This is a genomic window from Pseudomonas sp. NFACC39-1 (assembly GCF_900110355.1).
In the GTDB taxonomy this organism is placed as follows: domain Bacteria; phylum Pseudomonadota; class Gammaproteobacteria; order Pseudomonadales; family Pseudomonadaceae; genus Aquipseudomonas; species Aquipseudomonas tehranensis.
The window spans coordinates 453,087-510,757 of sequence record NZ_FODL01000004.1; the positions used below are offsets into that span (position 1 = coordinate 453,087).

Here is a 57,671-nt window from a genome sequence, read left to right on the forward strand (position 1 = left end):
AGGGAAAAGGAAATGGCGCCGAAGTTGTATCGCTACCAACTCGGTGCCCTGCCACGCGCGGATGTCATTGCCGACGCGCCGCAGGCGGCTGAAATGAAACTCAAGCTGGAGGCGTTTCTGCAAACCGCCACCAAGAGCCTGCTGGATAATACCGCCGGCGTGACACAGGGTGTTCCGGACTGAAAAGTCCAGCGCATAAAAAAAGAGGCCTTAACGGGCCTCTTTTTTTGTCACTTAGTGGTTCATATCTTGCCCAGTAACAGCAGGATCAACAGCACTACCAGTACGACACCGAGGATACCGGACGGGCCGTAACCCCAACTTCTGGAGTGAGGGAAGACCGGCAGGCCACCGATCAGCAGGAGGATCAGGATAATGATGAGTATTGTGCCCATTGGTGATTTCCTTATTGGTCAGTTCTGGAGTGATGCAACTTTCAACTACCAGCACGCATGCATTAAATCCGGGCGGCTTAATATGTCCGACCGTAACGTCCTGTAAAAAATTCAAAGTTTTTTAGTGCTCCAAAGAACCCCTCTATGGGAGCGAAGCTGTTCCACAGCGCTGTTCCCCTGAAAACCCATTAAGGTTTGCCCTCGCCATTCAGCACTCTGATGGAGCGTGGGTCCGGCAAGGTCCTTCGCTACACTCGGCTCATCTCTCCCGGAACAACAAGGCTGTTTGCTATGCAAAATCGCATGATGATTACCGGTGCCGGTTCTGGCCTGGGTCGCGAAATCGCGCTGCGCTGGGCCCGCGAAGGCTGGCGCCTGGCCTTGTCGGATGTCAGTGAGCCGGGCCTTCAGGAAACCCTCAGGTTGGTGCGTGACGCTGGCGGCGACGGTTTTGTCCAGCGCTGCGACGTGCGCGACTACAGCCAACTGACGGCGTTTGCCCAGGCCTGCGAAGAGAAGCTCGGTGGCATCGACATCATCGTCAACAATGCCGGTGTGGCCTCGGGTGGATTCTTCAGCGAACTGTCCCTGGAGGATTGGGATTGGCAAATCGCGATCAACCTGATGGGCGTGGTCAAGGGTTGCAAGGCGTTCTTGCCGTTGCTGGAAAAAAGCCACGGCAAGATCATCAACATCGCCTCCATGGCCGCCCTGATGCAAGGCCCGGCCATGAGCAACTACAACGTGGCCAAGGCCGGCGTGGTGGCGCTGTCGGAAAGCCTGTTGATCGAGCTGGCGCAGCAGGAAATCGGTGTGCATGTGGTGTGCCCGTCGTTTTTCCAGACCAACCTATTGGACTCCTTCCGCGGCCCTACGCCGGCGATGAAAGCCCAGGTTGGCAAGTTGCTGGAAAGCTCGCCGATCAGCGCGGCCGATATTGCCGACTACATCTATGAGCAGGTCGCCCAGGGCCAGTTCATGATCCTGCCTCACGAGCAAGGGCGCATGGCCTGGGCCATCAAGCAAAAGAATCCGCAGTTGCTGTACGACGAAATGACCGTCATGGCCGACAAGATGCGCGCCAAGGCTCGGCAGAACCCGAGTTGACCTGAGTGTCCGGCGTCCTCAGGATGGCCACATTCGGCCCTCCTGATGGACGCTCCCATGCTCAACTACTTTTGGTTCTTTCTCGCCGCGCTGTTTGAGATCGCCGGCTGTTACGCTTTCTGGATGTGGCTGCGCCAGGGCAAGAGCGCCTGGTGGATCGCGCCGGCGCTGCTGAGCCTTACGCTGTTCGCCCTGTTGCTGACCCGCATCGAGGCGACTTACGCCGGTCGTGCCTACGCCGCCTATGGCGGGATCTATATCATCGCCTCGATCGGCTGGCTGGCCGTGGTGGAGCGAGCGCGGCCGCTGGCTTCCGACTGGGTGGGTGTGGCGCTCTGCGTGGTGGGGGCGAGTGTGATTCTGTTTGGTCCGCGGATTTCCACCTCTTGAATAAGTCCGCTATCTGACAGGGTTTTGCAGGACGTTTCCTTCAGTTGCCAGAGTCTTGCTTGTAGGGCGTTACTGAATTCTTGAGGGTGTCTTGAGAACCTCAAGCGGGCCGGGCATGGTCAAGGTCCAGATATTCTTAAGGACAAGAACCATGCTCGTACTTAGCCGCGCTGTGGGTGAACTGATTTCCATCGGTGATGATATTTCCGTCCGAGTGCTCTCGGTCAACGGCACCACTGTTCGTTTTGGCGTGGAAGCGCCACGGCACATCGACGTTCATCGCTCCGAGATCTACGAAAAGATTCAGAAAAAAAGGGCCCAGGCCAGCCGCAAGGTCTGTTCAGTCGAATAGATGCTTGGGTACGTCGTGCTTGAGCATCAACTGGCACTGTTCGCTTTCCGGGTCGAAGACGATCATCGCCTGGCCTTTGGTCAAGGCCTGCCGGACCCGCAATACGCGGGTCTCCAGCGGCGTGTCGTCGCCATTGTCGGTGCCGTCGCGGGTCACGAAATCTTCGATCAGGCGAGTGAGCGTGTCGACTTCGAGTTGGTCGTGGGGGATCAGCATGGGGTACCTCGGCTAGACAATGTCGCGATGCTACGGCCAAAGGGCTTTTGCGGCTAGCCTTGGGTTTGGGTGTCTGTTCAGGCCTCATCGCGAGCAGGCTCGCTCCCACATGGGCTCAGCGTCGAGCACAAACTTTATGCTCAATGAAGATATCCCTGTGGGAGCGAGCCTGCTCGCGATGGCGGCATGACTGGCACTGAGATTCTGGAATTTTGCTCAGTTATCCGACCGCTGCCCAATCAAACTGTCCACCGACGGCACTCGGGTATCGCTTTCCATCTGCGCATCGTGTTCGAGCTGATGGCTGAAGCGGTCCAGCGAGCCCTGGGCCGGTTGGGCGTCGCTGGCGAATACCGGTGGGCTGAGGATGTAGGCGCCGAGCAGGCGGCTCAGGGCGGCCAGGCTGTCAATGTGAGTGCGTTCGTAGCCATGGGTGGCGTCGCAGCCGAAGGCGAGCAGGGCGGTGCGGATATCGTGGCCGGCGGTGACGGCGGAATGGGCATCGCTGAAGTAATAACGGAACAGGTCGCGGCGCGCCGGCAGTTCGTTTTCCCTGGCCAGCTTCAGCAAGTGCCGTGACAGGTGATAGTCGTAAGGGCCCCCGGAATCCTGCATCGCCACACTTACCGCGTGTTCGCTCGAGTGTTGGCCCGGTGCGACCGGGGCGATGTCGATGCCGACGAACTCGCTCACATCCCAAGGCAGTGCCGCCGCCGCGCCGCTGCCGGTTTCCTCGGTAATGGTGAAGAGCGGGTGGCAGTCGATCAGCAGTTCTTCGCCGCTGTCGACAATCGCCTTGAGCGCCGCCAGCAGCGCCGCAACCCCGGCCTTATCGTCCAGGTGTCGGGCACTGATATGGCCACTCTCGGTGAACTCCGGCAGAGGATCGAACGCTACATAATCGCCAATGCCCACGCCCAGGGATTCGCAATCGGCGCGGGTGGTGCAGTAGGCGTCCAGGCGCAGTTCGATGTGATCCCAACTGATGGGCATCTCATCGACGGCGGTATTGAATGCGTGCCCGGACGCCATCAACGGCAGTACGCTGCCGCGGATCACCCCCGTGTCCGTAAACAGGCTGACCCGGCTGCCTTCGGCAAACCGGCTGGACCAGCAACCCACCGGCGCCAGGGTCAGGCGCCCGTTGTCCTTGATCGCGCGCACCGAGGCGCCGATGGTGTCCAGGTGAGCCGATACGGCTCGGTCTGGGCTGCTCTGGCGGCCCTTGAGGGTGGCGCGGATGGTGCCGCGCCGGGTCATTTCAAAAGGAATGCCCAACTCTTCCAGCCGCTCGGCGACATAACGGACGATGGTGTCGGTGAAACCGGTGGGGCTGGGAATGGCGAGCATTTCCAGCAGGACCTTTTGCAGGTATTCGAGATTCGGTTCGGGAATCTTGCTGATCATGGAAACTCCTCCAGGAAGGTTTAAGTAAGGGAAACCCGTGGCGAGGGAGCTTGCTCCCGCTCGACCGCGAAGCGGTCGCCGTTCAGATCTCCGGCCTGTCCCACAAACCCGGTTATAGATGGAGGGGGCTGCTTCGCAGCCCAGCGGGAGCAAGCTCCCTCGCCACAGAGAAAAGACCTAGGCCACCGCCTGACTATGAGGAAACAATAAATCCACAAAGCGCTCGGCAGTGGGTTGCGGTTCGTGGTTGGCCAGGCCGGCGCGTTCGTTGGCTTCGATGAACACGTATTCGGGCTGATCGGCCGCCGGCACCAACAGGTCGAGGCCAACCATGGGGATATCCAAGGCCCGCGCGGCGCGTACCGCAGCTTCGGTCAGGGTCGGATGCAGGATCCCCGTGACATCTTCCAGCACGCCGCCCGTATGAAGGTTCGCCGTACGCCGCACGAACAGGTGTTTACCGGCCGGCAGCACACTGTCGTAGTCATAGCCGGCCGCGCTCAATGTGCGTTGGGTCTCGGCGTCCATGGGGATCTTGCTTTCACCTCCCGTAGCCGCTTGTCGGCGGCGGCTTTGGGCTTCGATCAGCGCGCCGATGGTGTGCTGACCGTCGCCGATCACCTCCGCCGGCCGCCGGATCGCTGCGGCCACCACTTCAAAGCCAATCACCAGGATGCGCAGGTCCAGGCCTTCGTGGAAGCTTTCCAGCAACACCCGGCTGTCAAACTGGCGGGCCGTTTCAATTGCGCTCTGCACTTCTTCAATCGTGCGCAGATCCACTGCCACCCCCTGGCCCTGTTCACCGTCCAGAGGCTTGACCACCACCCGTTCGTGCTCATCGAGAAATGCCAGGTTGTCATCGGCGTTGCCTGCCAATTGCTGGGCCGGCAAGTTCAGGCCTGCGTTCTTCAGCACTTTGTGGGTCAGGCTTTTGTTCTGGCACAGGGTCATGCTGATAGCGCTGGTCAGGTCGCTGAGGGATTCACGGCAGCGGATCCGGCGGCTGCCATGGACCAGGGTAAACAATCCACCTTCGGCGTCGTCCACCTGGACTTCGATGCCCCGGCGGTGAGCCTCTTCGACAATGATGCGCGCATAAGGATTGAACTGCGCCTCGGGGCCTGGCCCCAGGAACAACGGCTGATTGATGCAGTTCTTGCGTTTGATGGCGAACGTCGAAAGGTTCCGGAACCCGAGTTTGGCGTAGAGACTTTTCGCCAGGCGATTGTCGTGCAGCACCGAAAGATCCAGGTAACTTAGGCCCCTGCTCATGAAGTGCTCGATGAGGTGACGCACCAGGACCTCACCGACACCGGGCCGCGAACACTGCGGATCCACGGCCAGGCACCAGAGGCTGCTGCCGTTTTCCGGGTCGTTGAAGGCTTTCTGGTGATTCAGGCCCATGACGCTGCCGATCACCGCGCCGGTGTCATCATCTTCGGCCAGCCAGTAGACCGGCCCGCCCTCATGGCGCGGTGTGAGCCGTTGCGGATCGATGGGCAACATGCCCCGGGCCTGATACAGCAGGTTGATCGCCTGCCAATCGGCGTCGCTTTGCGCCCGGCGAATTCGGAAACCGCGAAATACCCGGGTGGCCTGGCGATAGTCGCTGAACCACAGGCGCAAGGTGTCGGATGGATCGAGAAACAGCTGCGCCGGTTCCAGCCCGAGTATTTGCTGGGGCGCGGCGACGTACAAGGCAATGTCGCGCTCACCCGATTGCTCATTGAGCAGCTCTTGGGCCAGGCTCGCCGGGTCCGGGAAGGTGTGGCCGATCAGCAATCGGCCCCAGCCGCAGTGCACCGCGATCGGGTCGGCGCCCAGTTCGCTGCCGTCTTCGGCCAGTCGCGCCTGCAGGCGTTCGTAGGAGGGCGCCTGGCCCCGCAGCAGGCGTTGATTGTGGGGTTTCATCGATCAGATTCCTTGTTCGCTGAGCCACAGGTTCAGCGCCGCCAGTTGCCACAGCCTTGAGCCGCGCAACGGGGTGAGCTGGCCGTTGGGGTCGGTCAGCAGTCGATCCAGCATCGCCGGGTTGAACAGGCCGCGATCCTGACTCGGATCCAGCAGCAGTTCGCGGACCCAGGCCAAGGTGTTGCCTTCCAGATGCTTGAGACCGGGTACAGGGAAATAGCCTTTTTTGCGGTCGATGACTTCGCCGGGGATCACCCGTCGAGCGGCTTCCTTGAGGACCTGTTTGCCGCCGTCGGGCAGCTTGAATTTAGCCGGGACCCGCGCCGAGAGTTCCACCAGTCGGTAATCCAGGAATGGCGTGCGCGCTTCCAGGCCCCAGGCCATGGTCATGTTGTCGACACGCTTGACCGGGTCGTCCACCAGCATCACCGTGCTGTCCAGGCGCAGGGCCTTGTCCACCGCCGCGTCGGCGCCCGGCTGGGCGAAGTGTTCCTTGACGAAGTCACCGGCCGCGTCGTTGGCCGTCAGCCATTTGGGCTGCACGGTAGCGGCATATTCTTCATAACTGCGATCAAAGAACGCGGCGCGATAGGCCGCGTATGGATCACTGGCGCCATCCACCTGCGGATACCAGTGGTAACCGGCGAACAGTTCATCGGCGCCCTGGCCGCTTTGCACCACTTTGCAATGCTTGGACACTTCCCGTGACAACAGGTAGAAGGCGATGCAGTCGTGACTGACCATCGGCTCGCTCATGGCCCGAAACGCCGCCGGCAGTTGCTCGATGATTTCTTTTTCGTCGATGCGTAGCTGATGGTGATGAGTGCCGTAGTGCTTGGCGATCAGGTCTGAATACTGGAACTCGTCACCGCGCTCGCCACCGGCGTCCTGGAAGCCGATGGAGAAGGTGGACAGGTTTTCCACACCGACTTCCCGCAGCAGGCCCACCAGCATGCTGGAGTCCACGCCGCCGGAAAGCAGCACGCCCACATCCACGGCGGCACGCTGACGAATGGCGACCGCTTCGCGGGTGCTGTCGAGCACGCGGTCGATCCAGTCCTGCAGGTTCAGGTTTTGCTCATCGGCCCGGGGACCATAGGGCAGGGTCCACCAGGTTTTCTGCTCGGTGGAGCCGTCGGCTTCGACCCGCATCCAAGTGGCGGGCGGCAGCTTTTCAACGCCGGCCAGCAGGGTGCGGGGCGCCGGGACCACGGCATGGAAGTTCAGGTAATGGTTCAGCGCCACCGGGTCGAGCATCGGGCTGATGTCGCCGCCCTTGAGCAGCGCCGGTAACGCCGAGGCAAAGCGCAGGCGCTGGCCGGTGCGCGACAGGTACAGCGGCTTGACACCGAGACGGTCGCGGGCGATGAACAGCCGCTTGGCGTCGCGTTCCCAGATGGCGAAGGCGAACATGCCGTTGAGCTTGGGTAACAGCGCTTCGCCCCAGGCGTGGTAGCCCTTGAGCAGCACTTCGGTGTCGCCACCGGAATAGAAGGCGTAACCCAGGCCTTCCAGCTCGGCGCGCAATTCAGGGTAGTTGTAGATCGCGCCGTTGAAGGCCAGGGACAGGCCCAGTTGATTGTCGATCATCGGCTGGGCCGAGCCGTCGGACAGGTCCATGATTTTCAGGCGCCGATGACCCAGGGCAATGGGGCCCTGACTGTGGAAACCCCACGCGTCGGGGCCGCGAGGGGCCAGGTGATGGGTGATTCGCTCTACGGCCGCAAGGTCCGCAGGTTGTTGATCGAAACGTAACTCTCCAGCTAATCCGCACATAAGTCCTTACCGGTTTTTCCGTTGGGGAGGTGAAACCGCACGCGCCGAAATGGCAGGTACTCTGAAACTGACCGATGGGATTGCCGTGAGTTTTAGATCAATGCGTTATAAGCCGATGGGTGGGGGACGGTGGGTTCAGTTCCGACGTCAGTTGAACGCATACTTGTGGCGAGGGGATTTATCCCCGCTGGGCTGCGAAGCAGTCCTAAAACCTGGCACCTCGGTTTATAAGGCAAACAGTGTTGGGCTCACTGTCTGGGGCCGCTTTGCAGACCAGCGGGGATAAATCCCCTCGCCACAGGTTGCTGAGCGTCCCTACCCCTGATTTTTGCCCCGAACCAGCGACCGCAACGCAAACCGGTTCGGATGGCAGGCTTCGGCCACGCTGCGGGGCAGGGGCAGGGGTTCGTTGTCCAGCCAGGCGGCAATCAACTCGCCCGACAAGGGCGCGGTGATCAGGCCCCGAGACCCGTGGCCGCTGTTGACGTACAAGCCCTCGAGCCAGGGGCATGGGCAGTCCGGCACCTGGCGGGCGTCCTTGCTCAGCGCCGAGTACGCCAGGGTGAAGGCGCGACTTTCGGCCAAGGGACCGACAATCGGCAGATAGTCCGGGCTGGTGCAACGGAACGCCGCGCGGCCCTGGAGGTGTTCCGGGTCCAGATTGCTGGCGTCCAGGCGTTCCACCAGATCAGCAGAGATTTGCTCCAGCATCTGCAGGTTGCCGGCGTGCTCGGCGGCGGTGGGGGTCAGGTCGTCGTTCTTGAAATCGAAACTGGCCCCCAGGGTGTGCTCGCCCAACCGTGCCGGCGCCACGTAGCCTTCAGCGCAGACCACCGTGCGCAGTGCCTGGCTGTGGGCGGTTTGCGCCAGGCGGGTGATTTGTCCGCGAATGCGCTTGAGGGGCAAGTCGGCGGCTGCGTCGAAGCGTTTGATCTCGGCGGCGCTGGCGAGGATCACGACGGGTGCACTGGCCAGGCAACGTTCACTGTCCCAGGCCTGCCATTGGCCGTCGACGCGGCGCAGCTCGAGGACTTCATGGTGGGCTTGCACCTCAATCTTGAGGCCGGATGCCTGCCAGCGGCACAGCGCGGGCGGATGGACCCAACCGCCTTGCGGGTAAAACAGACCGCCACAGGCCAGGCCGATACCGGACTGCGCCTCGGCCTGGGGCTGATCCAGGACGTGCAGCAAATCCTCGGCAAAGGCCTCGGCCAATTGCGCCTGGCGCTCGGCTTCCTTGTCGCTGAAGGCCAGTTGCAAGACACCGCAGCCGTCCCAGTCGACCCCTCGCTGCAGATGTTCGAGCAAGCGTCGGGTGTAACCGAAACCACTGAGGATCATCTGCGACAACGCCGTGCCATGGGCCGACAGCTTGAGATACAACACGCCCTGCGGGTTGCCGGAGGCTTCTTCGGCCAACCCGGCATGCCGTTCCAGCAGCGTCACCTGCCAGCCACGGGCCGCCAGGCTGGCTGCGCTGGCGCAACCAGCGAGGCCGCCGCCGATCACCAAGGCCCGACGCTCACCGTTGTGCGCCGCGGGGCGGGCGTACCAGGGTTTAACCAGGGGCGGGGCGGGCGTCAGCTGCGGCCAGCCGAGAAACACTCCGCGAAGGATTTCCCATTTATGGCCGATGCCCGGCGTGCGCTTCATCTTGAAACCGGCCGCGTTCAACAACCGTCGCACCCAGCCGGTGCTGGTGAAGGTGCTGAGGGTCGCGCCGGGCGCAGCCAAGCGCGCCAGTTCGGCAAACAGCTCGGCGGTCCACATCTCGGGATTTTTCGCCGGCGCGAAACCGTCCAGGAACCAGGCATCGACTTGCGCATCCAGCTGCGGCAATTGCTCCAGGGCATCGCCGATCAACAAGGTCAGCGTCACCCGACCGTCCGCCAGCGTCAGGCGCTGGAAGCCCTGATGGATTGCGACGTACTGCGCAAGCAGTTGATCAGCCTGAAGCTTGAGCTGTGGCCACAAGTCCAGTGCCCGGCGCAGGTCCTCAGGGCTCAAGGGGTACTTCTCGACACTGACAAAGTGCAGCCGCGCCCCGGCCGGCGCGCACTGTTCGAACAATTTCCAGGCGCAGAGAAAGTTCAGCCCGGTGCCGAACCCGGTTTCACCGATCACCAGCCGCCCGTCGTCCGGCAGTGCGGCAAAACGCTCGGCCAGGTTGTTCTGCTCAAGGAACACATAGCGGGTTTCTTCCAGGCCCGACTGGTCGGAAAAATACACATCGTCGAACACCCGCGAGCGCGGGCGACCTTGATCGTCCCAGTCGAGTTGGGCGTGGTGCTGTACGGGCGTCATGGCAGGCTCGGTCAAAACGGGGAGGTCATTCTAGCCGATCGATCGCTGAGCGCTCCCTTGCGTATGCATTTGTCGGCGCTGCCGAGTGCACGGCCGGCGTCCAATCCGCTAGTCTTGCCCCATTCCCTGGAAGGAGCTGCCCATGTTCGAATCCGCCGAAATTGGTCACGTCATCGATAAAGAGACCTATGACGCCGAAGTACCGGCACTGCGTGAAGCGTTGCTCGAAGTCCAGTACGAGCTCCATCAGCAGCGTCGTTTTCCGGTCATTGTGCTGATCAACGGCATCGAAGGTGCGGGCAAGGGCGAAACGGTGAAATTGCTCAACGAGTGGATGGACCCGCGGCTGATCGAAGTGCGTACCTTCGATCAGCAGACCGACGAGGAGCTGGCGCGACCACCGGCCTGGCGTTATTGGCGGATGCTGCCGGCCAAGGGACGCATGGGGATTTTCTTCGGCAACTGGTACAGCCAGATGCTGCAGGGGCGCGTGCATGACCAGATCAAGGACCCACGGCTCGACCAGGCCATCAATGGCGCTGAACGGTTGGAGAAAATGCTCTGCGATGAAGGCGCGCTGATCTTCAAGTTCTGGTTTCACCTGTCCAAGAAACAGATGAAAGCCCGGCTCAAGGGGCTCAAGGACGACCCGCTGCACAGCTGGCGCATCAGCCCACTGGACTGGCAGCAATCCCAGACCTACGACAAGTTCGTCAAATACGGTGAACGGGTACTGCGCCGTACCAGCCGTGATTACGCGCCCTGGCATGTAATCGAAGGCATGGACGCCTATTACCGCAGCCTTACGGTCGGGCGGATCTTGCTCGACGGGATGCGTCAGGCGCTGGCCCGGTCGAAGGTCAATGCGGATAAAGTCAGCGTGGCGCCGTTGCCAGCGCTGGACGAGCAAATCACGCTGTTGGACAGCCTGGACATGACCTTGCGCCTGGACAAGGCCGACTATGAAGAGCAACTGATCACCGAACAGGCGCGTTTTTCCGGCCTGTTGCGCGATAAACGCATGCGCCGCCATGCCCTGGTGGCAGTGTTTGAAGGTAACGATGCAGCGGGCAAGGGCGGCGCGATCCGACGGGTCGCGGCAGCGCTCGACCCGCGCCAGTACAGCATCGTGCCGATTGCCGCGCCCACCGAAGAAGAGCGCGCCCATCCTTACATGTGGCGGTTCTGGCGGCATATCCCGGCGCGGGGCAAGTTCACTGTGTTTGATCGCTCCTGGTACGGGCGGGTGCTGGTGGAGCGGGTCGAAGGTTTTTGCAGCAAGGCCGACTGGCTGAGGGCCTACGGCGAAATCAATGATTTCGAGGAGCAGATTGCCGATGCCTCGGTGGTGGTGGTCAAGTTCTGGCTGGCCATCGACAAGGAGACTCAACTGGAACGCTTCCAAGAGCGTGAAGCGATCCCTTTCAAACGCTTCAAGATCACCGAGGACGACTGGCGCAACCGTGACAAATGGGATGCCTACCGGGCGGCGGTGTGCGACATGGTCGATCGCACCAGCACCGAGATTTCTCCCTGGACCCTGGTGGAGGCCAATGACAAGCGCTGGGCCCGGGTCAAGGTGTTGCGCACGCTTAATGAGGCGCTGGAGGAAGCCTTCGAGCGCTCAGCAAAACAGGCGCGCAAAGCCAGGAAGGGCAAGTAGTGGGCGATGGGAACGCATACGCGAGGTGAATGATCGTCGCGGCCGGTTATGCAGTGGATTTATGCTCAATTGACTCCTAACCGACAATAACAATTGAGGTACAGCCATGCGTGAAGTGGTGATCGTCGACAGCGTGCGGACCGGCCTGGCCAAGTCTTTTCGCGGCAAGTTCAACATGACCCGTCCGGACGACATGGCGGCCCATTGTGTCGATGCATTGTTGGCGCGCAACGGGATCGATCCGGCCAGCGTCGAGGACTGCATCGTCGGCGCCGGCTCCAACGAGGGCGCCCAGGGCTATAACATTGGTCGTAACGTGGCGGTGCTTTCGCAATTAGGTATCGGCACTGCCGGCATGACCCTTAACCGCTTCTGTTCTTCGGGCCTGCAAGCGATTGCCATCGCCGCCAACCAGATCGCCTCCGGTTGCAGCGACATCATCGTTGCCGGTGGCGTGGAATCCATCAGCCTGACGATGAAAAGCGTCAATACCGATCACCTGATCAACCCGCTGCTCAAGGAACAGGTGCCGGGGATTTACTTTCCCATGGGCCAGACCGCCGAGATCGTCGCCCGCCGTTATCAAGTCAGCCGCGAAGAACAGGACCGCTACGCCTTGCAGAGTCAGCAACGTACCGCACAGGCTCAGGCGGCCGGGCTGTTTGACGACGAGATCGTGCCGATGGCGGTCAAGTACAAGGTCGAGGACAAGAACACCGGTGCGGTGCAGATGCTCGACGGCGTGGTCGATCGCGACGATTGCAACCGCCCCGACACCACCTATGAAAGTCTGGCAGGCCTCAAGCCGGTGTTCGCTGAAGACGGCTCTGTGACGGCGGGTAACTCGTCACAGTTGTCCGACGGAGCCTCGATGACCCTGGTGATGAGCCTGGAAAAAGCCCTGGCCCTGGGCCTCAAACCCAAGGCGTTTTTCCGTGGTTTTACCGTGGCCGGTTGCGAGCCGGACGAAATGGGCATTGGTCCGGTGTTTTCGGTGCCCAAACTGCTCAAGGCCAAGGGCTTGCAGATCGCCGATATCGACCTGTGGGAACTCAATGAAGCCTTCGCCTCCCAATGCCTCTACAGCCGCAATCGGCTGGAAATCGATAACGAGAAGTACAACGTCAACGGCGGTTCTATTTCCATCGGCCACCCGTTCGGCATGACCGGTTCGCGCCAGGTCGGGCATCTGGTGCGCGAGCTGCAACGGCGCAGCCTGCGCTATGGCATCGTGACCATGTGCGTGGGTGGCGGGATGGGGGCGACGGGGTTGTTTGAGGCGGTGAGATAAGCGTTTAACCGAAGTTATTCGCTGCCAATCTGTGGCGAGGGAGCTTGCTCCCATCGGGCCCGGTAGGAGCTGTCGAGCGAAGCGAGGCTGCGATCTTTTGATCTTTCGCTTCGAACTCGATTGGCAGTGGAAAGATCGCAGCCTCGCTTCGCTCGACAGCTCCTACGGAGTCCAGCGGGAGCAAGCTCCCTCGCCACAGGGTTTGTCGCACTCTGTCTAGCTGGCGACTTGGGTCAGTTGCTGCATCCGCGCGATATACGCTTTTATCTCCCGTTCTGCTGCCTCGCGGCTGGCGAACGGGCCTTCCTGTGTGCCTTCTCGGGTATTGAAATAAAACTCGCTGTTTACCCGGCAGATCCGGTCGCTGCGAAAAATCGTCGTAGGGGCGGGATCCTGGGCGCGTTTGCCGAACATGGCGGTCTCCATAGGCAGCGGGGTCAATGTCATTTGAGCTTATGTGCAGTCCTTGATTTGCGCCTGGTCAGGCGATCGACGGCAACGACCCGTACAGTCCCATGGACGTCCACGGCCTAACTGTCCCTGTGTCCTGGAGCGATCCGCGCCTAGAATGGGAGCTCTTTGTCTTGAGCTGCGAGGGTTGCATGCACATATCGTCCGGTCGCTGGGTCTACGGCCTGTTCCTCGCCCTGCTGACCGCCCTGCTGTGGGGCATCCTGCCGATCAAGCTCAAGCAAGTGCTGCAGGTGATGGATCCGGTCACCGTGACCTGGTTTCGCTTGCTGGTGTCCGGTGGCTTGCTGTTCATCTACCTGACGGCCACTCGCCGTTTGCCCAGTCGCAAGGTGTTGGGCCCCCGGGGCGGCTGGCTGGTGGCAATGGCGGTGTTGGGGCTGGTTGGCAACTACGTGCTGTACCTGATGGGCCTCAATCGCCTGAGTCCCGGCACCGCGCAACTGGTGGTGCAGATGGGGCCGATCATGTTGCTGGTCGCCAGTCTGTTTGTGTTCAAGGAGCGTTTCAGCGTGGGGCAGGGCATCGGCCTGCTGGTGTTGTTGATCGGTTTCACGCTGTTTTTCAACCAGCGCCTCGGCGAGCTGCTGACTTCCCTGAGTGACTACACCGCCGGGGTCTTGATGGTGTTGCTGGCGTCGACGGTCTGGACTTTTTATGCCCTGGGCCAGAAGCAACTGTTGACGGTGTGGAATTCGTTGCAGGTGATGATGGTGATCTACCTGTTCTGCGCGCTGTTGCTCACGCCCTGGGTGCATCCGCTGGAGGCGCTGCAACTGAGCCCGTTGCAAGGCTGGCTACTGCTTGCGTGCTGCCTCAATACCCTGATTGCCTACGGCGCCTTTGCCGAGGCCCTGGCTCACTGGGAAGCGTCGCGGGTCAGCGCAACCCTGGCGATCACGCCGTTGGTGACCTTCGCCGCGGTGGCGTTGGCAGCCTGGTGGTGGCCTGACTACGTGCATGCCGAGCAGATCAATCTGTTGGGGTATGGCGGGGCGGTGCTGGTGGTGTTGGGCTCGGCATTGGTTGCCCTGGGGCCGTCGCTGATGGCCGGACTCAGGGCCCGGCGTGAGCGACTGGCTGTCGGGCGATAGACCGAGTCATCGTTCTTCGCGAGCAAGCCCGCTCCCACTTTGATTGAATCGATCACAAGATGGGTGTTCGACGCCAATCCTTGTGGGAGCGGGCTTGCTCGCGAAGACGGACTGTCAATCAACAGACATCTCAGCCCTGACTACCGGCCTCCAGCATATTTTCCGGCCGCACCCAGGCATCGAACTCTTCATCGGTCAGATACCCCAGTTGCAAGGCCGCTTCGCGCAGGGTAAGACCTTCGCCGTAGGCTTTCTTGGCGATTTCGGCGGATTTGTCATAGCCGATGTGTGTGTTCAGGGCGGTGACCAGCATCAAGCCACGTTCCAGATGCGCCGCCATCTGCTCGGCATCCGGTTCGAGCCCGGCGATGCAGTGCTGCTGGAAATTGCTGCAGCCATCGGCCAGCAGGCGGATCGATTGCAACAGGTTGTGAATGATCACTGGCTTGAACACGTTCAATTGCAAATGACCCTGGCTGGCGGCGAAACCGATGGTCACGTCGTTGCCCATGACCTGGCAGGCCAGCATCGACAAAGCCTCGCACTGGGTCGGGTTGACCTTGCCGGGCATGATGGAGCTGCCCGGTTCATTGGCCGGCAACTTCACTTCGGCGAACCCGGCCCGTGGCCCGGAGCCCAGCAGACGCAGGTCATTGGCAATCTTCATCAGGGTCACGGCCAGGGTTTTCAGTGCGCCGGACAACGTGGTCAGGGGCTCATGGCCGGCCAACGCCGCGAACTTGTTTGGCGCGGTGACGAAGGGCAGGCCGGACAGCGCCGCCAGTTCAGCGGCGATTGCCTCGCCGAAGCCGTGGGGCGAATTGAGTCCGGTGCCCACTGCCGTACCGCCTTGGGCAAGTTCGCAAACCGCCGGCAGCGCCGCACGGATCGCCCGTTCGGCGTAATCGAGTTGAGCGATGAAGGCTGACAACTCCTGGCCGAAGGTGATCGGCGTGGCATCCATCATGTGGGTGCGGCCGGTCTTGACCAGTTTCATGTGGCGCGCCGCCAATTCCGCCAGTGCGCCGGACAACTCGGCGATCGCGGGCAGCAATTGCTGATGGACCGCCTGGATGGCGGCGATGTGCATGGCGGTGGGGAAGCAATCGTTGGAGCTTTGGGAGCGATTGACGTGGTCGTTCGGGTGCACCGGGCTCTTGCCGCCGCGGGGATTGCCCGCCAGCTCGTTGGCACGCCCGGCGATCACTTCGTTGACGTTCATGTTGCTCTGGGTTCCGCTTCCGGTCTGCCAGACCACCAGCGGGAATTGGTCGTCATGCTGGCCGGCCAGGACTTCGTCGGCGGCCTGTTCGATCAAGCGCGCGATGTCGGCGGGCAAGTCGCCATTGCGGTCATTGACCCGCGCCGCGGCTTTTTTGATCAGTGCCAAGGCGTGCAGCACCGACAGCGGCATGCGTTCGTTGCCAATGGCAAAGTTGATCAGGGAACGCTGCGTCTGGGCGCCCCAGTAGGCTTCATCCGGGACTTCAACCTGGCCAAGGCTGTCGGTTTCGATACGGCTCATCGGGTCAAACTCCTGTAGGTCTGAATGCGCAGTTTAGGCCCTGAAGGGCGACACGGGTTCCCTCAATCATTTTTCGATCGTTTCGGCCCGTCAATCGGACGCGTAGAGCAATGGGGTTGAGGCTCGGCGTTTTTTAGGCGCAGAATGATCGCCCTTGGGGTTTTACCTCGCCTGTAGAAAAGGAAACTTGATGACCCGTCTTCGTGCCATCTGTACCGCAGTTGCTCTGGTGTGTGCCAGCAGTCCTGTTTTTGCCGATACCGCCAGCCACAACGCCAGTGCCGAAGAGTTCCTGACCCTGGCGCACGCCGACAAACTGGGTACCCCGGTGTACATGCAAGTGCAGCAGATGTTTGCCCAGCGCTTTGAGCAGACCAAGGCGCCCGAGTCGAAAAAAGCCACCCTCGAAACCTACCAGGCCAAGGCCAACGCCGCACTGGACCAGGCCATCGGCTGGAAGAAGCTCAAGCCGGACATGGTCAAGCTCTATACCTCCAACTTCAGCGAGTCGGAACTCAAGGAACTGGTGTCCTTCTACCGCTCGCCGCTGGGTAAGAAAGTCCTGGAAAAAATGCCCCAGCTGACCCAGCAATCGGCCCAGTTGACCCAGGCCAAGCTGGAAAGCGCAGTGCCGGTGGTCAACAAGCTGCTGGCGGACATGACCGCCGAGCTTGAGCCAAAAGCCGCCCCTGCCAAGAAAAAGCCGTAAGCGGAGCCCGGTATGAGCATGCAACAACGCATCGAATCGACGCTCGGGCTGTTGCAGCCCGAGCACCTGCAAGTGCTGGATGAAAGCCACATGCACAGCCGTGGGTTACAGACCCACTTCAAGGCCGTGGTGGTCAGCCATCAGTTCGAGGGGCTCAATCGCGTCAAGCGTCATCAGAAAGTCTACGGCACGCTGGGCGAGCTGATGGGTGAGTTTCATGCGTTGGCGCTGCACACCTATACCCCCGAGGAATGGGCACAGATCGATACAGCCCCGGCTTCGCCGACCTGTGCCGGGGGCAGCAAGCACTGATCTGCCGCGGCTGATGGCTGTAGGAACTGTAGGAACTGTAGGAACTTGTAGGAGCTGACGAGTGCAACGAGGCTGCGATCTTTCGCTTTGGACTCAATTGTCAGGGGAAAGATCGCAGCCTCGTTGCACTCGTCAGCTCCTACAGGGCACAGCCCAATGGGCCACATCCGGCCTTGATTGCAGTCCTGCAACCCACGTGTTTTTTGTTAGAATCCGCCACGCGCCTAACAGGGCGCGTTTTTTTTCGCATCCGGTTCACCCTTTGCGAGGGTAGCCACCTGGAGAAATACCCATGACACCATCCATTGTCGTGGCGGCACTGTATAAGTTCGTCACCCTTGAAGATTACGTCGAGCTGCGTGAGCCACTGCTCAAGGCCATGCTCGACAACGGCATCAAAGGCACGCTGCTGATCGCCGAAGAAGGCATCAACGGCACCGTTTCCGGCACCCGCGAAGGCATCGACGGTTTGTTGGCCTGGCTCAAGAACGACCCACGCATGATCGACATCGATCACAAAGAGTCGTATTGCGACGAGCAACCGTTCTACCGCACCAAGGTCAAGCTCAAGAAGGAAATCGTCACCCTCGGCGTCGAAGGCGTGGACCCCAACAAACAGGTGGGCACCTATGTCGAACCGCAAGACTGGAACGCGCTGATCAGCGACCCGGAAGTCTTGCTGATCGACACCCGCAACGACTACGAAGTGTCCATCGGCACCTTTGAAGGCGCGATCGACCCCAAGACCACCAGCTTTCGCGAGTTCCCCGAGTACATCAAAGCCAACTTCGACCCGGCCCGGCACAAGAAGGTCGCGATGTTCTGCACCGGTGGCATTCGCTGCGAAAAAGCCTCCAGTTACATGCTCGGCCAGGGTTTCGACGAGGTCTATCACCTCAAGGGCGGCATCCTGAAGTACCTTGAAGAGGTGCCGCAGGAAGAAACCAAATGGCGCGGCGACTGCTTCGTGTTCGATAACCGCGTGACCGTCCGCCATGACCTTAGCGAAGGCGACTACGATCAGTGTCATGCCTGTCGTACACCGGTGAGCGTAGAAGACCGCGCTTCGGAGCACTACGTGCCAGGCATCAGTTGTCCGCATTGCTGGGATAAGCTGAGCGAAAAGACCCGGCGCAGCGCCATCGACCGGCAAAAGCAGATCGAACTGGCCAAGGCCCGCAACATGCCGCATCCGATCGGCTACAACTATAAGCAATCACCTTCCGAGGCTTGAACCATGGCGCCACGCCTGCTCTATGTGATGGACCCGATGTGTTCCTGGTGCTGGGGTTTTGCACCGGTTGCCGAGGCGCTGGTCGAGCAGGCGCAGGCCGCCGGGGTAGAACTGCACCTGGTGGTGGGCGGTTTGCGCACCGGCAGCGGTTCGGCCCTGGAGCCGACCACCCGACGCTACATCCTCGAGCATTGGCAGGCCGTCACCCAGGCCACCGGCCAGACGTTCAAGCTTGAAGGTGCGTTGCCGGACGGTTTTGTCTATGACACCGAACCGGCCTGCCGGGCACTGGTGACGGCCCGTGGCCTGGCGCCGGACTTGGCCTGGAAGCTGTTGAAGCTGATCCAGCAGGCGTTTTATGTCGAGGGTCGTGATGTGACCCACGCCAGCGTCCTGGTGGAACTGGCCGAACAGGCCGGACTGCCACGCATCGAGTTCGCCGCAGCATTTGACCGCGCCGAGCAACATGCGGCCACTGCTGCGGATTTCACCTGGGTGCAGGATCTTGGCATCGCCGGTTTTCCTACGCTGCTGGCCGAGCGTGACGGTCAATTGGCCTTGCTTACCAACGGCTACCAGCCCCTGAGCCAGTTGTCGCCACTGCTGGGCCGCTGGCTGGAGCGCGCGGCCTGTGCCTGACCGGGCGGATGACGCATCCCTTGCGCCACGCGTCGACCGCTTGAGCTGGGCCGAAATCCGCCGTCTGGCCCTTAAACACAAGAAGGCCCTGTGGATCGCCAACGGCGTGGCCGTGCTGGCGACGCTGTGCAGCGTACCCATTCCGCTGCTGCTGCCGCTGCTGGTGGACGAAGTGCTGCTGGGCCAGGGCGACGCGGCATTGAAGGTCATGAACCATGCGTTGCCGAGCGGCTGGCAAAGCGCGGCCGGTTATATTGGCCTGATGCTGGTGGTGACCCTGGTCCTGCGATGCGGCGCTTTGCTGTTCAACGTGCTGCAGGCGCGATTGTTCGCCAGGCTGGCCAAGGACATCGTTTATCGCATTCGCGTCCGGTTGATCGAACGGCTCAAACGTATTTCCCTGGGTGAGTACGAAAGCCTGGGCAGCGGTACCGTGACCACGCACCTGGTCACCGACCTGGACACCCTGGATAAATTCGTCGGCGAAACCCTCAGTCGTTTCCTGGTGGCGATGCTGACACTGGTGGGCACTGCCGGCATTCTGGTGTGGATGCACTGGCAACTGGCGCTGCTGATCCTGTTGTTCAACCCGTTGGTGATCTACGCCACGGTGCAGTTGGGCAAACGGGTCAAGCATCTCAAGAAGCTGGAGAACGACAGCACCTCGCGCTTCACCCAGGCCCTGACCGAAACCCTGGATGCTATTCAGGAGGTGCGTGCCGGTAACCGTCAGGGTTATTTCCTGGGTCGATTGGGGACGCGGGCCAGGGAGGTCCGTGACTACGCAGTGAGCTCACAGTGGAAAACCGATGCCTCGAACCGCGCCAGCGGTTTGCTGTTTCAGTTTGGTATCGATATTTTTCGCGCAGCGGCGATGCTCACCGTCCTGTTCTCCGACCTCTCCATCGGCCAGATGCTGGCGGTGTTCAGCTACCTGTGGTTCATGATCGGACCGGTGGAGCAACTGCTCAATCTGCAGTACGCGTTTTATGCCGCCGGGGGCGCATTGTCGCGGATCAACGAGTTGCTGGCCCGTGCCGACGAACCGCAATACACCGGCAGTGTTAACCCGTTCCAGGGACGCGACACCGTGGGTATCGAAGTTCAGGGGCTGAGTTTCGGCTACGGCGACGAACTGGTGCTGAACCAGATGAATCTGTCGATTGCCCCCGGTGAAAAAGTTGCGATTGTCGGCGCCAGCGGGGGTGGCAAAAGTACCTTGGTCCAGTTGCTGTTGGGGCTGTACACGCCGCTGGCCGGGACCATCCGTTTCGGCGGTTCGACTCAGCAGGAAATCGGCCTGGAAACCGTGCGCGACAATGTTGCGGTGGTCCTGCAGCATCCCGCGCTGTTCAACGACACGGTGCGGGCCAACCTGACCATGGGTCGCGAGCGCACGGACGAGGCCTGCTGGCAAGCGCTGGAAATCGCCCAACTGCACCAGACGATCCTGAGTTTACCCAGCGGCCTGGACAGCATCGTCGGGCGTTCCGGCGTGCGTCTGTCCGGCGGGCAGCGCCAGCGCCTGGCCATTGCCCGGATGGTGCTGGCCGAGCCCAAGGTGGTGATCCTCGACGAGGCCACGTCCGCGCTGGACGCCGCCACCGAGTACAACCTGCACCAGGCGCTGGCGCGGTTCTTGAGCAACCGCACCACCTTGATCATCGCGCACCGGTTGTCGGCCGTGAAGCAGGCCGACCGGGTGCTGGTGTTCGACGGCGGACAAATCGCCGAGGATGGCGACCATCAGCAACTGATTGCTGACGGGGGTTTATACGCCAAGCTCTACGGGCATCTGCAGCAGCATTGATCGCCGGGGATCAATCGGATTCGGTTGAAGAACTCATTTCAGTTGCCGGACGCTTACGGCGCTGTCCCCATATGACGTTCAACGCATCGGCTCCGCGCTCATGACCGAACTCCTTCATGACAATCGCGCAGGATTCGCAAGGAGGCAGGGTGGTGGCAAGCGTGATCGACTTGATGTCTTCAGGGTTTGGATACTTTTCGCTGATGTAGGCAATCAGCTTGCTTTCACTGTCTGCGGAGGTCACTCGACTGAGCCTGTCCGAAGTGCCCGGAGCGTCCATCAGATGAGGGATCGCCAGCAATTTCCCATCGGCGCTCAGGGTGAGGGACGCAGGGTCAATCGCGTTCCGGATGCCATCAACATTAAAGTAAGTGGCGTCTTTGAAGGTGACTTGCGTATGGCCGCTGTGGGATTTGAACAGGGGCAGGTGCCGGGTGTAGTCCTCGATTCCGGAAACACTGACATATATTTCGTTGTTTCCTACTGCCGTGATGACGTCGGCAAAAGCTATGTTTTTTTGGTTCTTGGTTGGAAGGGTTTTTTGCAGTTCCTGCATGGCGTCATGGATGGTCACCGTTCGGCCGGTTGATTGAGACGGGCCTGCAATGGAGGGGGATGTAAAAAGCGCGTTGAAGATGTTTGCGGTTGATTTCTGTATGGCTTCGGGTGCTTGTGTGGTGGGTTGCCACACGGCTGCCCCGTTAGGTAAATCAGAGACAATCATTCTGGTGCGACGATCGAATAACACCGCCTCGGCGGGGTAGGTACTGACTTTCAGCCACTTCATATTGGAGGGCGGATGACTCGGTGCGCCAATGGGGATCGAAATTTCATCGATCTTGTCCAGTGCCCGTTCGACCTGGTCTCTGCCGTAGATTCGCGCGGCGTTGTTGGCGTTCAACGAACCGATGTACACCCGTTGCAGCTCTTCTCCCAAAGAGCCGGGCGTCAGGTCGCTTGGGCCAAGCCTTTTCAGACTCAGAGGAGACTCGACACTCTCAGTGGAGAGCAATCGGGTCATGTAATAATCATCCGTGTTCAAGCGGGTGAATATGTACGTGAAGTGCTCATCGATCGAGGGAATGATGAGCGCGCCGGTTTGATGGATATCGTCAATTTTTTCTGCCGAACCGGTTACTTTGATGCTGCCGTAAAGGCCGGTTTGAAATTCCAGGGTCGCCGTAATGGTTTCCCTGGGGATGGGGACTCTGCTGGAGAGACCGATCCATTGCGGTTTGCCTTTGTAGGTGTTGAGCTTGCCGTCCTTGAGTTCATAGATTTTCCCTTCGAAGGCGAGCAGGGCGCGATCATTGGGATGCTTGGGTATAGAGGGATAGAACGTTGCGTCACCAAACCAGGGCGCCCAGCTTAACTCGGTGCTGAACTCGCCCGCGGGTGGGCGCTCGGCAGGCTGGTCCGGCAATACATACCGGGTCTTGCACACCTCGTCTGGCGCACGCCGGACACGGCACGCAAGCTTCCTGAAGGGTGGACTGTCATCCGGGTGGCTGATGCGGCGCAGGGTTCCCGCCTTCAAACGATAGGGCACGTCATCCACATAAAAGAGGCGGCCGCCATCGACTTCAAGCACCTCTCGTACGCGGGCATTTTCTGGCAACTCGACAAGGACTTCGCTATCGGTTTGGGCTCGCGTGCTGAAGTGGGAGCGGCCCGGTGACACTTCAGCGCCCAGTTCAGGGCCGTAGGGCCGGGACGATAAAGGGTCAATCAACCGGTAATCAGCGCTGCCTGTGGCTGCGGTGTTGCGCACAGGAACATCGTCAATGCCGCGCACCGTGCTCAATTGGTCATTGATTGTCAGTGGACGCCAGCGGCCCGGATCCGTGACTTGGGACATGCCTTGGACGAAATCATATTGGCCGGCGCGCCCGGACAATGTCTTGAGGCTCAGATAGCCCTTTTTGCTGAACCGGTACACGCTCTGGCCGCCTGCTCGCAGCAAGGAGGCAATGCCGTCGAGCGGGTTCAGGGTGGCGTTGAGCAAACTACCTGTGAGCGTTGCAAAGGCAGGCAGCGCTTTGCCAATGCTCAACTTGCCCGCGGCGCTGACCAACTTCAGCGAGCCTGAGGCAAACTTGCCGATGGGCCGGGCGAAGACAACAAAATCAGTGAACAGGCCAAAGGCTCCACTCACCAGGCGATCACGGTCTCCCGAAGCCAGGTCTTCGATACTGCCCCAGAAGGGCACAAACATTTTTATGATTTCCAGGGTTTTTTCACGCTTGGCCTTTTGACGGTCGAATTCAGTTTCGCCATAACAACGGTCGTAGAGCTGTTTTTCGTCAACGAAAAGCAGCTTCTCGGCAATGTAGCAGGCCACGTCCAAGGTGATTTTCGATTCCAATGTCCGCGGTAGGCTATGGTCGGTGTCGCTAATATTCGATTCACCGAACGTGACGCCAAGCGGGTCCAGGATGGCTTGGCATTCTGCGTGAGCGTCGGGGACAGTGCCGTTTACATGGGCATCCCAATCGAACGGAAGGGTTTTATGGCGAAGAACATCCACACTCACCGCCGAGCCGCGGCTGACTCTCCAGTGTTCGATTTTGCGCTCTGCGCCGAGATGGTGTGGCTCAATATCCGGTCTTGGGCGGATCACCCCAGCCCGCGGGAGCAGTTCGTAGTACGAGGTTTTGCGCTGGCTCGTCGTTTCCAGAATGAAGCCATTACGCGCGCGCAGGGGCAGTGTCTTATCTTCGGTTTCATTGCTGGCTTCAATGCCCGTGGTTTCTTTTCTGAGGCTGTAGACCTTTATCACGCCCTGCTCCAGGGCTTGGCGATCAGCCAGGGGCAGTGATGCGAGCAGATGGATGATTAACGTGCGATAGGCGCTTCTGATGAAGCTGAGGTAGATGTCGAAATGGGTTTTGAACGTTTGCTCGATATCGGGGAGCGTTCGGTCCTGCTGGGGAATGGCGGTAAAACCGGGCCCGGCAAAGTTAGTCTGTAGGGTTGCATCGTGGTCAATCCTGAACCAGACATCGGTGATGACTTTTCCATCGGGCCGGGTGACGAACCATTTATGTTCGGTGAGTTGGCCGGATGCATACACATCCGCGAATGTGTAGGTTTGGGGGGCGAGTCTTCCGATGGGGCCACTGAGTCGAGTCACGGGGGCGGCATACGTGCTGGCCTCTTTCACCAGCTTCCTGCCATCCGTCACGAACCGGCCGTCTGCGAAGAGCTTCGCCATTTTAAGCCTGGCAATGTTCAGCCTCTCGGGGGGGCGGCTATCCAGCCAGTTGACCGCCCGGGTCAAGCTATCGATGGTGAAGTCAAGCTTTTCTACAGCAGTCTGTATCTCCGGCAGGGTGTAGTGCCCATCGGCCTTATGGGCAACCAGGCCGTTTGTCACGGCCCATTCCAGCATGGGTTTCAATCTTGTCAGGGTGACCAGTTTCAGGTCATCAGCCGTGGCTTCACTGGCGTATTGGCCAGGGAAGTCGACCAGTTGCTGGAAACTCAGTCTTTGCAGCAACGTCGGGTCGATCGCGTCAGCAAGATACACACCATGGGCAAAATTTACCCAGACGGTGGAGCTTCGATAAGGCAGCTGCGACGGTATATCGCGAATCTGGAAGTGTGGCGGGAACAAGGGTTGATAAAGACACGCAAGCAGAATGGATTCGTTCACTGTCGCGGCGCGTTTTGAAGACAGCAGATGCGCCTCGAACTCGGCCCGAATCTGCCCATAGCTTTTCCCCCAGTTGGACGAGTGTTGCCACGGGTAACCGGCGATACTGTCCGGGCTCTTGTTTTGGCCGTTTTCGAGCCAAAGACGAATGGCGTGGGCGAGCAACTTGGTGCATATCCCCGCTGCCGTGTCCTCGCCGGGGCTGCCGCCGAACCAGCCCAGTGCTTGCAATAACCTGGTTGCCAGTTTCCGGGCGTTCGTCGATTGCACAATAGCGTCCAGATACGCCGAAGGCTTCGCCCGGAATTGCGTCGTCGTCAATGTGTCGATATCCAAAGCGCCGAGGTAGGCCAGCAATGGGGTGTGCGGCGTAGGCAGGAATTGACGTACTGTGTCAGTGATCAGGTTTTCAGTGTGGGGGCTCAAGGCGTCGATGTTTATTCCATGTCCAAGTCCCAGCGTGTGGTGAGCGCGTTTCTCTTCCAGCGCATTTATCGTGGCGTTGCGTTGCTCGGTGTTTTGCGGATTGCAGGGGGTAATACCGTAAAACCAGGTCATTTGTGCAAATGTTACTTGGCCGTCGAAACGAATTTGCCCACCCAATAGTCGAGCGGTTTTTTCAACCTGTGCACGCAGGCCGTTCCAAGAGGGAGCGTTGTTCAGTGGAATCTGAATGGTGGTTTCTCTGTTCCTTGAAAGTGTCTCGTAGATGGCTTTGCCGTCTTTTAAAGTGACGATCAAGTGGTAATGAGGGGCGCTCAGCGTTTTGCACAACGCCTGATAGTTTTTGTCCTGGATGAGCGTGTGCAGTGCTCGTTGTCCGGTTTCATTTTCCAACGCCATGGGTGAACAAAGCCTGGGCTTGACCAGACTGTTGGCCAACGTCAGCAGCGGTGTCTGATGGTTTCGAACGAGCGATAACATGGCCTCGTAATCGCCCAGCAAACCCTGATGTTTTTCGGCATAAGAGGGTGTCGGGCTCAGGCTCGTTGAAAGGCTGGGGGCGGCGGTTGATTGCATATGGAGGTTCCCTGGTGATTAACGAACGTTTCTCTACACGCCTCGATAAAGTGCAAGGTCTAGAGAAGGTTCGTATCAAAACAGTCCAGGCAAACCCGGGGTGGTAGATAGGTATGGCGGGCAGGAAAGTTGTAACGGTGTTTGGCAATTACCAGGGTTTTATCGCCCCTGTTGTCCCAGGCATCCAAGGGCATGGGGTGTCAAATAGTGTCCGGCCTCTTGCGGGGAGCTGCTACGCCTCCTAGTCTTGCGGGAATGAGCGGTCTGAATGCTGATCGCCTACGCCTATGCAAGGGATCTCATGACTCAAGCGCGGACTCTCGGAACCCCCCGGTTGTTGGGCATCGTCTGGCCTTTTATCGCCGTCGTCCTGTTTCAGGCATTGTTGGGGGGTGTCAGTCTTTACGTGTTGTCTGCGGTGCGCGGCTACGTGGCGGGGGAAAGCCTTTGGTCCAAGGGCCAGAAAGACGCCATTTACTACCTCAATCTTTATGCCGACAGTCGCGACGAAACAATCTTTCAAAAGTACCAGCGGGCTATCGCCGTACCTGAGGGCGGGCATGAGCTGCGGGTGGCCCTGGACCGTAAGCCGCCGGATCTGGAAGCGGCACGGGCGGGAATCCTCAAGGGCGGCAACCACCCGGACGACGTGTCCAGTGTGATCTGGCTCTACCTGAATTTTCGGCACTTCAGTTACCTGGAAGAGGCTATCGATCTCTGGACGGTGGGCGACGGCTACCTGATTGAACTGGATGACGTCGCCCGCCAGATGCACAGCCGGATTTCCGCAGGTCAGGCGTCTGAGGCCGATATTCGCGGCTGGAAGGCGAAAATCTTTGCCATCAACGATTCCGTCACCCCGGCAGCCAAAGCTTTCAGCGATGCGCTGGGAGAGGGTTCGCGCTTCATCCTGCGCCTGTTGCTGGTGACCAACTTCGCTACCGCCCTGGGATTGATCGTGTTGGCGCTGTTGCGCACGCATAAACTGCTGGCCCAGCGGCAGGTCTTCGCCAATGCCTTGCAACTGGAAAAGGAGCGGGCGCAGATCACCTTGCAGTCCATTGGCGATGGCGTGATCACCACCGATGTGGAAGGGGCAATCGCCTACATGAATCCCGCCGCCGAAGCGATGACTCACTGGAAGGCCGAGCACGCCACGGGACTGCCTCTGGCCGCCCTGTTCAATTTGCTCGATGACAACGCCCAGAGTGAAGGGCTGACCCTGATCGAACATATTCTCAGCGGCCGGCTCGGTGGCGGCAGCGAACATTCCAAGCTGATCCAGCGCCTGGATGGCAGCACGGTGTCCGTCACGCTCGTAGGTGCGCCGATCCGCCATGCCGGCAAGGTCAGTGGGGCGGTGCTGGTGTTGCACGACATGACCCAGGAACGCCAGTACATCGCCAACCTGTCGTGGCAAGCCACTCATGATGCGCTGACCGGCCTGGCCAATCGCCGGGAATTTGAGTATCGCCTTGAACAAGCCTTGCACAATCTGACGCGCCAGGTGGGGCGTCATGCATTGATGTTCCTCGATCTGGACCAGTTCAAGCTGGTCAATGACACCTGTGGTCATGCGGCGGGTGACGAATTGTTGCGTCATATTTGCGCGCTGCTGCAATCGGGATTGCGGGAAAACGACACCCTGGCCCGATTGGGGGGCGATGAGTTCGGTATTCTGCTGGAGAACTGCTCGCCGGAGGCCGCGGAAAAGATCGCCGACGGCTTGCGCCAGACCGTACAGAACCTGCACTTTGTCTGGAAGGGCCGTCCATTCGTGACCACGGTGAGCATTGGCCTGGTGCATATCGCCCAGAGCCCGATGACGCTGGAGGCGTCCCTGCGCGCTGCTGATATGGCCTGTTACATGGCCAAGGAAAAGGGCCGTAACCGGGTCCAGGTCTATCACGCCGACGACTCGGAACTGTCCCTGCGCTTTGGCGAGATGGCGTGGGTACAGCGCCTGCACATGGCCCTGGAGGAGAATCGCTTCTGTCTTTATGCCCAGGAAATCGCCGCGCTGGGGCCGGGCGACCATGGCGGCGGGCATATCGAGATTCTGTTGCGCCTGCATGACGAAGCCGGAAGGATGATCCTGCCGGACAGCTTCATTCCCGCGGCGGAACGCTATGGCTTGATGACGTCTCTGGATCGTTGGGTGGTGGAAAATGTCTTCAAGATCATCCGTCAGTGCCTGAACGATTCGCGGCAGGGACCGATGGCCATGTGTGCGATTAATCTGTCAGGCACAACTATCGGAGATCAGGCATTCCTTGATTTCCTGCGTAAACAGTTTGCGGCCTACTCCATTCCACCAGAAATGATTTGTTTTGAAATAACAGAGACGAGTGCTATTTCAAATTTGGGCAGCGCCATCCGCTTTATCAATGAACTCAAGAGCTTGGGTTGCTACTTCTCGCTGGATGACTTTTGTGCCGGAATGTCTTCATTCGCTTACCTGAAACATTTACCTGTAGACTTCCTGAAGATCGACGGGAGTTTCGTAAAGGATATGCTGGACGACCCGATTAACCGTGCAATGGTCGAGGTGATCAATCACATCGGCCACGTCATGGGTAAGCGCACGATTGCCGAGTTTGTTGAAACCACCCAGATCGAGCAGGCGTTGCTGGAGATCGGGGTGGATTACGCTCAAGGGTATGTGATTGAACGCCCGCAATTGTTTACCTGTGATACGTTGCAATGCAGGCCGGCCCGGCCGCAGCCGCTGTTATTCAAGGCCCCCGGCACGTTCCGCTGAACCTCTTGTTGATCCGGAAAAAATCACAATCAAAAGGAGCCCGACAGTGATCGACACATTCAACCGAACAGGCCCGCTCATGGACGCCACAAGCTATCCGAAATGGGCACAACAGCTCATTACCGATTGCAGCGAGAGCAAACGCCGGGTTGTCGAACACGAGCTGTATCAACGCATGCGCGATAACAAGCTCAGCGCCAAGACCATGCGCCACTACCTTATTGGTGGTTGGCCGGTCGTTGAACAGTTCGCTTTATACATGGCACAGAACCTCACCAAGACACGCTTTGCCCGCCACCCCGGCGAGGACATGGCGCGTCGCTGGCTGATGCGTAACATTCGTGTCGAACTCAACCATGCTGATTACTGGGTCAACTGGAGCGCCGCCCATGGCGTGACCCTGGAAGACCTGCAAGCGCAGCAAGTGCCACCCGAACTTCACGCGCTGAGCCACTGGTGCTGGCATACGAGTTCTTCGGACTCGCTGATCGTGGCGATCGCCGCGACCAACTATGCCATCGAGGGGGCAACCGGGGAGTGGTCGGCACTGGTGTGTTCCAGTGGCGTCTACGCGGCGGCTTTTGCCGAGGAAGACCGCAAGCGAGCCATGAAGTGGCTGAAGATGCACGCCCAGTACGATGATGCTCATCCCTGGGAAGCCTTGGAAATCATCTGCACCCTGGCGGGTATGAACCCGAGCAAGGCCTTGCAGATCGAACTGCGCCAAGCTGTCTGCAAGAGCTACGACTACATGTACCTCTTCCTGGAACGCTGCATGCAACTGGAGCAATCGGAGTCCGTGGGGAAAACCTCACCGACCCGTGAGCGTCTGGCGCTGGCCGGGAGCTGATACCCGATAGCCAACCCATGTGGGAGCGAGCCTGCTCGCGAAGGTGTCACGACAGTCAACGGGGAGGTTGACTGCTTGATCGCCATCGCGAGCAAGCCCGCTCCCACAATTGTTTTGGGTGAGCGCTGGCTCCAACCCACCTTCAACCCCTGTGGGAGCGGGCTTGCTCGCGAAAGCGGAGGGTCAGTTGTGAAGATCTTGAATGTACCGACATCTTCGCGAGCAAGCCCGCTCCCATATTTTTCGACGGTGTTCACAAAATCTGTAATTGCTGGTTTTCACCCCGCCATCGCCAGCCGGTTACGGCCCTCGCGCTTGGCCACGTACAACGCGTTGTCGGCCCTGCGCAGCAGGCTTTCGACTGACTCACCCGGCAGCAGGGTCGCGCAACCCAGGCTCACCGTCAGTTCGATCCGCGTCCCTGCGGCAAAATAATCCTGCGCCTGGGCGGCATGACGCAGCCGTTCTCCGACCATGGCCGCGGCATCCCGGCTGGTGTTCGAGAGCAGAATCAGGAACTCTTCGCCACCGAACCTGAACACCATGTCCACATTGCGCAGCTGATTCTTGATGGCCTCGGCCACGCCCTTCAATACCTCATCGCCGATGCCGTGCCCATGAATGTCGTTGACGCGCTTGAAATGATCGATGTCCAGCATCAACAGTGACAGCGGTTGCAAATGACGCTTGGCCATATCAACTTCACGGATCAGCGTCTGGTCCATGGCGATGCGATTGCCCGTGCCGGTCAGTGGGTCACGCAGGGCGCTTTGGGTCGCGGCGCGGTAGAGCAGCGCATTGCGCAATGGAAACAGCAGCGTCGACAACACGGACTCAAGGTCGGCCTGTTCGGTCTCGGTGAAGCGCTGGTTACGGCGAAACACCAGCTCACCCAGGTACTCGCCTTCATGGCTGAGGTTATAGGTGAGGGTGTGATGCCCGCGTTGTCCCAGCTCCAGGCGCAGATCGCTGGGGCTGTGCCGGTAGATCAGTGCGTCCAGCGGCACCAGCCGCTGAACCTCACGGAAAAACAGCCCCAGGATCCGTTGCGGCTCCAGGCTGGTCTGCAATTGCTGGCTCAGCTGCTGACGCAACTGCGAAAGATTGACAGAGCGGGCCACCAGCGGTGATGGCTGGCCAAAGCCCAGGCGCTGCAGTTTGGCGCTGTCGAAATCAATCGCGTTGATCTGGGTTGGCGTTTTCATATGGCGTGGGCCCCTAAGCGAATCTGTCCTGACAGGTTGGGCGAGGCGGCTTTGGGCGGCGCGTCGTACTGGTCCTTCAGTCCCGTAGGACATCTGATTTGAGTTTAGTCCGCTTTACCTGGCAGGCATAAGTCTCATCTCAACATCCATTCCCGCCGAACATGGCGTGTTTGAGGATCTTTAGAGCGAAAGTCGTGCCATTCGGTTCATTAGAATAAAAACTGCTTGGAAATCAATGTGTTGATTTCAAACGGCGAGCGCGTCGTCGGCAAGGGGTGACATGGACTTGGCGGTTCGCCTGGCTACGTCTGGGGGGCAGGGACGTCGCGACGGTAAACCGACGCGACGCCAAGGCGAGTGGTTACTGCGCGTTGAGTGCCTGGCCGTTGACACCGGTGCTATCCGGTCCCATCAGGTACAGGTAAACCGGCATGATTTCTTCAGGTGTAGGGTTGTTGAGCGGGTTTTCCCCCGGGTAGGCCTGGGCGCGCATGCTGGTGCGGGTGGCGCCGGGGTTGATGCTGTTGGCGCGCACCGGTGCGACGGTATCGACTTCATCGGCCAGGGTTTGCATCAGCCCCTCGGTGGCGAACTTGGAGACGCCATAAGCGCCCCAGTAAGCCCGTCCCTTACGCCCGACGCTGCTGGAGGTGAACACCACGGAGGCGTCCTTGGACAGCTTGAGCAGCGGCAGCAAGGTGCTGGTGAGCATGAACATGGCGTTGACGTTCACCTGCATCACCCGCATGAAGTTCTCGCCGGACAACTGCTCCAGCGGCGTACGCGGGCCGATGATCGAGGCGTTGTGCAGCAGGCCGTCCAGACGGCCGAATTCGCTTTCGATCATCGCCGCCAGTTCATCGTACTGATGCGGCAGGGCGGTTTCGAGATTGAACGGGATCACCGCCGGCTGTGGATGCCCGGCCGCTTCGATTTCATCGTAGACCTGGGTCAGGTTGGCTTCGGTCTTGCCCAGCAGCAATACAGTAGCACCGTGGGCGGCATAGGCCTTGGCGGCTGCGGCGCCGATGCCGCGACCTGCGCCGGTGACCAGGATGACCCGGCCATTGAGCAGGTCGGGGCGGGCGGAATAATCAAACATAAAAAACCTCACGAAACAGAACAAATGCGTGGTGATGCGCATGTGTGGCGAAGGATGGATCTGTGGCGAGGGGATTTATCCCCGCTGGCTGTAGGAGCTGACGAGTGCAACGAGGCTGCGATCTTTTCCTGCTGATCGAGCCCTAAGGCGAAAGATCAAAAGATCGCAGCCTTCGGCAGCTCCTACAGAACCCAGCCACAGGAGCAGTCAGCTCAACAACTGCACAATGCGTTATCCAGCACTTCACGCAGCGCCGAGGGGTGATCGATCACCACATCTGCGCCCCAATGGTTCGGGTTGTCGTCCGGGTGAATGTAGCCATAGGTCACCGCGCACGTCCGGGTGCCGGCGCTGCGGCCAGACTCGATGTCCCGCAGGTCGTCGCCCACGAACAATACGCTGGCCGGATCCAGGTCGAGCATCTTGCACGCCAGGGTCAGCGGTTCGGGGTCCGGCTTGCTGTTCTTTACATGGTCGGGGCAGATCAACACTTTCGAGCGTTCGGCCAGGCCCAGTTGCTGCATGATCGGCTCGGCAAAGCGCACCGGTTTGTTGGTGACCACCCCCCAGATCAGGTTGGCCGCTTCAATGTCGGCCAGCACTTGGGCCATGCCGTCAAACAGGTGGCTGTGGACCGCGCAACCCTTGAGGTAACGGTCGAGGAATTCCTGGCGCAGTTCCTCGAAACCTGGCGACTCCGGGTCCATGGAAAAGGTCACCGCGACCATCGCCCGGGCGCCGCCGGAAATCTCGTCGCGAATATGCTGCGTGTTCATCGGTGGCAGGCCACGGTCGGCACGCATGGCCTGGCAGATGGCGATGAAGTCCGGCGCGGTGTCGAGCAGCGTGCCGTCCATGTCGAAGAGAACCGCTTTGAGACGCATCGACTTACTCCTCGCGCAAGGTCTGGATCATGTAATTGACATCAACGTCGGCGGCCAGCTTGTAGTGCTTGGTCAGCGGGTTGTACGTCAGGCCGATGATGTCCTTGACGGTCAGCCCGGCCATGCGGCTCCAGGCCCCCAGCTCCGAAGGCCGGATGAATTTCTTGAAGTCGTGAGTGCCACGTGGCAACAGCTTCATGATGTATTCGGCGCCGATGATGGCGAACAGGTAGGCCTTCGGGTTGCGGTTGATGGTGGAGAAGAACACCTGGCCACCGGGCTTGACCATGCGAAAGCACGCGCGGATGACCGAGGACGGATCCGGCACGTGTTCGAGCATTTCCAGGCAAGTGACCACATCGAACTGTTCGGGCATTTCCTCGGCCAGGGCTTCGGCGGTGGTCTGCCGGTATTCCACGCTGACGCCGGATTCCAGTTGATGCAGTTGCGCAACCGCCAGCGGTGCTTCGCCCATGTCGATGCCCATCACCGTCGCTCCGCGCTGGGCCATGGCTTCGCTGAGGATGCCGCCGCCGCAGCCGACATCGAGTACCTTCTTGCCAGCCAGGCTGACGCGCTCGTCAATCCAGTTGACCCGCAGCGGGTTGATGTCGTGCAGCGGTTTGAATTCGCTTTCACGGTCCCACCAGCGATGGGCCAGGGCTTCGAATTTGGCGATTTCGGCGTGGTCGACGTTGCTCATGTGCAGATCCTCGAAAAACTTGAAAAATCGTAGGCCCCGAGCCGTGGCTCAAGGGGTCTGGTTATTCGTTGTGGCCGCTGATGCGACGACCCCATGCTTGCGCCGTGGCACTGAGCTGCGATTCGTCCAGGCGGGTCAGGCGGCCGTCCTCCAGTAAGGGCTTGCCGGCCACCCACAGATGTTTCACGCAGTCGCGACCGGTGGCGTAGATCAGTTGCGACACCGGGTCATAGACCGGTTGCTGGGCCAGCCCCGACAAGTCAAAGGCCACCAGGTCGGCGGCCTTGCCGACTTCCAGCGAGCCGACGGTCGTTTCGATGCCCAAGGCCCGGGCGCCATTGAGCGTGGCCATGCGCAACGCCCGGTGGGCATCCAGGGCCGTGGCCGAACCGGCGACGGCCTTGGCCAGCAGTGCAGCGGTACGCGTCTCGCCCAACAGGTCCAGATCGTTGTTGCTCGCCGCTCCGTCAGTGCCGACCGCGACATTGACCCCGGCCTGCCACAAGCGCTCCACCGGGCAGAAACCGCTGGCCAGCTTCATGTTCGATTCCGGGCAATGGATCACGCTGCAGTTGCTTTCTACCAGCAAAGCCTGGTCTTCATCGCTGACCTGAGTCATGTGCACCGCCTGAAAACGCGGCCCCAGCAGGCCCAGTCGTCCCAGCCGGGCCAGGGGGCGCTCACCGGTGTTATCCACAGCCTGCTGTACTTCGAAGGCGGTTTCGTGAACATGCATATGAATGGCCGCGTCCAGTTCTTCGGCGATTACCCGGATTTTTTCCAGGTTCTCGTCGCCGACGGTGTAGGGCGCATGGGGGCCGAATGCCACTTTGATCCGTGGATGGTGTTTGAGGTCGCCAAACAATTCGATGCCCTGACGAATGGCATCGTCGGCGCTGGCAGCACCGGGGATCGGAAAATCGAGGATCGGAATGGCGATTTGTGCGCGGATACCGCTGTTATGCACACGCTCGCTGGCAACCTTGGGGTAAAAATACATGTCCGAGAAACATGTGATGCCGCCCTTGAGCTGCTCGGCGATCGCCAGGTCGGTGCCGTCGCGGACAAAATCTTCATCGACCCATTTACCCTCGGCCGGCCAGATGTGTTGTTCAAGCCAGGTCATCAAGGGCAGATCGTCGGCCAGCCCGCGGAACAGAGTCATCGCCGCATGGCCGTGGGCGTTGATCAATCCGGGGCTGAGGAGCATGCCCGGCAGTTCGCGGACCTCGGTGGCGTCACATTTCAGGGCTTCTGCCCGTGGGCCTATGAACACGATGCAGCCGTCGCGGATGCCCAGGCCATGCTCCTTGAGCACGACGCCGGCGGGTTCGACAGGCACCAACCAGGTCGGCAGCAGTAATAAGTCGAGCGCAACGGCAGGCTTGGGCATCGTGGAACGGTTCCATGGCGTATAAGGGATGGCGAAGTATACCCGAGCGTCTTCGCGGAGGGATCGCTATAATCGGCGGCTTTTGTTCATGAGTGCGGGGTGTGGGATGCGCGATCGACTGTTGGCAGCGGAGAAGGTGAAGGCCATCGATTGGCGTGATGGCGCCCTCTATCTGTTGGATCAGCGTATTTTGCCGTTCGAGGAAACCTGGATCGCCTATACCACGGCGGCTGGCGTGGCCGAGGCTATTCGCTCGATGGTGGTGCGGGGCGCGCCGGCCATCGGCATCAGCGCGGCCTATGGCGTGGTGCTGGCAGCGCGGGCGCGCTTGGCCGAGGGTGGCGACTGGCAAACAGCGTTGGAAGCCGATTTTGCCTTGCTGGCCGACTCCCGGCCGACGGCGGTGAACCTGTTCTGGGCGTTGGACCGGATGCGCGACCGGCTGGGACGCTTGAAAGAGCATGCCGAACCGCTGGCGGCCCTTGAGGCCGAAGCCATCGCAATCCATGAAAGCGACCGCGAAGCCAACCTGACCATGGCGCAGTTGGGGGTCGATCTGATCCGCAAGCATCAAGGCAACGCCCAGGCCATCCTGACTCATTGCAATACCGGCGCCCTGGCCACCGGTGGCTTCGGCACGGCCCTTGGGGTGATTCGTGGGGCGTTCCTTGAGGGCATGGTCGAGCGCGTGTATGCCGACGAAACCCGTCCGTGGCTGCAAGGCTCGCGCCTCACCGCGTGGGAATTGGCCAATGAGGGCATCCCGGTGACCCTTAACGCTGACTCTGCCGCCGCCCACATCATGAAAACCAAGGGCGTGACCTGGGTGATCGTCGGCGCCGATCGCATCACCGCCAACGGCGATGTGGCGAACAAGATCGGCACCTATCAACTGGCGGTCTGCGCCATGCACCATGGCGTGCGCTTCATGGTGGTGGCGCCCAGTTCGACCATCGACATGAACCTGGCCAGCGGCGAAGACATTCCGATTGAAGAGCGTGACGGGCGCGAACTGCTGGAGGTTGGCGGCAAGCGGGTCGGGGCGGATGTGGATGCCTTCAACCCGGTGTTCGACGTCACCCCGGCGGACCTGATCGACGCCATTGTCACCGAGAAAGGCATCGTCGAGCGCCCGGATACGGCGAAGATGGCGCAGTTGATGTGTCGCAAGCGCTTGCATTGAAGGCTTTGAGTGTCGGATCTGCCGCTATCGCGAGCAGGCTCGCTCCCACATTGGATCGATGTTGTGACCGAAATCTTCGGCATACGCAGATCCCCTGTGGGAGCGAGCCTGCTCGCGATAAGGCCCTGAAAGTCAGCAGATGAGCCTGAATTGCACCTCAAATCTGCTTTCAGCAAGCCTCTAAGCCCCTCTCGTCCCATATCAGCCTGTCACCGGTCAACTAACTATGCTCCATGCGCATCAGGGGGATAGGTGCGTGGCGGCTCTTGTGATAACATCCGGCGGTTTCCAGGGCTGCCTCGCGAGGTAGCCTTTACTGCGCAGATCCATGGCATAACTCGTTGATTTGTCGTAAGTCGCTGCATGGCACTTGTTCTGCAGCGGCGAGCTTCGTTCGTCCCATCTGGATGTGACGAGGTTTCACCAGAAAAAGGAATCAGGCTTCTCATGGGCGAACTGGCCAAAGAAATCCTCCCGGTCAATATCGAAGACGAGCTGAAACAGTCCTACCTCGACTACGCAATGAGCGTAATCGTCGGGCGGGCGCTGCCGGATGCGCGCGATGGCTTGAAGCCCGTGCACCGGCGCGTGCTGTTCGCGATGAGCGAGCTGGGCAACGACTTCAACAAGCCGTACAAGAAATCAGCCCGTGTCGTCGGTGACGTGATCGGTAAGTATCACCCCCACGGTGACACCGCCGTGTACGACACCATCGTCCGGATGGCCCAGCCCTTCTCCCTGCGCTACTTGCTGGTAGACGGCCAGGGCAACTTCGGTTCCGTGGACGGCGACAACGCTGCGGCCATGCGATACACCGAAGTGCGCATGACCAAGCTGGCCCACGAACTGCTGGCTGACCTGCATAAAGAAACCGTGGACTGGGTGCCGAACTACGACGGCACCGAAATGATCCCGGCGGTCATGCCGACCCGTATCCCGAACCTGCTGGTCAACGGCTCCAGCGGTATCGCCGTGGGCATGGCGACCAACATCCCGCCGCACAACCTCGGTGAAGTCATCGACGGTTGCCTGGCCCTCATCGACAATCCCGAGCTGACCGTCGATGAGCTGATGCAGTACATCCCCGGTCCGGACTTCCCGACCGCCGCGATCATCAACGGTCGCGCCGGCATCATCGAGGCCTACCGCACCGGCCGTGGTCGCATTTACATGCGCGCCCGCTCGACCATCGAAGACATCGACAAGGTCGGTGGCCGCCAGCAGATCGTCATCACCGAGCTTCCGTACCAGCTGAACAAGGCCCGTCTGATCGAGAAGATCGCCGAGCTGGTGAAAGAGAAGAAGCTTGAAGGCATCACCGAGCTGCGCGACGAATCCGACAAGGACGGCATGCGCGTTGTGATCGAGCTGCGTCGTGGCGAAGTGCCTGAGGTGATTCTCAACAACCTCTACGCCCAGACCCAGCTGCAAGCGGTGTTCGGCATCAACATTGTCGCGCTGATCGACGGCCGTCCGCGGATCCTGAACCTCAAGGACCTGCTGGAAGCCTTCGTGCGTCACCGTCGCGAAGTGGTCACCCGTCGCACCGTGTTCGAACTGCGCAAAGCCCGCGAGCGCGGTCATATCCTCGAAGGCCAGGCCGTTGCCCTGTCGAACATCGACCCGGTCATCGCCCTGATCAAGGCCTCGCCAACACCGTCGGAAGCCAAGGAAGCGCTGATCAGCACGCCTTGGGAATCCACCGCGGTAGTGGCGATGGTCGAGCGTGCCGGCGCCGACTCGTGCCGTCCGGAAAACCTCGACCCGCAATACGGCCTGCGCGACGGCAAGTACTTCCTGTCCCCGGAACAGGCGCAAGCCATCCTGGAACTGCGTCTGCACCGCCTGACCGGCCTTGAACACGAGAAGCTGCTGGCTGAATACCAGGAAATCCTCAACCAGATCGGCGAGCTGATCCGCATCCTCAACAGCGCCACGCGCCTGATGGAAGTGATCCGCGAAGAGCTGGAAGTGATCCGCGCCGAATACGGCGACGTGCGCCGCACCGAGATTCTCGATGCGCGCCTGGACCTGACCCTGGGTGACATGATCCCGGAAGAAGAGCGCGTGGTGACCATTTCCCACGGCGGCTACGCCAAGACCCAGCCGCTGGCCGCCTACCAGGCCCAGCGTCGCGGCGGCAAAGGCAAGTCGGCCACAGGCGTCAAGGACGAGGACTACATCGCTCACCTGCTGGTTGCCAACAGCCATACCACGCTGTTGCTGTTCTCCAGCAAGGGCAAGGTGTACTGGCTCAAGACCTACGAAATCCCCGAAGCGTCTCGTGCCGCCCGTGGTCGTCCGCTGGTCAACCTGCTGCCGCTGGACAGTGATGAATACATCACCACCATGCTGCCGGTGGAGGAATACACCGAAGGTCACTACATCTTCATGGCCACCGCCAAGGGCACCGTGAAGAAGACTCCGCTGGAATCCTTTAGTCGTCAGCGCAGTGTCGGCCTGATCGCTCTGGAGCTGGACGAAGGTGACGTGCTGATTTCCGCTGCCATCACCGATGGCGAGCGTGAAGTCATGCTGTTCTCCGACGGCGGCAAGGTCACTCGCTTCAAGGAGTCCGACGTTCGCGCCATGGGCCGTACCGCCCGTGGTGTGCGCGGCATGCGCCTGCCGGAAGGCCAGAAGCTGATTTCCATGCTGATCCCCGAAGAAGGCAGCCAGATCCTCACCGCTTCGGCGCGTGGTTATGGCAAGCGCACGGCTATCAGCGAGTTCCCTGAGTACAAGCGTGGCGGCCAGGGCGTGATCGCCATGGTCAGCAACGACCGTAACGGTCGACTGGTCGGCGCTGTCCAGGTGCTCGATGGCGAGGAGATCATGTTGATCTCCGACCAGGGCACCCTGGTGCGCACGCGGGTGGCCGAAGTGTCGAGCCTGGGGCGTAACACCCAGGGTGTGACGCTGATCAAGCTGGCCAGCGACGAAACGCTGGTCGGGCTTGAGCGGGTGCAGGAGCCATCGGAAGTCGAAGGCGAGGAGCTGGAGGGCGAGGAGGGCGAAGCGTTCGACGGCACTCTTGCTACCGACGTTGACGACATGACCGGCGACCAACCGCTCGACGCTGCCGCAGACGAAGAAGAACCGCAGGACTAAGCGGGCATGCAGGGGGCGGATGAAGATTCGCCCCCTTGTTGTTTGTCCCGTTTGAAAATTTGCGACACTGCACATGACGCGCAACTGTGGGAGCGAGCCTGCTCGCGATGACGGACTGACATTCAACATGGATGCTGACTGTTACATCGCTATCGCGAGCAGGCTCGCTCCCACATTTGGGTCATGTGTTGATTGAAGATTGATGTGACCACCAGATCAGAGCGAGATTGGATGTGAGCAAGAGAGCCTATAACTTCTGTGCCGGCCCGGCGGCGCTTCCTGAAGCGGTCCTGAAGCGTGCCCAAGGTGAACTTCTCGACTGGCATGGCAAGGGCCTGTCTGTCATGGAAATGAGCCATCGCAGCGATGAGTTCGTGTCCATTGCCACCAAGGCTGAGCAGGATTTGCGTGATCTGCTGAACATCCCCTCCAACTACAAGGTGCTGTTCCTGCAGGGCGGCGCCAGCCAGCAATTTGCGCAGATTCCGCTGAACCTGCTGCCCGAAAGCGGCAAGGCCGATTACATCGACACCGGAATTTGGTCGCAGAAAGCCATCGAAGAAGCCTCGCGCTACGGCCACGTCAATGTCGCCGCCACTGCCAAGCCCTACGACTATTTCGCCATTCCCGGCCAGAACGAGTGGAACCTGTCCAAGGACGCGGCCTACGTTCACTATGCGCCGAACGAAACCATCGGCGGCCTGGAATTCAACTGGATTCCGGAAACCGGCGACGTGCCCCTGGTGGCTGACATGTCTTCGGACATCCTGTCGCGCCCTGTGGACATCTCCCGTTTCGGCATGATCTACGCCGGCGCGCAGAAGAACATCGGCCCGAGCGGCATCCTGGTCAGCATCATTCGCGAAGACCTGCTGGGGCGCGCCCGTTCCTTGTGCCCGACCATGCTCAACTACAAGGTCGCCGCCGACAACGGCTCGATGTACAACACCCCGCCGACCCTGGCCTGGTACCTGTCGGGCCTGGTGTTCGAATGGCTGAAAGAGCAGGGCGGCGTCGAGGCCATCGGCAAGCTCAACGAAGTGAAGCAGCGCACGCTTTATGACTTCATTGACGCCAGCGGCCTCTACAGCAACCCGATCAACAAGACCGATCGTTCCTGGATGAACGTACCGTTCCGCCTGGCGGACGATCGTCTCGACAAGCCGTTCCTGGCCGGTGCCGACGAGCGCGGGCTGCTGAACCTCAAGGGCCACCGTTCGGTCGGCGGCATGCGCGCTTCCATCTACAACGCCGTCGATATCAACGCGGTCAATGCGTTGATTTCCTACATGGCAGAGTTCGAGAAGGAACATGGTTGATGTCTGAGCAAGAACTCAAGGCGCTGCGCCTGCGCATCGATGCCCTGGACGAAAAGGTCCTGGAACTGATCAGCGAGCGCGCGCGCTGCGCCCAGGAAGTGGCGCGGGTGAAAATGGCCTCCCTGGCCGAAGGCGAAGTGCCGGTGTTCTATCGCCCGGAACGTGAGGCGCAGGTCCTCAAGCGCGTCATGGAGCGCAACAAGGGGCCTCTGGGCAATGAAGAAATGGCGCGGTTGTTCCGCGAGATCATGTCTTCGTGCCTGGCCCTTGAGCAGCCTTTGAAAGTCGCTTACCTGGGCCCTGAAGGCACCTTCACCCAGGCTGCCGCCATGAAGCATTTCGGCCACGCCGTGATCAGCAAGCCGATGGCGGCCATCGACGAAGTCTTCCGTGAAGTGGCGGCGGGCGCGGTGAACTTCGGCGTGGTGCCGGTGGAAAACTCCACCGAAGGCGCGGTCAACCACACGCTGGACAGTTTCCTTGAGCACGACATGGTGATCTGCGGCGAAGTCGAGCTGCGCATCCACCATCACCTGCTGGTGGGCGAGAACACCAAGACCGACAGCATCAGCCGGATCTATTCCCATGCCCAGTCCCTGGCCCAGTGCCGCAAGTGGCTGGACGCGCATTACCCGAATGTCGAGCGTGTGGCGGTGTCGAGCAACGCTGAGGCGGCCAAGCGGGTCAAGGGTGAGTGGAACTCGGCGGCAATCGCCGGCGACATGGCGGCCGGCCTCTACGGCCTGACGCGCCTGGCGGAAAAAATCGAGGATCGCCCGGACAACTCCACGCGATTCCTGATGATTGGCAGCCAGGAAGTGCCGCCCACCGGCGACGACAAGACATCGATCATTGTCTCCATGAGCAACAAACCCGGCGCGCTCCATGAGCTGCTGGTGCCGTTCCATGACAATGGCATCGATCTGACACGGATCGAGACCCGTCCGTCGCGCAGCGGTAAATGGACCTACGTGTTTTTCATCGATTTTGTCGGCCACCACCGCGATCCGCTGGTAAAAGGTGTGCTGGAAAAAATCAGTCAGGAAGCAGTGGCACTCAAGGTGCTGGGTTCCTACCCCAAAGCAGTTCTTTAAGGGCGGATAGCTAATGAGTGGCAACTTCCTCGCTCTGGCTCAGCCAGGCGTGCAACAACTCTCGCCTTACGTTCCAGGCAAGCCGGTGGACGAATTGGCCCGTGAGCTGGATCTGGACCCGGCCAGCATCGTCAAGCTGGCCAGCAACGAAAACCCTTTGGGCGCGAGCCCCAAGGCGCTGGAGGCGATCCGTGACGAGCTGGCCGAGCTGACCCGTTATCCCGACGGCAATGGTTTCGCCCTCAAGAGCCTGCTGGCCGAGCGCTGTCGCGTCGAGCTGAGTCAGGTGACCCTGGGCAACGGTTCCAATGACATTCTCGAGCTGGTGGCGCGTGCCTACCTGGCGCCGGGCCTCAATGCCGTGTTCAGCGAGCATGCGTTTGCGGTCTACCCGATCGCCACCCAGGCCGTCGGCGCCGACGCCCATGTGGTGCCGGCCAAGGATTGGGGGCACGACTTGCCCGCCATGCTGGCGGCCATCGACGCCAACACGCGGGTAGTCTTCATCGCCAATCCGAACAATCCGACCGGCACCTGGTTCGACGCCCAGGCGTTGGACGACTTCCTCCAGGACGTGCCCGAGCATGTGCTGGTGGTGCTGGATGAGGCCTACATCGAATACGCCGAAGGCAGCGATTTGCCCGATGGCCTGGATTTTCTCGCGGCCTACCCGAACCTGCTGGTCTCGCGCACGTTCTCCAAGGCCTATGGCCTGGCGTCGCTGCGGGTCGGCTACGGCCTGTCCACCGCCGTGGTGGCCGATGTGCTCAACCGCGTGCGTCAGCCGTTCAACGTCAACAGCTTTGCCCTGGCCGCTGCCTGCGCTGCGCTCAAGGACGACGCCTACCTGGCTGAAAGTCGCCGCCTGAACGAGGCCGGCATGCAGCAGTTGGAAGCCGGGTTTCGTGAGTTGGGCCTGAGCTGGATTCCATCGAAAGGCAATTTCATTTGCGTCGATCTGGGCCGTGTCGCGGCTCCGGTGTTCCAGGGCTTGCTGCGCGAGGGCGTGATCGTGCGTCCGGTGGCCAACTACGGCATGCCGAACCACCTGCGCGTCACCATTGGCCTGCCAGCGGAAAACAGCCGCTTCCTTGAGGCGTTGAGCAAGGTTCTGGCTCGTGGTTGATGTCACTTCACTGCAACCTGCTGCACCTATGATCGGTCGCCTGGTGGTGGTCGGTCTGGGGTTGATCGGCGGCTCGTTCGCCAAAGGCCTGCGCGAAAGCGGTCTGTGTCGTGAAGTGGTGGGTGTCGATCTAGACCCGCAGTCACGCCGGCTGGCGGTGGAGCTGGGGGTGGTGGATCGCTGCGAGGACGACCTGGCGATTGCTTGCCAGGGTGCGGACGTGATCCAGTTGGCCGTGCCGATCCTGGCCATGGAGAAACTGCTGGCACGCCTGGCGGCCATGGACCTGGGGCAGGCGATTCTCACGGACGTCGGCAGTGCCAAGGGCAGTGTCGTGCGGGCGGCCACTGAAGCCTTCGGCGGGATGCCGGCGCGCTTTGTGCCCGGTCATCCGATTGCCGGTTCCGAGCAGAGCGGGGTGGAAGCCTCCAACGCCGACCTGTTTCGTCGCCACAAAGTGATATTGACGCCACTGGACCAGACCGATCCGGCTGCGCTGGCGGTGGTGGACCGTCTGTGGCGCGAGCTGGGTGCGGACGTCGAGCACATGCAGGTCGAGCGCCACGATGAAGTATTGGCCGCCACCAGCCATTTGCCGCACCTGTTGGCGTTTGGTTTGGTGGATTCATTGGCCAAGCGCAATGAAAATCTTGAGATCTTCCGTTACGCTGCCGGCGGTTTCCGCGATTTCACGAGAATCGCCGGTAGCGACCCGGTCATGTGGCACGACATCTTCCTCGCCAACCGCGAAGCTGTCCTGCGCACACTCGATACATTTCGCAGCGACCTCGACGCCTTGCGCGACGCGGTCGATGCAGGGGACGGGCACCAATTGCTGGGCGTTTTCACACGCGCCAGGGTGGCCCGCGAGCATTTCAGTAAAATCCTGGCCCGTCGGGCCTATGTGGACGCTATGAACTCCAACGATCTGATTTTCCTGGCACAACCTGGTGGCTCCCTGAGTGGGCGTATTCGTGTACCGGGCGATAAATCAATTTCCCACCGTTCGATCATGCTCGGCTCCCTGGCCGAAGGCGTGACCGAAGTGGAAGGCTTTCTCGAAGGTGAAGACGCCCTGGCGACGCTGCAAGCGTTCCGCGACATGGGCGTGGTCATCGAAGGCCCGCATCACGGTCGCGTGACCATCCATGGTGTTGGCCTGCACGGCCTCAAGCCTGCTCCGGGCCCGATCTACCTGGGCAACTCCGGCACGTCGATGCGCCTGCTGTCCGGCCTGCTGGCCGCCCAAGATTTCGACAGTACCCTGACCGGTGACGCTTCGCTGTCCAAGCGGCCGATGAATCGCGTGGCCAACCCCCTGCGGGAAATGGGTGCGGTGATCGAGACGGCGGCCGAAGGTCGTCCGCCCATGACCATTCGCGGTGGCAACAAGCTCAAGGGCCTGACCTACACCATGCCGATGGCCAGCGCCCAGGTGAAATCCTGCCTGCTGTTGGCCGGTCTCTATGCCGAAGGCAAGACTACGGTCACCGAGCCGGCCCCGACCCGCGACCACACCGAACGCATGTTGCGCGGCTTCGGCTACCCGGTCACGGTCAACGGCGCCACGGCCTCCGTCGAGTCCGGCAGCAAACTGACCGCGACCCACATTGAAGTACCGGGCGATATCTCGTCCTCGGCGTTCTTCCTGGTGGCCGCTTCGATTGCCGAAGGCTCCGAGCTGGTGCTTGAGCATGTGGGCATCAACCCGACCCGTACCGGCGTGATCGACATCCTGCGCCTGATGGGGGCTGACATCACCCTGGAAAACCAGCGTGAAGTGGGCGGCGAGCCGGTTGCAGACCTGCGCGTACGAGCAGCTAAACTCAAGGGTATCGAGATTCCCGAAGCGCTGGTGCCGCTGGCCATCGACGAATTCCCGGTGCTGTTCGTGGCGGCGGCCTGTGCCGAAGGGCGCACCGTGCTGACCGGCGCCGAAGAGCTGCGGGTCAAGGAATCGGATCGTATCCAGGTGATGGCTGATGGCCTGATCGCGTTGGGCGTGAAATGCCAGCCGACGCCGGACGGCATTATCATCGACGGCGGCCAGATCGGCGGCGGCGAAGTCCATGGTCACGGCGATCACCGTATCGCCATGGCCTTCAGTGTTGCGTCTTTGCGCGCCAGTGCGCCGATCCGCATTCATGATTGCGCCAACGTCGCAACGTCGTTCCCGAACTTCCTGGCGCTGTGTGCCCAGGTCGGTATTCGAGTAGCACAAGAGGCACAGTCGTGAACATCAAGGCACCGGTCATCACCATCGATGGCCCAAGCGGTTCAGGCAAAGGCACCATCGCCGGAATCCTGGCCAAGCAACTGGGCTGGAACCTGCTCGATTCGGGTGCGTTGTATCGCCTGCTGGCGTTCGCCGCCGCCAATCATGGCGTCGATCTGACCAATGAAGAACTGCTCAAGGCCCTGGCTGCGCATCTGGACGTGCAGTTCATCGCGGCGACCGACGGTCAGCTGCAGCGCATCATTCTGGAGGGTGACGAAGTCAGCAATGTCATTCGTACCGAAAGCGTGGGGGCCGGGGCCTCCCAGGTCGCCGCGCTGCCGGCGGTGCGCGAGGCATTGCTACAGCGCCAGCGCGCTTTTCAGGAGCCGCCAGGATTGGTGGCCGATGGGCGCGACATGGGTACCGTGGTGTTTCCCGATGCCCCGCTGAAGATTTTCCTCACCGCCAGTGCCGAGGAGAGGGCTCGTCGCCGATATTTGCAGTTGAAGGGCAAAGGCGAGGATGTTAGTCTGTCGAGTCTGCTAGATGAGATCCGTGCACGCGACGAGCGTGATACCCAGCGCGCAGTAGCCCCGCTCAAACCGGCGGCTGACGCGATACAGCTGGATTCCACGGAGTTGTCCATCGATCAGGTGTTGCAACGCATCATGAGCGAAATCGCCATCCGCGATATCGCCGGGTGACCAGGAAGCTGCGCAGGGGACCAGTCATAGTCCTGCGGTGCTTCTTTTATATGAAACTAACCCACACCGTCTGGGGTGTGGAGGCGGGCGTATTCTTCGCCCTAATCAACAGGAATTAAAATGAGCGAAAGCTTTGCGGAACTCTTTGAAGAAAGCCTGAAAACCCTGAACCTTCAGGCAGGCTCCATCATCACCGGTGTTATCGTTGATATCGATTACCAAGCTCGCTGGGTAACCGTTCACGCTGGTCTGAAGTCTGAAGCACTCATCCCGCTTGAGCAGTTCTACAACGACGCTGGCGAACTGAACATCAACGTCGGTGACGAAGTTCACGTTGCGCTGGACTCGGTTGAAGATGGCTTTGGTGAAACCAAGCTGTCCCGTGAAAAAGCCAAGCGCGCTGAATGCTGGATCGTTCTCGAAGCGGCTTTCGCAGCTGAGGAAGTGGTCAAGGGCGTTATCAACGGTAAGGTTAAAGGCGGCTTCACTGTCGACGTTAACGGCATCCGTGCGTTCCTGCCAGGTTCCCTGGTTGACGTTCGTCCAGTGCGCGACACCACGCACCTGGAAGGTAAAGAGCTGGAATTCAAGGTCATCAAGCTGGACCAGAAGCGCAACAACGTTGTCGTTTCCCGTCGCAGTGTCCTGGAAGCCGAGAACTCCGCCGAGCGTGAAGCTCTGCTGGAATCGCTGCAGGAAGGCCAGCAGGTCAAGGGTATCGTCAAGAACCTCACCGATTACGGCGCATTCGTCGATCTGGGTGGCGTCGATGGCCTGCTGCACATCACCGACATGGCCTGGAAGCGTATCAAGCATCCTTCGGAAATCGTCAATGTTGGCGACGAGATCGATGTCAAGGTTCTGAAGTACGATCGCGAGCGCAATCGTGTTTCCCTGGGCCTCAAGCAACTGGGTGAAGATCCATGGGTTGCTATCAAAGCCCGTTACCCAGAAAGCACCCGCGTCACCGCTCGTGTTACCAACCTCACCGACTACGGCTGCTTCGCTGAGCTGGAAGAAGGCGTTGAAGGCCTGGTACACGTTTCCGAAATGGACTGGACCAACAAGAACATCCACCCTTCGAAAGTCGTACAAGTCGGCGACGAAGTGGAAGTCATGGTTCTGGACATCGACGAAGAGCGTCGTCGTATCTCCCTCGGCATCAAACAGTGCAAATCCAACCCATGGGAAGATTTCTCTGGCCAGTTCAACAAGGGCGATAAAATCTCCGGCACCATCAAGTCGATCACCGATTTCGGTATCTTCATTGGTCTGGACGGCGGCATCGACGGTCTGGTTCACCTGTCCGACATCTCCTGGAACGAAGTGGGCGAAGAAGCCGTACGCCGCTTCAAGAAGGGCGACGAGCTGGACACCGTTATCCTGTCGGTTGACCCAGAGCGCGAGCGCATCTCCCTGGGTATCAAGCAACTGGAAAGCGATCCGTTCTCCGAGTACGTCCAAGAGAACGACAAAGGCGCAATCGTTAAGGGCATCGTGAAAGAAGTTGACGCTAAAGGCGCCATCATCACCCTGGCCGACGATATCGAAGCGACTCTGAAAGCCTCCGAAATCAGCCGTGACCGCGTTGAAGACGCGCGCAACGTTCTGAAAGAAGGCCAGGAAGTAGAAGCCAAGATCATCAGCGTTGACCGCAAGAGCCGTGTAATCCAGCTCTCCATCAAGTCGAAAGACGATGCTGAAGAGAAAGAAGCCATCCAAAGCTTGAAAGACAAGCCTTCGGATAGCATCGCTGCTGGTCCTACCACTCTGGGCGACCTGCTGCGTGCACAAATGGAAAAGCAGAACTAAGTTCTGTCAGTCCATAGAAAAAGGGTGACTTCGGTCGCCCTTTTTTGTGGGCGCGATTCGGGAAAAGCTGACCTGTTTGTAAGTTGGCTCCTCTGCATGACTCAGCAGTGAAACCAATCCTGCAACCTAACTGTCTCTTTCTTTAAGCAGATCAATCACCTATTCAAGGTTAGACTGCAGATGCCCTAGTCTTCCCGGGCCAATGTGGGGGAGGCTGCTCGCGATAGCGTCAGATCAGACACCACCCAGTCGGGTGCTGGCTATTTAAGGAGACGAATGAACAGGCTTATCCTGGTATTCGCGGTATTGATCTTGGCGGGTTGCACCACAAGTGCCAAGACCCATGCGGTGCGTGGCGTCAGTGGTATCGAGGTCGATTGTTCCGGCCTGGGGTCAGGCTGGGAAAAATGCCACAAGCGGGCGGCGAAGGAGTGCAAGGGCGCCGGGTACAAAGTCATCACCCGCTCCGATGATGCCAAGGATGAAGATCAATATCCATTTGGCTTCAATCCAGCCGGCTACCTGACCCGCACGATGTTGGTCATTTGTCGTTGAATACGCTCAAGTGCAAGGCTTGTGCAGAAACGGGGCAAATACGACAGGATGAAGATATGTCAATACTCGGGCTGTTCAAATTCTTCCGGTCATGCTAAAACCTTTTCAAGCGATTTTCCTAGCTGCTTGAAAAAGAAGGGAAAAATATGACGAAGTCGGAGTTGATCGAACGAATTGTCACCCATCAAGGGCTACTCTCATCCAAAGATGTGGAGCTGGCCATCAAGACCATGCTTGAGCAAATGTCCCAGTGCCTGGCGACCGGAGATCGTATCGAGATCCGTGGCTTCGGCAGCTTCTCCCTCCATTACCGTGCCCCGCGTGTGGGTCGCAATCCGAAAACGGGTCAGTCTGTGAGCCTGGACGGAAAGTTCGTTCCGCATTTCAAGCCGGGCAAAGAGCTGCGGGATCGTGTCAATGAGGAGGAGGGGGATGAGTTGTAAGGAGGCGACTATGCAAGGGGAAATTCATGCGCAGCTTTAAACGTTTTGCTCTTGTCGTGCTCGCGTTGCTAGTGGCTGCAGCCATCGTTCTGTTCGTGCTTGAGAATACCCAGCCTGTCGCGCTGTTGTTCCTGGGCTGGTCGGCCCCGCAACTTCCTGTTTCAGTTTGCGTGCTAGTGTCACTTCTCGCTGGTATGATGGTTGGCCCGTTGCTTGCGTGGTTCGTGGGGCAGCGTCGGCGGTTGAAATAATGGATGCTTGAGCCCGGAAGCCTTTGTGTGAAGGATCAGTGTCTGCAATTTTTTTCTGGCTTTTGGGTATGTTTTGATCGTGTTTAATTTAACTCAGTTTGCCGCGGTATCCGCCGAGGGCCTGATCGTTCTGCCTTTTGGCGCGTCCAGTTTGTATGCGGGCGCCATGTCAAAAAAAGCAAGCGAGGCCTCAGATGCAAAATAATCCAGTTGAAACCCATCGCTCTGATGAGATTGACCTTATTGCCCTCGCTCAAGGTCTTTGGTCCCAGAAATGGCTGATCATTGGGGTGACTCTTGTAGTCACGGTGGGTGCGGCTGCGTATGCGTTTCTCAGTAAGCCGGTCTATGAGTCCAAGCTTTTCATCATGCCGCCAACGCAGAATGATATAGCCGAGCTGAATTTTGGTCGCGGGAAAAGCACTGATCTGGAACCTTATTCGATCAAGTATGTTTATGACGTTTTTGCCAGAAACCTTCAAGGCGAGTCCCTGCGTCAGAAGTTCTTCAATGAAATTTATCTTCCCTCCCTCGATGAGTCTCAGCGACAGGGCGCGCTCGACCGTTTGTACGCGCGCTTTTCCCAAGAACTGGTGATCAAGGGGCCGGGAAAAGATACGCCAGATCGCTTTTCGGTGGCCGTTCAAGGTGGAGACCCTGTTCAGGCCACCGAGTGGGCAAAGATCTACGTCCAACACGCCAGCGAAGCTGCTGAGTCGGAGCTGGTCAAGAACGTGACCACCGAGGCATCGGTAAATGCGCGTAACCTTGAGCAGCAAATTGTGAGCTTGCGCGAGACTGCGCAGCGAGTTCGCGAGGACCGGATTCAGCAGTTGCGGGAGGCGTTGCAGATCGCTGAAGCGATCGGTTTGACATCGCCGATAATCAACTCTTCTGCAGCGGTGGATATCACGGTAGAGACCGGCGATAAAATGGATTACCAGCGGGGGAGCAAAGCATTGGCGGCGGAAATCAATGCTTTGGAGTCCAGGTCTTCTGATGATGCATTTATCACTGATTTGCGGCCGCTTCAGATGCAGTACGGTTTTTATCGTAAGTTGAATGTTGATCCTGAAAGGATTTCGGTTTATCGGCAGGATGGTAGTGTTGAGGTGCCGGAGAGTCCGATTAAGCCGAGAAAAGCTTTAATTTTGGTATTGGGTACAATAATTGGGTTGATATTCGGCTGTTTTATCACTTTGATCCGTTTTGTTTTATTAAGAGCTAAAGGTGGACTCTCTTCTGTAATCTAGGAGGAAACCTGTGTCTAGATTCGTCGCCAGTACGCCAAAGTACCAAACCCATCGTTACCGTATAGGGTCGATGGGTTTTTGTCATTTGGTAATGTCAAGGTTTTATACCTTGTCTTGAGGGGAAAAATAAAAGGAAAGGATATCATTAGGAAGCTGGCGATAATTTAGGGGTAGTTCTAACTATAATCTAAACGTACTTAGAAGATGCGTTTCTAGATCCCCGTGTTCATGTGATCGAGTGTTGATGCAAAAAATAGAATTCTGAGGAGTGGCTGTGACTATAAAGAGTCTATGTGTGTTTGGAACGCGCCCTGAGGCGATCAAAATGGCGCCATTGGCTCTGACATTGGCTACCGATAGCCGTTTTGAGGCGAGAGTTTGTGTTACCGGTCAGCATAGGGAAATGCTTGACCAGGTTTTAGACCTGTTTGAGTTAACACCAGAGTTTGATCTTCAGATTATGAAGCCGGGACAAGACTTAACTGACATAACAACCGCCGTTCTCCAAGGGCTAAAAAAGGTCTTTAATGAGTTTAAGCCGGACATAGTTTTGGTCCACGGTGATACGGCTACGACTTTCGCGACCACATTGGCAGCGTACTATCATCAAATTCCCGTTGCGCACGTAGAGGCTGGTTTGCGAACGGGGAATCTCTATTCGCCATGGCCCGAAGAGGGCAATCGTAAGCTAACAGGTGCGCTAGCAAGTATTCATTTTGCACCGACAGACACTTCACGTGAAAACCTGCTCCAAGAGGGTGTAGCTGCAGATCGCATCTATGTTACTGGAAATACGGTAATCGACTCACTTCTTGAAGTTGTGAAGAAAATTTCTAATAATAGCACTCTAAAAATAAAGCTTCAGGAGCAATTTTCCTACATTCCAGACGAGAGTCAGTTAATACTTGTTACTGGGCATAGGCGAGAAAGTTTTGGTGAAGGATTCGAAAGAATTTGCCATGCTCTGGCTGCGACTGCCAAAGAGTTTCCTAATGTAGAAATTATTTATCCGGTCCATCTCAATCCCAACGTCAGAGAACCGATAAACCGGCTCTTGGCTGGGATCAAAAATATTCATCTTATAGAACCACTCGATTATCTTCCCTTTGTATATTTGATGAATAGGTCATGCATTATATTAACAGATTCCGGAGGGATTCAGGAGGAGGCGCCTTCTTTAGGTAAGCCCGTCTTGGTGATGCGCGATACTACCGAACGGCCAGAAGCTGTCGCTGCAGGCACCGTTAAACTAGTAGGAACAGATATTGAAGCTATTACATCCAATCTAAGGATGTTGTTAACCGATCCTGCAGAGTATGAACGTATGAGTTTTTCCCATAATCCCTATGGGGATGGTGTGGCTTGCGAGCATATTTTGAAAGTTTTATCTGAGTCGGCATGGGTGAATAATTAGTTGCTTAAGTATGGCTCGATTAGGGGGTAATATGTCATTTGACACAATTTGTGTAGTTGGTTTGGGGTATATCGGACTCCCTACCGCGGCGGTTTTCGCTTCTCGTAAAATGAAAGTAATCGGCCTCGATGTGAATGAGTTAGCGGTAGAAGTCATTAATCGCGGAGAAATTCATATTATTGAACCGGATCTGGACATGGTTGTCCACGCGGCTGTAACCGAGGGATATTTGCGTGCGACAACGAAAGCTGAACCTGCTGATGCATTTCTGATTGCAGTACCGACTCCATTTAAGCAAGATCGTCAGCCTGATCTATCCTATGTTGAAGCGGCCGTAAAATCCATCGCGGCTGTGCTAAAAAAAGGGGATTTAGTGATTCTAGAGTCGACGTCTCCCGTTGGCGCTACAGAGCAGATGGCCAAATGGTTAGCTGAGATTAGGTCTGACCTATCGTTCCCTGAAACACATGGCGAAGAATCTGACATTCGGATAGCTCACTGTCCGGAGCGAGTGTTACCAGGACATGTGTTACGGGAACTCGTGCAAAATGATCGGGTGATAGGAGGGCTTACCTCTAAATGCTCCGAGAGGGCAGTTGAGTTGTACAGTATATTTGTACAAGGTAAGTGTGTTGTGACAACTGCACGTACTGCGGAGATGTGCAAGCTTACAGAAAATAGCTTTAGAGATGTGAATATCGCTTTTGCCAATGAGTTGTCAATGATTTGTGATAAGTTAGATATCAATGTTTGGGAGTTAATAGAGCTAGCGAATAGACATCCAAGAGTAAGCATCCTGCAGCCAGGTCCCGGAGTCGGTGGGCATTGTATTGCCGTGGACCCTTGGTTCATAGTCAGTAGGACACCGGCTGAAGCAAAGCTTATTCGCACTGCTCGAGAAGTAAATGATAGCAAGCCTATCTGGGTAAAAGAAAAGGTAAAGTTGGCGATAGGCGAGTTCTTGCTAGAGCACCCTGACACTACAGCCAAGGATGTAAAAGTGGCGTGTTTTGGTTTGACCTTTAAACCCGATATTGATGATCTTCGCGAGAGCCCCGCTCTTGGCATTGTCAAAGAGATTGGCATTATGCATAGCGGTTGCGTAATGATTGTGGAACCGAATATTGAGAAGCTGCCTACAGCTATGTTGAATCGTTTTAGCTTGCTAGACGCTCAGGTTGCTCTATCAGAAGCGGATGTTGTCGTAATGTTAGTCGATCACTCTTCTTTTAAAATGCTGCCTCGTTTAAATCTTGAAGGGAAAAAAATCGTTGACACTCGCGGTGTTTGGAACCAGTAATTAGAATGGGTTGGATATGAAATTAATACTAAAATCGGTTTCCAGCGCACATTCAATTATGATTCGAATTTGGTCGCGCTTACTGATGTATACGTATAGATATCAGTTCTTATCTATTGGCAAAAATGTAGTATTTGACCCTATTAGATCGAGCTTTAGTTACAAAACAATTAGTATTGGCTCGAATGTGTTTATAGGGTCTGGAGCAATATTTTCAGCGGATCGGTCAAAAATAACTATCGGTTCATACGTTATGTTTGGGCCGCGAGTTATCGTCTCGGGTGGTGATCATGAAATCACCTCTTTAACCAAGCCTATGTATTCAGTCGTCGAGAAGTCCAGTTCGTGCGATGCTGATGTTTTGATTGGTGACGATGTCTGGATAGGGGCGAACTGTGTTGTATTGAAAGGTGTCACAATCGGCACTGGATCCGTAATTGCCGCGGGTAGCATAGTTACTAAAGATGTTGAATCTTACAGTATATATGCTGGAGTGCCTGCAAAAAAAATTAAGAACCGGTTTACAGATAGTGATCGTAAGACGTATATGGATAACATGACGTCTTACGGTATTACTTCCCCTTGCTGTAAAGGAGCCTGATAGGGTGAGGTACTTGCTAAGTTCAATTCTCAAAATTTTGAGCCGGTTGTCTTGGTCTATTCGCGGTGGCTGGTTGAAAATAAAGATTCTTTCATTGGGGGGGAAGTGCGAAGGTATACCGAGGGTAGGAGCAAATGTTTATTGGAAGTATCCACCTCACGCGGGTATATCTATTTCAAGGGGCTTGGAGATTGGGCCTGGTTGTTATTTTGATATTCCTCCTCAAGGGAAAATTATCGTTGGGGAAAATGTAAAATTTACAGGTGGTATTTATATTGCAAGTCTTACGGAAATAATAATTGGTGATAATTCATTAATAGCTGAGTATTGTTCAATTAGGGATGCGGAACATTTGACTGAATGCTCATCGCCAATTAACGAGCAAAGATCTGTAAGTTCTAAAATATTTATCGGGGCTGACGTTTGGCTTTGTAAAGGCGTAACAGTATTGAGGGGGGCAGTAATAAAAAATGGTGCTGTGGTTGGTGCGCATTCTATAGTTAAAGGAGAAGTGCTTGATGAGCTAACTATATATGCTGGCGTTCCTGCGCGTTTTATAAAGAAGCGAGTTTAAGTTGAGTAAGTTATTAATGTTGATGGCCTCGTCTGGAGGGGCTCAAGCACTTCTTTTCGCCGCTAATTTCTGTTTGATTTTCTTTTATAGCACTGAAGTGATTGCCTCTTACGGCTTCTATATTACTATAGGATCATTATTTTCTGTTATATCCTCGCTCCGATTAGACTACTTTGCTTTTTTTTCAAAAGTAGATGATCAGGCTCGGGGGTTAGTATTGTCTGTTGGCTTGGTTTTCGTCGGAATTTCCTCCGTAAGCTTGATTCTAATTTCATTGTTATTTAATGTTTTTGGAAGGGAAACTTTTTTTCTAGTGTTGTCCGTGTTTAGCTTTTCTTTCTATTATCTAATATCTCAGTACAGTTTGATGGTTAAAGACTATGCGGGTTATGGTACGTCACGGCTCCTTCTTGGCTTGTTGTTTTTGTTTTTGTTGGTGGGGCTTGCGAGCAAAGGAGATGTCTTGCATCTGTTGGTAAGTTATTGCACCGCACAAACAGTATCTGGGCTTTATTTATGGCGGAGGAATAAAATCAGATTAACATTCAATATTTTAGCATTAAAGTACGGTGTTTTTTTTAGATTTCGGGACAGGCTAATAAACACTCTCTCGACTTGTATACAGTTCTTGTCTCCAGCCCTCCCTATAATTTTGGGTGGCTATTTTTTTAACATGGAGATTTTGGGCGCATTCTTTTGGATGTCTCAGATGCTGGGCGCAGCCGCTGCGATAGTTAAGCGCAGTTTAATGGGTTATTTGAGCGCTGAACTAATGCATAATGGAGAGCTACAAGTAGCAATAGTTGAGATGGCTGGAAAAATATTTTTATGGGGCGCTGCAGGAAGCATTGCAAGCTGCATCCTGCTATCTGCTGTTTTTAACTATATATCGCAGCAGTTCCCTTCTTGGAGTCCTTATGTCAATTTTTTACCAGCGTTGGTTTTGCTGTATTGCTCCGACGCTTTGGTTCAGCCGTTAGGGTCGCTACTTTCATCGATTCAACGCGAAAAAACTCATTTGCTCATTGAAATTGGCCGTCTGCTGTTGGTGCTAGTGTGTTTTTCTACGGCGGCGCAACTGGATTTGGATATATATTGGTTTGTTTGGGGATACTCGATAGTGATGTCGTTTTTTTATTTTTTAGGTGGTGCAATATTTTGTTATGTATCTAGATGCGGGGTGATGATCAAGTGAAGAATATCGTCGTTGTAGGGGGCTTGCCTCACCCTATCGGTGGGGTCACAACGTTTATCAGTCGTTTGATAAAATCCGAAAAATCAGTAGGTGTTCTTTTTGATTTGTATCCATCGGCCCATAAAGAGCTGCCTGAAAAGTATTGCGGTAGTTATATTTACAGTAGTATTAAAGTTATTACTGTTTTAAGGCTTTTTTTGTATGTTGCTATGAGAAAAAACCTCAACGTGCATTTTAATTTTTCAACACCTCGGTCATTGGCTTTGTTGAGATGGTTGCCCAAAAAAAAATCGAAATGGGCCCTAACACTCCACCATGGAAATCTCGGTAAGATGGAACCTTGGATGGCTCGCGTGCTTTCGCGAAAAGTAGACGTTTTCCTTCCTCTTAATACAATCCAGCGGCAATGGTATTCGCATGTAGAAACAAAAAAAATAGTCAACTCTAGCTCGTACTTGCCTGCCGGGGAGCCGAAGTGCAACCGTGACTTGCAAGCGGAGATAATCAAATATAGAAGCAAATATGATCAAATTATCATTTGCTCTGGGTATCCCACAGATATATATAATCATGAAGACGCCTTCGAGTTGATGGCGCTGAGGCCCAAGGATCTCCTAATATGCTGCCTCTATGGGCCAGGAGACCTTCGAGATAAATTAACTAAGCTTTCTTATGGAAAGAACATAATTATCAAAGAATCATTTGATGAAGATAGTTTTAATTATTTGTTAAAGAGCTCAGATTTATATTTGCGGCTAAACTCAGAGGACAGTTTTGGTATTGCCGTGGCTGATGCTGTAAATTATGGAATTAGGGTGATAGCTACTAATGTGTGCGCGCGCTATCCGGGAGCGATCATAGTCCCAGTGGGGCAGAGTGTCACGGAGTTGAATGAGGTGGTACAAAGGACGATTGATAGTCCTTTGATGGAAAGGTTGGATATTGGCATGCCTAAGTTCGAATATAGTCGGATTTTTGAATGATTATGCTTGGTTTTTATTTTGGGCTCCTAGCGATTAATCTTGTTCTTTGTTTTTTACTGCTGAAGAACGATATTAGAAGCTATAATCCTGCGGCGATAATGTGGTTTGTTATCGTTTCCTCATTTCTAATTCCTAGTATAGCTGACCCATTCGCTGGTTTGGTGGCAGCGCATCCTTTCTCCGTAAGCTATTACCTTGATATTTCGACACTAATAGAAGCCCAATTGTTTGTTTTTTTATTCCTTGCGGTATTTTATTTTGTTTACTTTGTCAGGAATATGACAAATAAACGGTTGGTAGGTATATACGCTGCCCATTATAAAGCGCAGTTGTGGGGAGGCAGTGCCTCTGGACTAACTGCCTACTCACTATTTCTGATGTTGGCACTATTGGGTTTTTATGAGGCTTATAGCAAGTACGGCAGCAGTATATTTTCAAGTTTTAGTTTTACGCAACGTAGAGAGGGGTTGAGTGCAATCTCGGGTTTTGTATTGAGCTATAATTTGTTGGTTAGCGCAGGCGTTCTGTTCTGGCTTGTGATGCGGAAAAAATTTTTGTCCAGTGCTCTGTACTTGGTTATGTACCTATTCATCTATTTCGTAATGGGTGGCAGCCGGCAGCCGTTGATTGTTTTGTTGTTGCCTTTTGTTTTTTATTTTTTCAGCTCAAAAAAGATGGGTTTTGTCTACGCCATAGTTTTGAGCTTGTCTTTTAGTCTGATTTCTAAAGTCCTTGAGTTTGTAATATATGTTCGAAATACGTCAGGATTAAGTGCTCGGATTGACACTTTGCTAGAATTTCCCAGTTTTCTATTCTCAGTGGGCGAGAGGCTTGGGTCGAGAGAAGAGGATCTCAGGTTTGCGTTTTATTATTTTGTGAAAAAATTTGATGGTTTAGAGGGGTTTGGAGATTTTACATATTTCATGCGAGTCATGTTTTTTTGGCTGCCGTCATCTTTGGATGGGCTTGCTTTAAAACCAGCAGATTTCGAATATACTATGTTTGCTCACTATATGCCCGGATTTGAAGGGACGATGCATCCGACTTTATTTGGAAGTTTATATGCAGACTCTGGCTGGATAGTTATACCCTGGATTGTTTTTTTTGTATTTCTACTCTTAATCACGGGGCCCGTGCTCCGATGTTTTCGTGGTATTCCGTACTTTTCGGTATGGGCGCTTTTTAGCTATACTTATATGATGATGGCTAGGGGGGCGATTTACGGCCCATTTGTTGTTCTCGTTTTTGGCTTGGTTTTTGCCGTCCTAGTACAGAAATTTTCTAAGACTCTCGTCCAGAGGTGAAATTCGTGAAACAAATTCTGCAAGACATGGCAAAGGGCGGAACCTCTATTGTCGAGGCGCCTGCTCCTATTGTATCTTCAGGGCAGTTAATCATTGGCACCACTTGCTCTCTCATTTCTTCGGGAACGGAGAGAATGTTGGTTCATTTTGGCAAGGCGTCTTACCTGGAGAAGGCAAGACAGCAGCCTGAGAAAGTCAAAATGGTGCTGGAGAAAGTAAAAACAGATGGTATAGCCACGACATTAGAGGCGGTTCAATCCAAGCTGTCGCAACCGCTAGCTTTAGGGTACTGTAATGTTGGCACGATACTGGAGGTAGGTAGCGGAGTTTCAGGATTCAAATCAGGTGAGCGCGTCGTCTCGAATGGGCCTCACGCAGATATAGTAAAAGTTCCTAAAAACCTATGCGCACGCATTCCTGCTAACGTCAGTGACGAGGAGGCTGCTTTTACAGTCGTTGCAAGTATCGGTTTGCAAGGGATTCGGCTGGCACAACCAACACTTGGCGAGGCTTTCGTTGTCACGGGAGTCGGTTTAATCGGTTTGTTAACCGTTCAGTTGCTACTAGCCCAAGGTTGTAGGGTACTTGCTATAGATTTTGATGATTCCAAGCTCGCCTTGGCTAAACAATACGGGGCCTCTGTGTGCAACCCTGGAAAAGGGGAGGATCCTGTGGCTGTCGGTATGTCCTTTAGCCGCGGTCGGGGGGTTGACGGAGTAATCATCACCGCGTCAACGAAGTCAACTGACCCGGTTACACAAGCAGCACGAATGTGTCGTAAGCGTGGTCGTATTATAATGGTCGGGGTAACGGGGCTAGACCTCAATCGCGCCGACTTTTATGAAAAAGAACTAATATTTCAAGTCTCCTGTTCTTATGGACCTGGTCGTTATGACGGGTCTTATGAACAGGAAGGTATTGACTATCCTATTGGTTTTGTTCGCTGGACGGAACAGCGTAACTTTGAAGCTATTCTGGATATGATGTCTTCGGGCAATCTTGATGTGAAGTCTCTAATAACACACAGATTTAATTTTGAGAGCGCAGAAGAT

Annotated in this window: 48 protein-coding genes (2 of these 48 cut by a window edge); 34 read left to right on the plus strand and 14 right to left on the minus strand. The window is 57.4% G+C overall.

Translation table 11 applies throughout. The annotated features are described in order from the left end of the window. Nucleotides 1–183, plus strand: partial view of an LTA synthase family protein gene (locus BMY45_RS11500; protein ID WP_092397591.1) — the end only. It extends 1,911 nt beyond the left edge of the window; only the last 183 of its 2,094 coding nucleotides appear in the window; its start codon lies beyond the left edge, outside the window; the stop codon is at nt 181–183. Between the two features lie 59 nt (nt 184–242). On the opposite strand, the gene BMY45_RS11505 is transcribed toward BMY45_RS11500, so the two are convergent. Then, entirely contained in the window at nt 243–395 is a 153-nt protein-coding gene (locus BMY45_RS11505; RefSeq protein WP_092397593.1) for a DUF3309 family protein, read from the minus strand. Between the two features lie 291 nt (nt 396–686). Between BMY45_RS11505 and BMY45_RS11510 the strand changes: the two genes are divergently transcribed. From BMY45_RS11510 to csrA, 3 genes are all read left to right on the plus strand, one after another. Then, nucleotides 687–1,502 carry an SDR family oxidoreductase gene (locus tag BMY45_RS11510; RefSeq protein WP_092397595.1) on the plus strand — a complete coding sequence of 272 codons (816 nt, stop codon included), beginning with the start codon at nt 687–689 and terminating at the stop codon, nt 1,500–1,502. Nucleotides 1,503–1,559: 57 nt separating this feature from the next. Then, the gene (locus tag BMY45_RS11515; protein WP_092397597.1) at nt 1,560–1,892 is read left to right on the plus strand and encodes a YnfA family protein; all 333 of its coding nucleotides are present in this window, start codon (nt 1,560–1,562) and stop codon (nt 1,890–1,892) included. Between the two features lie 151 nt (nt 1,893–2,043). Next, entirely contained in the window at nt 2,044–2,244 is a 201-nt protein-coding gene (gene csrA, locus BMY45_RS11520; RefSeq protein ID WP_092397599.1) for a carbon storage regulator CsrA, read from the plus strand. Here the strand turns inward: csrA and BMY45_RS11525 are convergent. From BMY45_RS11525 to mnmC, 5 genes are all read right to left on the minus strand, one after another. Beyond that, on the minus strand, nt 2,233–2,460 hold the full coding sequence (locus tag BMY45_RS11525) for a YheU family protein (RefSeq protein WP_024778700.1): 228 nt from the start codon (nt 2,458–2,460) through the stop codon (nt 2,233–2,235). The genes csrA and BMY45_RS11525 overlap by 12 nt on opposite strands. A gap of 216 nt (nt 2,461–2,676) precedes the next feature. Beyond that, complete coding sequence (locus BMY45_RS11530) at nt 2,677–3,867, minus strand: osmoprotectant NAGGN system M42 family peptidase (protein ID WP_092397601.1); 1,191 nt, start codon at nt 3,865–3,867, stop codon at nt 2,677–2,679. A gap of 177 nt (nt 3,868–4,044) precedes the next feature. Then, nucleotides 4,045–5,778, minus strand: a complete 1,734-nt coding sequence (ngg, locus tag BMY45_RS11535) for an N-acetylglutaminylglutamine synthetase (protein ID WP_092397603.1) — start codon at nt 5,776–5,778, stop codon at nt 4,045–4,047. 3 nt (nt 5,779–5,781) lie between these two features. Beyond that, nucleotides 5,782–7,554, minus strand: coding sequence for an N-acetylglutaminylglutamine amidotransferase (locus BMY45_RS11540; protein ID WP_092397605.1), 1,773 nt, complete (start codon nt 7,552–7,554; stop codon nt 5,782–5,784). Between the two features lie 315 nt (nt 7,555–7,869). Then, complete coding sequence (gene mnmC / locus BMY45_RS11545) at nt 7,870–9,858, minus strand: bifunctional tRNA (5-methylaminomethyl-2-thiouridine)(34)-methyltransferase MnmC2/FAD-dependent 5-carboxymethylaminomethyl-2-thiouridine(34) oxidoreductase MnmC1 (protein ID WP_092397607.1); 1,989 nt, start codon at nt 9,856–9,858, stop codon at nt 7,870–7,872. Nucleotides 9,859–10,000: 142 nt separating this feature from the next. On the opposite strand from mnmC, the gene pap reads away from it, so the two are divergent. Then, entirely contained in the window at nt 10,001–11,521 is a 1,521-nt protein-coding gene (pap, locus tag BMY45_RS11550) for a polyphosphate:AMP phosphotransferase (protein ID WP_092397609.1), read from the plus strand. A gap of 106 nt (nt 11,522–11,627) precedes the next feature. Further along, nucleotides 11,628–12,812 (plus strand): thiolase family protein, encoded by a 1,185-nt coding sequence (locus BMY45_RS11555; RefSeq protein ID WP_092397611.1) that lies wholly within the window; start codon nt 11,628–11,630, stop codon nt 12,810–12,812. 216 nt (nt 12,813–13,028) lie between these two features. On the opposite strand, the gene BMY45_RS11560 is transcribed toward BMY45_RS11555, so the two are convergent. Next, nucleotides 13,029–13,226, minus strand: a complete 198-nt coding sequence (locus BMY45_RS11560) for a DUF6316 family protein (RefSeq protein ID WP_092397613.1) — start codon at nt 13,224–13,226, stop codon at nt 13,029–13,031. A 188-nt stretch (nt 13,227–13,414) separates the two neighbouring features. Between BMY45_RS11560 and BMY45_RS11565 the strand changes: the two genes are divergently transcribed. Further along, nucleotides 13,415–14,377, plus strand: a complete 963-nt coding sequence (locus tag BMY45_RS11565; RefSeq protein WP_092397615.1) for a DMT family transporter — start codon at nt 13,415–13,417, stop codon at nt 14,375–14,377. Between the two features lie 130 nt (nt 14,378–14,507). Here BMY45_RS11565 and BMY45_RS11570 read toward each other — a convergent pair whose 3' ends face one another. Continuing rightward, nucleotides 14,508–15,902 carry a class II fumarate hydratase gene (locus BMY45_RS11570; RefSeq protein WP_076385794.1) on the minus strand — a complete coding sequence of 465 codons (1,395 nt, stop codon included), beginning with the start codon at nt 15,900–15,902 and terminating at the stop codon, nt 14,508–14,510. Between the two features lie 190 nt (nt 15,903–16,092). Between BMY45_RS11570 and BMY45_RS11575 the strand changes: the two genes are divergently transcribed. The 5 genes from BMY45_RS11575 to BMY45_RS11595 all read left to right on the plus strand — a co-directional run bounded on the left by BMY45_RS11575 (nt 16,093) and on the right by BMY45_RS11595 (nt 20,606). Beyond that, nucleotides 16,093–16,611 (plus strand): DUF2059 domain-containing protein, encoded by a 519-nt coding sequence (locus BMY45_RS11575; RefSeq protein ID WP_092397617.1) that lies wholly within the window; start codon nt 16,093–16,095, stop codon nt 16,609–16,611. 12 nt (nt 16,612–16,623) lie between these two features. After that, nucleotides 16,624–16,923: a BolA family protein gene (locus BMY45_RS11580; RefSeq protein WP_047226295.1), complete on the plus strand. Its 300-nt coding sequence runs from the start codon at nt 16,624–16,626 to the stop codon at nt 16,921–16,923. 292 nt (nt 16,924–17,215) lie between these two features. Then, nucleotides 17,216–18,157 carry an oxygen-dependent tRNA uridine(34) hydroxylase TrhO gene (locus tag BMY45_RS11585; protein WP_092397619.1) on the plus strand — a complete coding sequence of 314 codons (942 nt, stop codon included), beginning with the start codon at nt 17,216–17,218 and terminating at the stop codon, nt 18,155–18,157. Between the two features lie 36 nt (nt 18,158–18,193). Then, nucleotides 18,194–18,796, plus strand: a complete 603-nt coding sequence (locus BMY45_RS11590; RefSeq protein ID WP_171061403.1) for a DsbA family protein — start codon at nt 18,194–18,196, stop codon at nt 18,794–18,796. Beyond that, the gene (locus BMY45_RS11595; protein ID WP_092397621.1) at nt 18,789–20,606 is read left to right on the plus strand and encodes an ABC transporter ATP-binding protein; all 1,818 of its coding nucleotides are present in this window, start codon (nt 18,789–18,791) and stop codon (nt 20,604–20,606) included. Before BMY45_RS11590 ends, BMY45_RS11595 begins: the two co-directional genes overlap by 8 nt. Nucleotides 20,607–20,616: 10 nt before the next feature. On the opposite strand, the gene BMY45_RS11600 is transcribed toward BMY45_RS11595, so the two are convergent. Then, the gene (locus BMY45_RS11600; RefSeq protein WP_092397623.1) at nt 20,617–25,281 is read right to left on the minus strand and encodes a deaminase domain-containing protein; all 4,665 of its coding nucleotides are present in this window, start codon (nt 25,279–25,281) and stop codon (nt 20,617–20,619) included. 301 nt (nt 25,282–25,582) lie between these two features. Here BMY45_RS11600 and BMY45_RS11605 point away from each other — a divergent pair, with 301 nt between their 5' ends. Together BMY45_RS11605 and BMY45_RS11610 are read left to right on the plus strand one after the other, a co-directional pair. Continuing rightward, a complete protein-coding gene (locus tag BMY45_RS11605; protein ID WP_092397767.1) occupies nt 25,583–28,042 on the plus strand; it encodes an EAL domain-containing protein in 2,460 nt (819 codons plus the stop codon). Nucleotides 28,043–28,121: 79 nt separating this feature from the next. Further along, nucleotides 28,122–28,892, plus strand: a complete 771-nt coding sequence (locus tag BMY45_RS11610) for an iron-containing redox enzyme family protein (RefSeq protein WP_371264146.1) — start codon at nt 28,122–28,124, stop codon at nt 28,890–28,892. 278 nt (nt 28,893–29,170) lie between these two features. On the opposite strand, the gene BMY45_RS11615 is transcribed toward BMY45_RS11610, so the two are convergent. From BMY45_RS11615 to BMY45_RS11635, 5 genes are all read right to left on the minus strand, one after another. After that, nucleotides 29,171–30,097, minus strand: coding sequence for a GGDEF domain-containing protein (locus BMY45_RS11615; RefSeq protein WP_092397627.1), 927 nt, complete (start codon nt 30,095–30,097; stop codon nt 29,171–29,173). A gap of 361 nt (nt 30,098–30,458) precedes the next feature. Continuing rightward, on the minus strand, nt 30,459–31,199 hold the full coding sequence (locus BMY45_RS11620) for a YciK family oxidoreductase (RefSeq protein ID WP_092397629.1): 741 nt from the start codon (nt 31,197–31,199) through the stop codon (nt 30,459–30,461). A 212-nt stretch (nt 31,200–31,411) separates the two neighbouring features. Continuing rightward, on the minus strand, nt 31,412–32,083 hold the full coding sequence (mupP, locus tag BMY45_RS11625) for an N-acetylmuramic acid 6-phosphate phosphatase MupP (protein ID WP_047226303.1): 672 nt from the start codon (nt 32,081–32,083) through the stop codon (nt 31,412–31,414). Nucleotides 32,084–32,087: 4 nt separating this feature from the next. After that, complete coding sequence (gene ubiG / locus BMY45_RS11630; protein WP_047226304.1) at nt 32,088–32,786, minus strand: bifunctional 2-polyprenyl-6-hydroxyphenol methylase/3-demethylubiquinol 3-O-methyltransferase UbiG; 699 nt, start codon at nt 32,784–32,786, stop codon at nt 32,088–32,090. A 61-nt stretch (nt 32,787–32,847) separates the two neighbouring features. Further along, nucleotides 32,848–34,179, minus strand: coding sequence for a TRZ/ATZ family hydrolase (locus tag BMY45_RS11635; RefSeq protein WP_092397631.1), 1,332 nt, complete (start codon nt 34,177–34,179; stop codon nt 32,848–32,850). A 106-nt stretch (nt 34,180–34,285) separates the two neighbouring features. On the opposite strand from BMY45_RS11635, the gene mtnA reads away from it, so the two are divergent. The 20 genes from mtnA to BMY45_RS11735 all read left to right on the plus strand — a co-directional run. Then, a complete protein-coding gene (gene mtnA / locus BMY45_RS11640; RefSeq protein ID WP_092397633.1) occupies nt 34,286–35,362 on the plus strand; it encodes an S-methyl-5-thioribose-1-phosphate isomerase in 1,077 nt (358 codons plus the stop codon). 447 nt (nt 35,363–35,809) lie between these two features. Continuing rightward, nucleotides 35,810–38,473: a DNA gyrase subunit A gene (gene gyrA / locus BMY45_RS11645; protein ID WP_092397635.1), complete on the plus strand. Its 2,664-nt coding sequence runs from the start codon at nt 35,810–35,812 to the stop codon at nt 38,471–38,473. Between the two features lie 233 nt (nt 38,474–38,706). Then, nucleotides 38,707–39,792 (plus strand): 3-phosphoserine/phosphohydroxythreonine transaminase, encoded by a 1,086-nt coding sequence (gene serC / locus BMY45_RS11650; protein WP_076385786.1) that lies wholly within the window; start codon nt 38,707–38,709, stop codon nt 39,790–39,792. Continuing rightward, nucleotides 39,792–40,886 (plus strand): prephenate dehydratase, encoded by a 1,095-nt coding sequence (gene pheA, locus BMY45_RS11655; RefSeq protein WP_003199233.1) that lies wholly within the window; start codon nt 39,792–39,794, stop codon nt 40,884–40,886. Before serC ends, pheA begins: the two co-directional genes overlap by 1 nt. 13 nt (nt 40,887–40,899) lie before the next feature. After that, the gene (gene hisC, locus BMY45_RS11660; protein ID WP_092397637.1) at nt 40,900–42,012 is read left to right on the plus strand and encodes a histidinol-phosphate transaminase; all 1,113 of its coding nucleotides are present in this window, start codon (nt 40,900–40,902) and stop codon (nt 42,010–42,012) included. Nucleotides 42,013–42,040: 28 nt separating this feature from the next. Further along, nucleotides 42,041–44,248 carry a bifunctional prephenate dehydrogenase/3-phosphoshikimate 1-carboxyvinyltransferase gene (locus BMY45_RS11665; RefSeq protein WP_256573641.1) on the plus strand — a complete coding sequence of 736 codons (2,208 nt, stop codon included), beginning with the start codon at nt 42,041–42,043 and terminating at the stop codon, nt 44,246–44,248. After that, a complete protein-coding gene (gene cmk, locus BMY45_RS11670; RefSeq protein WP_047226311.1) occupies nt 44,245–44,934 on the plus strand; it encodes a (d)CMP kinase in 690 nt (229 codons plus the stop codon). The genes BMY45_RS11665 and cmk overlap by 4 nt, the downstream gene beginning before the upstream one ends. 120 nt (nt 44,935–45,054) lie before the next feature. Beyond that, entirely contained in the window at nt 45,055–46,746 is a 1,692-nt protein-coding gene (gene rpsA / locus BMY45_RS11675; RefSeq protein WP_007899744.1) for a 30S ribosomal protein S1, read from the plus strand. Nucleotides 46,747–47,022: 276 nt separating this feature from the next. Next, a complete protein-coding gene (locus BMY45_RS11680; protein ID WP_092397641.1) occupies nt 47,023–47,301 on the plus strand; it encodes a hypothetical protein in 279 nt (92 codons plus the stop codon). Between the two features lie 146 nt (nt 47,302–47,447). Next, on the plus strand, nt 47,448–47,744 hold the full coding sequence (ihfB, locus tag BMY45_RS11685; protein WP_003199243.1) for an integration host factor subunit beta: 297 nt from the start codon (nt 47,448–47,450) through the stop codon (nt 47,742–47,744). A gap of 26 nt (nt 47,745–47,770) precedes the next feature. Beyond that, nucleotides 47,771–47,995, plus strand: coding sequence for a LapA family protein (locus tag BMY45_RS11690; RefSeq protein WP_092397643.1), 225 nt, complete (start codon nt 47,771–47,773; stop codon nt 47,993–47,995). Nucleotides 47,996–48,189: 194 nt separating this feature from the next. Next, the gene (locus BMY45_RS11695; protein ID WP_092397645.1) at nt 48,190–49,248 is read left to right on the plus strand and encodes an LPS O-antigen chain length determinant protein WzzB; all 1,059 of its coding nucleotides are present in this window, start codon (nt 48,190–48,192) and stop codon (nt 49,246–49,248) included. Between the two features lie 325 nt (nt 49,249–49,573). Then, nucleotides 49,574–50,662, plus strand: a complete 1,089-nt coding sequence (gene wecB, locus BMY45_RS11700; protein ID WP_371913922.1) for a non-hydrolyzing UDP-N-acetylglucosamine 2-epimerase — start codon at nt 49,574–49,576, stop codon at nt 50,660–50,662. Between the two features lie 31 nt (nt 50,663–50,693). Continuing rightward, a complete protein-coding gene (wecC, locus tag BMY45_RS11705) occupies nt 50,694–51,962 on the plus strand; it encodes a UDP-N-acetyl-D-mannosamine dehydrogenase (RefSeq protein ID WP_092397649.1) in 1,269 nt (422 codons plus the stop codon). Nucleotides 51,963–52,278: 316 nt separating this feature from the next. Further along, entirely contained in the window at nt 52,279–52,563 is a 285-nt protein-coding gene (locus tag BMY45_RS28385; RefSeq protein WP_371913923.1) for a DapH/DapD/GlmU-related protein, read from the plus strand. A gap of 13 nt (nt 52,564–52,576) precedes the next feature. Further along, nucleotides 52,577–53,137: an acyltransferase gene (locus BMY45_RS11715; protein WP_177193340.1), complete on the plus strand. Its 561-nt coding sequence runs from the start codon at nt 52,577–52,579 to the stop codon at nt 53,135–53,137. Between the two features lies 1 nt (nt 53,138). After that, the gene (locus BMY45_RS11720; protein ID WP_143071630.1) at nt 53,139–54,332 is read left to right on the plus strand and encodes a hypothetical protein; all 1,194 of its coding nucleotides are present in this window, start codon (nt 53,139–53,141) and stop codon (nt 54,330–54,332) included. Next, the gene (locus tag BMY45_RS27505) at nt 54,329–55,315 is read left to right on the plus strand and encodes a glycosyltransferase family protein (protein ID WP_143071631.1); all 987 of its coding nucleotides are present in this window, start codon (nt 54,329–54,331) and stop codon (nt 55,313–55,315) included. Before BMY45_RS11720 ends, BMY45_RS27505 begins: the two co-directional genes overlap by 4 nt. Continuing rightward, nucleotides 55,312–56,619 carry a hypothetical protein gene (locus tag BMY45_RS11730; protein WP_092397660.1) on the plus strand — a complete coding sequence of 436 codons (1,308 nt, stop codon included), beginning with the start codon at nt 55,312–55,314 and terminating at the stop codon, nt 56,617–56,619. The genes BMY45_RS27505 and BMY45_RS11730 overlap by 4 nt, the downstream gene beginning before the upstream one ends. Before the next feature lie 5 nt (nt 56,620–56,624). Further along, nucleotides 56,625–57,671, plus strand: the beginning of a protein-coding gene (locus BMY45_RS11735) for a bi-domain-containing oxidoreductase (protein WP_092397769.1). The gene runs 1,086 nt beyond the window's last position; only the first 1,047 of its 2,133 coding nucleotides appear in the window; it begins with the start codon at nt 56,625–56,627; its stop codon lies beyond the right edge, outside the window.

What these genes read in the sequence shown, in the direction of transcription:
- BMY45_RS11505 (WP_092397593.1), bottom strand. Translation starts at nt 395, where the DNA reads ATGGGCACAATACTCATCATTATCCTGATCCTCCTGCTGATCGGTGGC.
- BMY45_RS11510 (WP_092397595.1), top strand. Translation starts at nt 687, where the DNA reads ATGCAAAATCGCATGATGATTACCGGTGCCGGTTCTGGCCTGGGTCGC.
- BMY45_RS11515 (WP_092397597.1), top strand. Translation starts at nt 1,560, where the DNA reads ATGCTCAACTACTTTTGGTTCTTTCTCGCCGCGCTGTTTGAGATCGCC.
- csrA (WP_092397599.1), top strand. Translation starts at nt 2,044, where the DNA reads ATGCTCGTACTTAGCCGCGCTGTGGGTGAACTGATTTCCATCGGTGAT.
- BMY45_RS11525 (WP_024778700.1), bottom strand. Translation starts at nt 2,460, where the DNA reads ATGCTGATCCCCCACGACCAACTCGAAGTCGACACGCTCACTCGCCTG.
- BMY45_RS11530 (WP_092397601.1), bottom strand. Translation starts at nt 3,867, where the DNA reads ATGATCAGCAAGATTCCCGAACCGAATCTCGAATACCTGCAAAAGGTC.
- ngg (WP_092397603.1), bottom strand. Translation starts at nt 5,778, where the DNA reads ATGAAACCCCACAATCAACGCCTGCTGCGGGGCCAGGCGCCCTCCTAC.
- BMY45_RS11540 (WP_092397605.1), bottom strand. Translation starts at nt 7,554, where the DNA reads ATGTGCGGATTAGCTGGAGAGTTACGTTTCGATCAACAACCTGCGGAC.
- mnmC (WP_092397607.1), bottom strand. Translation starts at nt 9,858, where the DNA reads ATGACGCCCGTACAGCACCACGCCCAACTCGACTGGGACGATCAAGGT.
- pap (WP_092397609.1), top strand. Translation starts at nt 10,001, where the DNA reads ATGTTCGAATCCGCCGAAATTGGTCACGTCATCGATAAAGAGACCTAT.
- BMY45_RS11555 (WP_092397611.1), top strand. Translation starts at nt 11,628, where the DNA reads ATGCGTGAAGTGGTGATCGTCGACAGCGTGCGGACCGGCCTGGCCAAG.
- BMY45_RS11560 (WP_092397613.1), bottom strand. Translation starts at nt 13,226, where the DNA reads ATGTTCGGCAAACGCGCCCAGGATCCCGCCCCTACGACGATTTTTCGC.
- BMY45_RS11565 (WP_092397615.1), top strand. Translation starts at nt 13,415, where the DNA reads ATGCACATATCGTCCGGTCGCTGGGTCTACGGCCTGTTCCTCGCCCTG.
- BMY45_RS11570 (WP_076385794.1), bottom strand. Translation starts at nt 15,902, where the DNA reads ATGAGCCGTATCGAAACCGACAGCCTTGGCCAGGTTGAAGTCCCGGAT.
- BMY45_RS11575 (WP_092397617.1), top strand. Translation starts at nt 16,093, where the DNA reads ATGACCCGTCTTCGTGCCATCTGTACCGCAGTTGCTCTGGTGTGTGCC.
- BMY45_RS11580 (WP_047226295.1), top strand. Translation starts at nt 16,624, where the DNA reads ATGAGCATGCAACAACGCATCGAATCGACGCTCGGGCTGTTGCAGCCC.
- BMY45_RS11585 (WP_092397619.1), top strand. Translation starts at nt 17,216, where the DNA reads ATGACACCATCCATTGTCGTGGCGGCACTGTATAAGTTCGTCACCCTT.
- BMY45_RS11590 (WP_171061403.1), top strand. Translation starts at nt 18,194, where the DNA reads ATGTGTTCCTGGTGCTGGGGTTTTGCACCGGTTGCCGAGGCGCTGGTC.
- BMY45_RS11600 (WP_092397623.1), bottom strand. Translation starts at nt 25,281, where the DNA reads ATGCAATCAACCGCCGCCCCCAGCCTTTCAACGAGCCTGAGCCCGACA.
- BMY45_RS11605 (WP_092397767.1), top strand. Translation starts at nt 25,583, where the DNA reads ATGACTCAAGCGCGGACTCTCGGAACCCCCCGGTTGTTGGGCATCGTC.
- BMY45_RS11610 (WP_371264146.1), top strand. Translation starts at nt 28,122, where the DNA reads ATGGACGCCACAAGCTATCCGAAATGGGCACAACAGCTCATTACCGAT.
- BMY45_RS11615 (WP_092397627.1), bottom strand. Translation starts at nt 30,097, where the DNA reads ATGAAAACGCCAACCCAGATCAACGCGATTGATTTCGACAGCGCCAAA.
- BMY45_RS11620 (WP_092397629.1), bottom strand. Translation starts at nt 31,199, where the DNA reads ATGTTTGATTATTCCGCCCGCCCCGACCTGCTCAATGGCCGGGTCATC.
- mupP (WP_047226303.1), bottom strand. Translation starts at nt 32,083, where the DNA reads ATGCGTCTCAAAGCGGTTCTCTTCGACATGGACGGCACGCTGCTCGAC.
- ubiG (WP_047226304.1), bottom strand. Translation starts at nt 32,786, where the DNA reads ATGAGCAACGTCGACCACGCCGAAATCGCCAAATTCGAAGCCCTGGCC.
- BMY45_RS11635 (WP_092397631.1), bottom strand. Translation starts at nt 34,179, where the DNA reads ATGCCCAAGCCTGCCGTTGCGCTCGACTTATTACTGCTGCCGACCTGG.
- mtnA (WP_092397633.1), top strand. Translation starts at nt 34,286, where the DNA reads ATGCGCGATCGACTGTTGGCAGCGGAGAAGGTGAAGGCCATCGATTGG.
- gyrA (WP_092397635.1), top strand. Translation starts at nt 35,810, where the DNA reads ATGGGCGAACTGGCCAAAGAAATCCTCCCGGTCAATATCGAAGACGAG.
- pheA (WP_003199233.1), top strand. Translation starts at nt 39,792, where the DNA reads ATGTCTGAGCAAGAACTCAAGGCGCTGCGCCTGCGCATCGATGCCCTG.
- hisC (WP_092397637.1), top strand. Translation starts at nt 40,900, where the DNA reads ATGAGTGGCAACTTCCTCGCTCTGGCTCAGCCAGGCGTGCAACAACTC.
- BMY45_RS11665 (WP_256573641.1), top strand. Translation starts at nt 42,041, where the DNA reads ATGATCGGTCGCCTGGTGGTGGTCGGTCTGGGGTTGATCGGCGGCTCG.
- rpsA (WP_007899744.1), top strand. Translation starts at nt 45,055, where the DNA reads ATGAGCGAAAGCTTTGCGGAACTCTTTGAAGAAAGCCTGAAAACCCTG.
- BMY45_RS11680 (WP_092397641.1), top strand. Translation starts at nt 47,023, where the DNA reads ATGAACAGGCTTATCCTGGTATTCGCGGTATTGATCTTGGCGGGTTGC.
- ihfB (WP_003199243.1), top strand. Translation starts at nt 47,448, where the DNA reads ATGACGAAGTCGGAGTTGATCGAACGAATTGTCACCCATCAAGGGCTA.
- BMY45_RS11690 (WP_092397643.1), top strand. Translation starts at nt 47,771, where the DNA reads ATGCGCAGCTTTAAACGTTTTGCTCTTGTCGTGCTCGCGTTGCTAGTG.
- BMY45_RS11695 (WP_092397645.1), top strand. Translation starts at nt 48,190, where the DNA reads ATGCAAAATAATCCAGTTGAAACCCATCGCTCTGATGAGATTGACCTT.
- wecB (WP_371913922.1), top strand. Translation starts at nt 49,574, where the DNA reads ATGGCGCCATTGGCTCTGACATTGGCTACCGATAGCCGTTTTGAGGCG.
- wecC (WP_092397649.1), top strand. Translation starts at nt 50,694, where the DNA reads ATGTCATTTGACACAATTTGTGTAGTTGGTTTGGGGTATATCGGACTC.
- BMY45_RS28385 (WP_371913923.1), top strand. Translation starts at nt 52,279, where the DNA reads ATGTATTCAGTCGTCGAGAAGTCCAGTTCGTGCGATGCTGATGTTTTG.
- BMY45_RS11730 (WP_092397660.1), top strand. Translation starts at nt 55,312, where the DNA reads ATGATTATGCTTGGTTTTTATTTTGGGCTCCTAGCGATTAATCTTGTT.